Source organism: Stenotrophomonas sp. 01N47 (genome assembly GCF_056399165.1).
On record NZ_JBFTQU010000007.1, the window covers coordinates 112,284 to 168,831 of the forward strand.

49 protein-coding genes and 1 tRNA gene are annotated in these 56,548 nt (G+C 67.2%); 23 read left to right on the plus strand and 27 right to left on the minus strand.

The features are described 5' to 3' along the window. Window positions 1-95: 95 nt before the first annotated feature. Window positions 96-1,844 carry a glutamine--tRNA ligase/YqeY domain fusion protein gene (locus AC1DKR_RS15115; RefSeq protein ID WP_223494276.1) on the minus strand — a complete coding sequence of 583 codons (1,749 nt, stop codon included), beginning with the start codon at window positions 1,842-1,844 and terminating at the stop codon, window positions 96-98. Window positions 1,845-1,994: 150 nt separating this feature from the next. On the opposite strand from AC1DKR_RS15115, the gene AC1DKR_RS15120 reads away from it, so the two are divergent. Both AC1DKR_RS15120 and msrA read left to right on the plus strand, forming a co-directional pair. Then, a complete protein-coding gene (locus AC1DKR_RS15120) occupies window positions 1,995-2,258 on the plus strand; it encodes a putative signal transducing protein (protein WP_478033368.1) in 264 nt (87 codons plus the stop codon). A 30-nt stretch (window positions 2,259-2,288) separates the two neighbouring features. Next, entirely contained in the window at window positions 2,289-2,954 is a 666-nt protein-coding gene (msrA, locus tag AC1DKR_RS15125; RefSeq protein ID WP_059066071.1) for a peptide-methionine (S)-S-oxide reductase MsrA, read from the plus strand. Between the two features lie 612 nt (window positions 2,955-3,566). Here the strand turns inward: msrA and AC1DKR_RS15130 are convergent. The 5 genes from AC1DKR_RS15130 to ahpC form a co-directional block, all read right to left on the minus strand. After that, entirely contained in the window at window positions 3,567-4,523 is a 957-nt protein-coding gene (locus AC1DKR_RS15130) for a transaldolase (protein ID WP_032977493.1), read from the minus strand. 58 nt (window positions 4,524-4,581) lie between these two features. Then, window positions 4,582-4,986 carry a nucleoside diphosphate kinase regulator gene (rnk, locus tag AC1DKR_RS15135; protein ID WP_049468992.1) on the minus strand — a complete coding sequence of 135 codons (405 nt, stop codon included), beginning with the start codon at window positions 4,984-4,986 and terminating at the stop codon, window positions 4,582-4,584. A gap of 123 nt (window positions 4,987-5,109) precedes the next feature. Next, window positions 5,110-6,075: a LysR substrate-binding domain-containing protein gene (locus AC1DKR_RS15140; RefSeq protein WP_336024890.1), complete on the minus strand. Its 966-nt coding sequence runs from the start codon at window positions 6,073-6,075 to the stop codon at window positions 5,110-5,112. 81 nt (window positions 6,076-6,156) lie between these two features. Continuing rightward, the gene (gene ahpF / locus AC1DKR_RS15145) at window positions 6,157-7,749 is read right to left on the minus strand and encodes an alkyl hydroperoxide reductase subunit F (protein ID WP_478033378.1); all 1,593 of its coding nucleotides are present in this window, start codon (window positions 7,747-7,749) and stop codon (window positions 6,157-6,159) included. A gap of 213 nt (window positions 7,750-7,962) precedes the next feature. Further along, window positions 7,963-8,526 (minus strand): alkyl hydroperoxide reductase subunit C, encoded by a 564-nt coding sequence (gene ahpC / locus AC1DKR_RS15150; protein ID WP_025877950.1) that lies wholly within the window; start codon window positions 8,524-8,526, stop codon window positions 7,963-7,965. 306 nt (window positions 8,527-8,832) lie between these two features. Here ahpC and prmC point away from each other — a divergent pair, with 306 nt between their 5' ends. Beyond that, the gene (gene prmC / locus AC1DKR_RS15155; RefSeq protein WP_478033382.1) at window positions 8,833-9,690 is read left to right on the plus strand and encodes a peptide chain release factor N(5)-glutamine methyltransferase; all 858 of its coding nucleotides are present in this window, start codon (window positions 8,833-8,835) and stop codon (window positions 9,688-9,690) included. A gap of 49 nt (window positions 9,691-9,739) precedes the next feature. After that, window positions 9,740-10,681, plus strand: coding sequence for a prolyl aminopeptidase (gene pip, locus AC1DKR_RS15160; protein ID WP_032977488.1), 942 nt, complete (start codon window positions 9,740-9,742; stop codon window positions 10,679-10,681). A 169-nt stretch (window positions 10,682-10,850) separates the two neighbouring features. Here the strand turns inward: pip and AC1DKR_RS15165 are convergent, their stop codons facing one another. Beyond that, window positions 10,851-11,735, minus strand: a complete 885-nt coding sequence (locus tag AC1DKR_RS15165; RefSeq protein WP_363731327.1) for a LysR family transcriptional regulator — start codon at window positions 11,733-11,735, stop codon at window positions 10,851-10,853. Between the two features lie 106 nt (window positions 11,736-11,841). Between AC1DKR_RS15165 and AC1DKR_RS15170 the strand changes: the two genes are divergently transcribed. Together AC1DKR_RS15170 and AC1DKR_RS15175 are read left to right on the plus strand one after the other, a co-directional pair. Further along, entirely contained in the window at window positions 11,842-13,260 is a 1,419-nt protein-coding gene (locus tag AC1DKR_RS15170) for an MFS transporter (RefSeq protein WP_478033386.1), read from the plus strand. Beyond that, the gene (locus AC1DKR_RS15175) at window positions 13,257-13,481 is read left to right on the plus strand and encodes a hypothetical protein (protein ID WP_363729944.1); all 225 of its coding nucleotides are present in this window, start codon (window positions 13,257-13,259) and stop codon (window positions 13,479-13,481) included. The genes AC1DKR_RS15170 and AC1DKR_RS15175 overlap by 4 nt, the downstream gene beginning before the upstream one ends. 177 nt (window positions 13,482-13,658) lie before the next feature. On the opposite strand, the gene AC1DKR_RS15180 is transcribed toward AC1DKR_RS15175, so the two are convergent. Genes AC1DKR_RS15180 through AC1DKR_RS15195 form a run of 4 tightly spaced genes read right to left on the minus strand, consistent with a single transcriptional unit; the run spans window position 13,659 to window position 16,519 of the window. Beyond that, entirely contained in the window at window positions 13,659-14,456 is a 798-nt protein-coding gene (locus tag AC1DKR_RS15180) for an N-formylglutamate amidohydrolase (RefSeq protein ID WP_478033393.1), read from the minus strand. Continuing rightward, window positions 14,449-15,003: an NUDIX hydrolase gene (locus AC1DKR_RS15185; RefSeq protein WP_223494284.1), complete on the minus strand. Its 555-nt coding sequence runs from the start codon at window positions 15,001-15,003 to the stop codon at window positions 14,449-14,451. Before AC1DKR_RS15185 ends, AC1DKR_RS15180 begins: the two co-directional genes overlap by 8 nt. Next, the gene (locus AC1DKR_RS15190) at window positions 15,000-15,944 is read right to left on the minus strand and encodes a 5'-3' exonuclease (protein WP_312786936.1); all 945 of its coding nucleotides are present in this window, start codon (window positions 15,942-15,944) and stop codon (window positions 15,000-15,002) included. The genes AC1DKR_RS15185 and AC1DKR_RS15190 overlap by 4 nt, the downstream gene beginning before the upstream one ends. After that, a complete protein-coding gene (locus AC1DKR_RS15195) occupies window positions 15,941-16,519 on the minus strand; it encodes a nitroreductase family protein (RefSeq protein WP_223494286.1) in 579 nt (192 codons plus the stop codon). Before AC1DKR_RS15195 ends, AC1DKR_RS15190 begins: the two co-directional genes overlap by 4 nt. A gap of 332 nt (window positions 16,520-16,851) precedes the next feature. On the opposite strand from AC1DKR_RS15195, the gene AC1DKR_RS15200 reads away from it, so the two are divergent. After that, entirely contained in the window at window positions 16,852-19,173 is a 2,322-nt protein-coding gene (locus AC1DKR_RS15200) for a DUF1631 domain-containing protein (RefSeq protein WP_478033400.1), read from the plus strand. A gap of 52 nt (window positions 19,174-19,225) precedes the next feature. Then, complete coding sequence (locus AC1DKR_RS15205; protein WP_223494288.1) at window positions 19,226-20,305, plus strand: NAD(P) transhydrogenase subunit alpha; 1,080 nt, start codon at window positions 19,226-19,228, stop codon at window positions 20,303-20,305. A 71-nt stretch (window positions 20,306-20,376) separates the two neighbouring features. Here the strand turns inward: AC1DKR_RS15205 and AC1DKR_RS15210 are convergent, their stop codons facing one another. From AC1DKR_RS15210 to AC1DKR_RS15220, 3 genes are read right to left on the minus strand one after another with little or no spacing between them, the layout of a single operon-like run. Beyond that, the gene (locus AC1DKR_RS15210) at window positions 20,377-20,841 is read right to left on the minus strand and encodes a DUF3106 domain-containing protein (protein WP_478033402.1); all 465 of its coding nucleotides are present in this window, start codon (window positions 20,839-20,841) and stop codon (window positions 20,377-20,379) included. A gap of 3 nt (window positions 20,842-20,844) precedes the next feature. Beyond that, entirely contained in the window at window positions 20,845-21,171 is a 327-nt protein-coding gene (locus AC1DKR_RS15215) for a hypothetical protein (protein WP_059066081.1), read from the minus strand. Then, a complete protein-coding gene (locus AC1DKR_RS15220; protein ID WP_313251978.1) occupies window positions 21,168-21,752 on the minus strand; it encodes an RNA polymerase sigma factor in 585 nt (194 codons plus the stop codon). The genes AC1DKR_RS15215 and AC1DKR_RS15220 overlap by 4 nt, the downstream gene beginning before the upstream one ends. Window positions 21,753-21,849: 97 nt before the next feature. Here AC1DKR_RS15220 and AC1DKR_RS15225 point away from each other — a divergent pair, with 97 nt between their 5' ends. After that, entirely contained in the window at window positions 21,850-22,170 is a 321-nt protein-coding gene (locus AC1DKR_RS15225; protein WP_223494292.1) for an NAD(P) transhydrogenase subunit alpha part 2, read from the plus strand. Continuing rightward, a complete protein-coding gene (locus AC1DKR_RS15230; RefSeq protein WP_025877971.1) occupies window positions 22,167-23,627 on the plus strand; it encodes an NAD(P)(+) transhydrogenase (Re/Si-specific) subunit beta in 1,461 nt (486 codons plus the stop codon). The genes AC1DKR_RS15225 and AC1DKR_RS15230 overlap by 4 nt, the downstream gene beginning before the upstream one ends. Before the next feature lie 101 nt (window positions 23,628-23,728). Here the strand turns inward: AC1DKR_RS15230 and AC1DKR_RS15235 are convergent, their stop codons facing one another. After that, window positions 23,729-24,148: a hypothetical protein gene (locus AC1DKR_RS15235; protein WP_025877973.1), complete on the minus strand. Its 420-nt coding sequence runs from the start codon at window positions 24,146-24,148 to the stop codon at window positions 23,729-23,731. Window positions 24,149-24,269: 121 nt separating this feature from the next. Here AC1DKR_RS15235 and sufT point away from each other — a divergent pair, with 121 nt between their 5' ends. From sufT to AC1DKR_RS15250, 3 genes are all read left to right on the plus strand, one after another. After that, window positions 24,270-24,821 carry a putative Fe-S cluster assembly protein SufT gene (gene sufT / locus AC1DKR_RS15240; RefSeq protein ID WP_025877975.1) on the plus strand — a complete coding sequence of 184 codons (552 nt, stop codon included), beginning with the start codon at window positions 24,270-24,272 and terminating at the stop codon, window positions 24,819-24,821. 59 nt (window positions 24,822-24,880) lie between these two features. Further along, window positions 24,881-25,975, plus strand: coding sequence for a branched-chain amino acid aminotransferase (locus AC1DKR_RS15245; protein ID WP_117309605.1), 1,095 nt, complete (start codon window positions 24,881-24,883; stop codon window positions 25,973-25,975). A 423-nt stretch (window positions 25,976-26,398) separates the two neighbouring features. After that, window positions 26,399-28,138, plus strand: a complete 1,740-nt coding sequence (locus tag AC1DKR_RS15250) for a S8 family peptidase (RefSeq protein WP_223494294.1) — start codon at window positions 26,399-26,401, stop codon at window positions 28,136-28,138. Window positions 28,139-28,436: 298 nt separating this feature from the next. On the opposite strand, the gene AC1DKR_RS15255 is transcribed toward AC1DKR_RS15250, so the two are convergent. The 3 genes from AC1DKR_RS15255 to wrbA form a co-directional block, all read right to left on the minus strand. Next, the gene (locus tag AC1DKR_RS15255; protein WP_478033412.1) at window positions 28,437-28,922 is read right to left on the minus strand and encodes an asparaginase domain-containing protein; all 486 of its coding nucleotides are present in this window, start codon (window positions 28,920-28,922) and stop codon (window positions 28,437-28,439) included. 79 nt (window positions 28,923-29,001) lie between these two features. Continuing rightward, entirely contained in the window at window positions 29,002-29,337 is a 336-nt protein-coding gene (locus AC1DKR_RS15260; protein ID WP_025879136.1) for a DUF2069 domain-containing protein, read from the minus strand. Continuing rightward, window positions 29,334-29,927, minus strand: a complete 594-nt coding sequence (gene wrbA / locus AC1DKR_RS15265) for an NAD(P)H:quinone oxidoreductase (RefSeq protein WP_093818977.1) — start codon at window positions 29,925-29,927, stop codon at window positions 29,334-29,336. Before wrbA ends, AC1DKR_RS15260 begins: the two co-directional genes overlap by 4 nt. 77 nt (window positions 29,928-30,004) lie before the next feature. Between wrbA and AC1DKR_RS15270 the strand changes: the two genes are divergently transcribed. Beyond that, on the plus strand, window positions 30,005-31,279 hold the full coding sequence (locus tag AC1DKR_RS15270; RefSeq protein ID WP_032977469.1) for a YihY family inner membrane protein: 1,275 nt from the start codon (window positions 30,005-30,007) through the stop codon (window positions 31,277-31,279). Beyond that, entirely contained in the window at window positions 31,276-31,839 is a 564-nt protein-coding gene (locus AC1DKR_RS15275; protein WP_251472339.1) for a TlpA family protein disulfide reductase, read from the plus strand. Before AC1DKR_RS15270 ends, AC1DKR_RS15275 begins: the two co-directional genes overlap by 4 nt. Before the next feature lie 651 nt (window positions 31,840-32,490). On the opposite strand, the gene ppk2 is transcribed toward AC1DKR_RS15275, so the two are convergent. Genes ppk2 through hemA form a run of 4 tightly spaced genes read right to left on the minus strand, consistent with a single transcriptional unit; the run spans window position 32,491 to window position 37,375 of the window. Next, the gene (gene ppk2, locus AC1DKR_RS15280) at window positions 32,491-33,273 is read right to left on the minus strand and encodes a polyphosphate kinase 2 (protein WP_478033417.1); all 783 of its coding nucleotides are present in this window, start codon (window positions 33,271-33,273) and stop codon (window positions 32,491-32,493) included. Window positions 33,274-33,319: 46 nt separating this feature from the next. Beyond that, window positions 33,320-35,026 (minus strand): O-linked N-acetylglucosamine transferase, SPINDLY family protein, encoded by a 1,707-nt coding sequence (locus AC1DKR_RS15285; protein WP_363729971.1) that lies wholly within the window; start codon window positions 35,024-35,026, stop codon window positions 33,320-33,322. A gap of 5 nt (window positions 35,027-35,031) precedes the next feature. Then, window positions 35,032-36,114, minus strand: coding sequence for a peptide chain release factor 1 (gene prfA, locus AC1DKR_RS15290; RefSeq protein ID WP_223494298.1), 1,083 nt, complete (start codon window positions 36,112-36,114; stop codon window positions 35,032-35,034). Beyond that, window positions 36,092-37,375 (minus strand): glutamyl-tRNA reductase, encoded by a 1,284-nt coding sequence (gene hemA / locus AC1DKR_RS15295; protein ID WP_442244797.1) that lies wholly within the window; start codon window positions 37,373-37,375, stop codon window positions 36,092-36,094. The genes prfA and hemA overlap by 23 nt, the downstream gene beginning before the upstream one ends. A gap of 63 nt (window positions 37,376-37,438) precedes the next feature. Here hemA and AC1DKR_RS15300 point away from each other — a divergent pair, with 63 nt between their 5' ends. The 8 genes from AC1DKR_RS15300 (at window position 37,439) to ychF (ending at window position 44,436) form a co-directional block, all read left to right on the plus strand. Next, window positions 37,439-39,124, plus strand: a complete 1,686-nt coding sequence (locus tag AC1DKR_RS15300) for a tetratricopeptide repeat protein (protein ID WP_478033421.1) — start codon at window positions 37,439-37,441, stop codon at window positions 39,122-39,124. After that, window positions 39,121-39,780, plus strand: a complete 660-nt coding sequence (gene lolB, locus AC1DKR_RS15305; protein ID WP_312111817.1) for a lipoprotein insertase outer membrane protein LolB — start codon at window positions 39,121-39,123, stop codon at window positions 39,778-39,780. Before AC1DKR_RS15300 ends, lolB begins: the two co-directional genes overlap by 4 nt. After that, entirely contained in the window at window positions 39,777-40,646 is an 870-nt protein-coding gene (ispE, locus tag AC1DKR_RS15310; RefSeq protein ID WP_312111814.1) for a 4-(cytidine 5'-diphospho)-2-C-methyl-D-erythritol kinase, read from the plus strand. The genes lolB and ispE overlap by 4 nt, the downstream gene beginning before the upstream one ends. An 11-nt stretch (window positions 40,647-40,657) precedes the next feature. Further along, window positions 40,658-40,734 (plus strand) — tRNA-Gln (locus AC1DKR_RS15315). 138 nt (window positions 40,735-40,872) lie between these two features. Then, window positions 40,873-41,832 (plus strand): ribose-phosphate diphosphokinase, encoded by a 960-nt coding sequence (locus AC1DKR_RS15320; protein WP_025879147.1) that lies wholly within the window; start codon window positions 40,873-40,875, stop codon window positions 41,830-41,832. A 107-nt stretch (window positions 41,833-41,939) separates the two neighbouring features. Beyond that, window positions 41,940-42,557 (plus strand): 50S ribosomal protein L25/general stress protein Ctc, encoded by a 618-nt coding sequence (locus AC1DKR_RS15325; RefSeq protein WP_100463166.1) that lies wholly within the window; start codon window positions 41,940-41,942, stop codon window positions 42,555-42,557. Window positions 42,558-42,607: 50 nt separating this feature from the next. Continuing rightward, window positions 42,608-43,186 (plus strand): aminoacyl-tRNA hydrolase, encoded by a 579-nt coding sequence (gene pth / locus AC1DKR_RS15330; RefSeq protein ID WP_089238967.1) that lies wholly within the window; start codon window positions 42,608-42,610, stop codon window positions 43,184-43,186. A gap of 158 nt (window positions 43,187-43,344) precedes the next feature. Beyond that, complete coding sequence (gene ychF, locus AC1DKR_RS15335) at window positions 43,345-44,436, plus strand: redox-regulated ATPase YchF (protein WP_089238969.1); 1,092 nt, start codon at window positions 43,345-43,347, stop codon at window positions 44,434-44,436. A gap of 541 nt (window positions 44,437-44,977) precedes the next feature. On the opposite strand, the gene AC1DKR_RS15340 is transcribed toward ychF, so the two are convergent. The 5 genes from AC1DKR_RS15340 to AC1DKR_RS15360 all read right to left on the minus strand — a co-directional run bounded on the left by AC1DKR_RS15340 (window position 44,978) and on the right by AC1DKR_RS15360 (window position 56,448). Beyond that, window positions 44,978-48,238, minus strand: coding sequence for an autotransporter outer membrane beta-barrel domain-containing protein (locus tag AC1DKR_RS15340; protein WP_478033433.1), 3,261 nt, complete (start codon window positions 48,236-48,238; stop codon window positions 44,978-44,980). Between the two features lie 262 nt (window positions 48,239-48,500). Then, window positions 48,501-49,142, minus strand: a complete 642-nt coding sequence (locus AC1DKR_RS15345; protein ID WP_336024943.1) for a response regulator transcription factor — start codon at window positions 49,140-49,142, stop codon at window positions 48,501-48,503. Further along, a complete protein-coding gene (locus AC1DKR_RS15350) occupies window positions 49,139-52,342 on the minus strand; it encodes a hybrid sensor histidine kinase/response regulator (RefSeq protein WP_478033437.1) in 3,204 nt (1,067 codons plus the stop codon). The genes AC1DKR_RS15345 and AC1DKR_RS15350 overlap by 4 nt, the downstream gene beginning before the upstream one ends. Window positions 52,343-52,468: 126 nt before the next feature. After that, window positions 52,469-53,686, minus strand: coding sequence for an EAL domain-containing response regulator (locus tag AC1DKR_RS15355; RefSeq protein ID WP_025879154.1), 1,218 nt, complete (start codon window positions 53,684-53,686; stop codon window positions 52,469-52,471). Beyond that, window positions 53,683-56,448 carry a response regulator gene (locus AC1DKR_RS15360; protein ID WP_312401738.1) on the minus strand — a complete coding sequence of 922 codons (2,766 nt, stop codon included), beginning with the start codon at window positions 56,446-56,448 and terminating at the stop codon, window positions 53,683-53,685. The genes AC1DKR_RS15355 and AC1DKR_RS15360 overlap by 4 nt, the downstream gene beginning before the upstream one ends. Window positions 56,449-56,548: the final 100 nt, after the last annotated feature.

Consider the following 56,548-nt stretch of genomic DNA (forward strand, 5'->3'; position numbering starts at 1 on the left):
CGGCCAGGCCGCGTCCGCTGGTCAGCGATGCGGCTTCACGGGATGGGGCATTCGCCGGGATGACGCGGGCACCTGTGCGGCGCCCGCGCAGGTGCTCAGGCCGACCAGGTGTCGCGCAGGGTCACGCTGCGGTTGAACACCGGCTTGGCTGCGGTGTGGTCGCGGCGGTCGGCAACGAAGTAGCCGGTGCGCTCGAACTGGAACGACTGTTCCGGCGCAGCGGTGGCAGCCGCCGGCTCGACATAGCCGATGACGGTGCGACGTGATTCCGGATTGAGGTAATCGCGGTAGGTCTTGCCTTCCGATTCATCGTCCGGGTTCGGCACCGAGAACAGGCGGTCATACAGGCGGATCTCGGCCGGCATGCCGTGCACCGCGCTGACCCAGTGGATGGTGCCCTTGACCTTGCGGTTGGCGCCTTCCATGCCCGGACGCGATTCCGGGTCCAGCCAGCCGCGCAGTTCGGTGATGGTGCCGTCGGCATCCTTGATCACTTCATCGCAGCGGATGATGCCGGCGCCGCGCAGGCGCACTTCGCCACCGGGAACCAGACGCTTCCATCCCTTCGGCGGCACTTCGGCGAAGTCCTCGCGATCGATCCACACTTCACGTGCGAACGGCACTTCGCGGGTACCGAAGCTTTCGTCCTTCGGGTGGTTGCTGAAGGTCAGCTGCTCTTCGTGGCCGTCGGCCAGGTTGGTCAGCACCAGCTTGACCGGGTCGACCACGGCCATGCGGCGCGGCGCGGCGCTGTCCAGGTCTTCGCGCAGCGCGCCTTCGAGCACGCTGAAATCGATCAGCGAATTCTGCTTGCTGATGCCCACGCGCTCGGCGAACAGGCGCATCGCCGCCGGCGTGTAGCCACGGCGACGCAGGCCCTGCAGGGTCGGCATGCGCGGGTCTTCCCAGCCGTCCACCAGCTGTTCGGTGACCAGCGCCATCAGCTTGCGCTTGCTCATCACCGTGTAGTTGATGTTCAAGCGCGAGAACTCGATCTGGCGCGGCTTGGCCGCTTCGCGCGGCAGGCCGGCGTCGACCAGCGGCTGGGTCAGCGCGTCATCGTGGGCGAAGTCGACGTTGTCCACGCACCAGTCGTACAGCGGGCGGTGGTCTTCGAACTCCAGCGTGCACAGCGAGTGGGTGATGCCTTCGATCGAATCGCCCAGTGCATGGGCGAAGTCGTACATCGGGTAGATCGGCCAGGCGTTGCCGGTGTTCTGGTGTTCGACGTGCTTGATGCGGTACAGGGCCGGATCGCGCAGGTTGATGTTGCCGCTGGCCATGTCGATCTTGGCGCGCACGGTGCGCGCGCCATCGGGGAATTCACCGGCGCGCATGCGGCGGAACAGGTCCAGGTTTTCCTCGACGCTGCGGTCGCGCCACGGCGAGGGCCGGCCCGGTTCGGTCAGGGTGCCGCGGTAGGCGCGCACTTCCTCGGCCGACAGGTCACAGACGTAGGCCTTGCCGTCGGCGATCAGCTTCTCGGCGGCCAGGTAGTAGGCGTCGAAGTAATCCGACGCATGGCGCAGCTCGTTCCACTCAAAGCCCAGCCAGCGCACGTCGTCCTGGATCGCGGCCACGTACTCCGGGTCTTCCTTGGCCGGGTTGGTGTCGTCGAAACGCAGGTTGCAGACGCCGCCGAACTCGCCGGCGACGCCGAAGTTCAGGCAGATCGACTTGGCATGGCCGATGTGCAGGTAGCCGTTCGGCTCGGGCGGGAAGCGGGTCTTGATCGCCTGGTGCTTACCGCTGGCCAGGTCCTCGCGCACGATCTGGCGGATGAAATCGCGCTTCTCGTGGCTGTCGGCGGGGGTCTCGGGGCTGGCGGGGGTGTGCTCTGACATGAGTCGGCGAAAGTAAGGCAGAAAGATTGCCAGTCTAACGCTTACCGGGAAGGGCTGCCCGGGGGGCAGGCAGGGATGGCTGGGGTTGCCGCCCTCGGCACCATTCAGCCCCCGGGCGTATGCTGGAATCCTGTCCCACGGAGCTGCCGCATGCACATCGTGTACAAGGCCGACAATCTGTTCGACGCCCACCTGGTCAAGCACGCGCTGGAAGACGCCGGCATCCCGGCGTTCGTGTTCGGCGAGTCGCTGCTGGGCGGCATGGGCGAGCTGCCGCTGTTCGGCGTGCTGCGGGTCGGTATCCCCGACGCCGCGCGGCCACAGGCCGAAGACATCGTGGCGGTGCTGGACTTGGGCCACGCCACAGATGCCCCCATTTCAGATGCCGACGACATTGCCGGGCTTCCGGCGTAGGAGCGCATCATGTTGGGAATCGGACAGGGCATCCTCGGCATCGGGGCCTTCAAGCAGCGCCTGCCGCGCCCGGAAGAGGCTTTGCCGGGCCGCGACCAGCCGCTGCCGCTGCACAGCAACCAGCACTTCGTGAACAGCCATCCGCTGAAGGACCGTTTCGCCGGCCTGCAGCAGATCCGCTTCGCGCTGGGCTGCTTCTGGGGTGCCGAGCGCAAATTCTGGAACGAGCCGGGGGTGTACAGCACCTCGGTGGGCTATGCCGGTGGAATCACCCCCAACCCCACCTATGAAGAGGTCTGCTCGGGCCTGACCGGCCACACCGAGGTGGTGCAGGTGGTGTTCGACCCGGCGGTTGTCAGCCTGGAGCGCCTGCTGCAGCTGTTCTGGGAAAGCCACGACCCGACCCAGGGTATGCGCCAGGGCAACGATACCGGCACCCAGTACCGTTCGGCGATCCACGCCACCGACGAGGCCCAGTACGCCGCGGCGCTGGCCAGTGGCGAGGCCTACCAGGCGCAGCTGGCTGCAGCGGGGTATGGCCCGATCACCACCGAGATCGTGTATCCGGCACCGACGTACTACTACGCCGAGGACTATCACCAGCAGTACCTGGCCAAGAACCCGAACGGCTACTGCGGCATTGGCGGTACCGGCGTGAGCTGCCCGATCGGGTTGGATGTGGAGGTGCCGCGCTGACGCGCGGTGGTCCGCCTGCGGCGGGCAACGTCAACGGCTGAAATCCAAAGCCAGAGCCAAAGCGGCTCTGGCTTTCTGTGGGTTGGGCGGGGCGGTGTGGGTTGGCAGGACACGCCGTGAACCCGTCCATGGGGGCTCGGTGGCGCCTTGCTCGTGTGCGCTGTCCTGCGCACACGGCAAGACCGGGGTTGGGCGTCCTACCCAACCCGCCCGAGGCATGCCTCGGGCCCATGGCGCCAACGGTCCTGCCAACCCACACCGCCCCGCCCCCGACAGTTTCCCGGTGACGGTGGGCAAGAGCATGGGTTACTGACGACCTGATGGAAAACAAAAAGGACGCGGCGAACGCCGCGTCCTTTTTGTTTGTTTGCTTGTGAGCAAGCGCAGCGCGCGACCCGCTTCTGCTCTTCTTTTCTTTCTTCCGTGGCGGGCGGCCACAGGAAACTGTCAGAGGGCGGGCGGGTTGGGTTCGCGGGGGTGTCCGCCGCATGGATGCGGCGGCCAAGCCTCCAGGGACGGATTCACGGCGTCTCCCGCGAACCCAACCCGCCCGGCCAAGCGCGGCTTTTGCTCATAGCCCCCCGCCACGAGGGGCTCAGCCGTTGGCTGGAATCACAGTTCCGAGCGAATGCGCTCGCGCAGCGCCTGCAGATCCTTGGCAAACGCATCGATACCCGTCGCCAGCTTCTCGGTCGCCATCGGATCGGCGGCCAGGTCGGCTGCGAACTTTGCCGCGTCGATCGGCGTCACCTGCACCGCTTCAGCGGCACCGGCCACCAGCTTGCGCGGCAGCGCGCCGTGGTCGGCGTCGAGCTTCTCCAGCAGGTCCGGTGAAATGGTCAGGCGGTCGCAGCCGGCCAGCGCTTCGATCTGCGCGGTCGAACGGAACGAGGCGCCCATCACCACGGTCGGCGAACCGCGGCGCTTGAATTCGGCATACACCCCACGCACGAACACCACGCCCGGGTCCTCGTCGATGTTCGCCGGGGTCTGGCCGTTGGCCACGTACCAGTCGAGGATGCGGCCGACGAACGGCGAGATCAGGAACGCACCGGCTTCGCTGCAGGCCAGCGCCTGGGTGGGGTTGAAGATCAGGGTCAGGTTGCAGTCGATGCCTTCGGCCTGCAGCACGCGCGCGGCTTCCACGCCTTCCCAGGTCGCAGCGATCTTGATCAGGATCTTCTCGCGCGGCACGCCGGCATCGGCGTACATCTGGATGAACTGACGGGCCTTGGCCACGGTCGCGGCGGTGTCGTGGGCCTGGTCGGCATCCACTTCGGTGGAGACGCGGCCCGGTACCAGCGTGCTCAGCAGCGCGCCGACGCCGATGGTCAGGCGGTCGGCCACGGCGTGCACCACGGCCTCGCGGTCGCCGCCCTGCTGGCGGCCCCAGGCCAGTTCGCGTTCGATCAGTTCCGCATAGACCGGCAGGTCCAGCGCCTTCTTCACCAGGGTCGGATTGGTGGTGCAGTCCACCGGCTGCAGGCGCTTGATCGCCTCGTAGTCACCGGTATCGGCAACGACCACGGACAGTTCGCGCAGCTGGGACAGTTTGGACGGGGTACTCATTACGGCTCCTGGTGCGGGGATTGCAGGGAAACTGATCGCGCGCGGTACGCAGCGCAGGTCAGGGACGGTCGTTGTGGACCGCGCTCACGCGCAGCCGCAGCTTGCGGCCGCCCGGGGCGGTCCAGTCGATGCTCTGGCCAACGGCCAGGCCAAGCAGGGCGCTGCCGACGGGCGCCAGCACGGACACCTTGCCTTCATCGACATTGGCTTCGCGGGGGAAGACCAGGGTCAGGACATGCTTCTCGCCCGACACTTCATCTTCGCACTCCACGCGCGAATGCATCATGACGATGCCTTCGGGAATCTGGTCTGGCGGCAACACGGTTGCCCGGTTGAGCTCATCGGCAAGCGCACGCGCGGCCGGCGTCTGGCTGTGTGCCGGGGATTCGAGCATGGCGTCCAGGCGGTCCATGTCGAGGGTGGAAACAGTGATCGACGGCGGCAGGCCGCTGGCGGTGTTCATGGTGACGCTCCTTGGTTGAAAGCCATGCAAAAGGCGGCACCTGCTGGCGCCGCCTGACTGTATTGTGGGGACAAATGCGGCCGGAATCGACTCCCGGCGGTTTCGATGCCCGGCTGCGGTGTCTCAGCCGTTCAGCACCGGCGTGGGCGGGGTAGCAGTATTGCCGTTTGCCGGGGCCAACGCCTCCAGCGTAAACAGCGCATCGGGCAGGCGCTTGAACTGCTCGGCCAGCTCCATCAGGAACTCGTTCATCGCCGAGCTGCGCCGCCAGATCATGGCGATGCGACGGCTGGGACGGCCCTCGCCGACGAAGTCGATCAGGCGGATGTTGTTCGAGCGTGGCACCGGCGGCTGTACCGACAGGCTGGGCAGCAGGGTGATGCCAACGTCGGCGGCGACCATCTGTCGCAGCGTTTCCAGGCTGGTGGCGCGGAATTCCGACTTTTCATTGGCGCCGAACAGGCGACAGACTTCCAGCGCCTGGTCACGCAGGCAGTGGCCGTCTTCCAGCAGCAGCAGCTTCTGCGTGGCCAGTTCCTGTACGTCCAGATGCTCGCGCGTGGCCAGCGGGTGGCGGCCGGAAACGGCCAGCAGGAACGGTTCCTCGAACAGGAATTCGGCGTGCAGCTGGTCGTCGATCACCGGCAGCGCCAACAGCGCGGCATCAAGCTTGCCCTCGCGCAGGCGCTCCAGCAGCACATCGCTCTTTTCTTCCACCAGCAGCAGTTCCAGCTCGGGGAAGCGGGTGCGGATGCGCGGAATCACGTGCGGCAGCAGGTACGGGCCCAGGGTCGGGAAGATCCCCAGGCGCACCGTACCCGCTTCCGGATCGCGGCTGCGTCGCGCCGCTTCCTTCAACTGCTCCACTTCGGCCACGATCACCCGTGCCCGTGCGGCCGCTTCGTGGCCGGCAGGGGTCAGCATCACCTTCCGCGGCGCGCGTTCCACCAGCGGCAGGCCCAGTTCCTCTTCCAGCTTGCGGATCTGGGTCGACAGCGTCGGCTGGCTGACGAAGCAGGAGGCGGCGGCCCGGCCAAAGTGCTTGTGATCGGCCAGGGCCACCAGGTATTTCAGGTCACGCAGGTTCATCCTCAGACCTCTCGGGGTACTGCACCGGCAGGGCGTTGCCCCGCCGGTTGATGGTGCTCCCGATGGCCTGGGAACGTTGGATCAGGCCGCTTCGGCCACCGCACCGCTGCTCTTGGGAACCGAGGAGCGGATCAGGTGATCGAAAGCGCTCAGTGCGGCGGTCGAACCGGCGCCCATCGCGATGATGATCTGCTTGTAGGGTACCGTCGTGCAATCGCCCGCGGCGAATACCCCCGGCAGACTGGTCTGCCCGCGGTCATCGATGACGATCTCGCCACGCGGCGAAAGGGCCACGGTGTCCTTCAGCCATTCGGTGTTCGGCAGCAGGCCGATCTGCACGAAGATGCCCTCCAGTTCAACGCGATGGGAATCGCCGCCGACACGGTCCTTGTAGACGAGGCCGGTGACGCGGCTGCCGTCGCCCAGCACTTCGGTGGTCTGCGCGCTGGTCAGCACGGTGACGTTGGCCAGGCTGCGCAGCTTCTTCTGCAGCACTTCATCGGCACGCAGGCTGGAATCGAATTCCAGCAGGGTCACATGCGACACGATGCCGGCCAGATCGATGGCGGCTTCAACGCCGGAATTGCCACCGCCGATCACCGCCACGCGCTTGCCCTTGAACAGCGGGCCGTCGCAGTGCGGGCAGTAAGCCACGCCCTTGTTGCGGTACTGGTCTTCGCCGGGCACGTTCATCTGCCGCCAGCGGGCGCCGGTGGACAGGATCACCGAGCGCGACTTCAGCACCGCGCCGTTTTCCAGCTGCACCTGCACCAGGCCGTCTTCACCGGCCGGCACCAGCGCACTGGCGCGCTGCAGGTCCATGATGTCGACCTCGTATTCGCGTACGTGCTGCTCCAGCGCCGCGGCCAGCTTCGGGCCTTCGGTCTCCTTCACCGAAATGAAGTTCTCGATCGCCATGGTGTCCAGCACCTGGCCACCGAAACGCTCGGCGGCGATGCCGGTACGGATGCCCTTGCGCGCAGCGTAGATCGCTGCAGCGGCACCGGCCGGGCCACCACCGACCACCAGCACGTCGAAGGCGTCCTTGGCGGCGATCTTCTCGGCGTCGCGCTTGCTGGCGTTGGTGTCCAGCTTGGCCACGATCTGCTCGAGGGTCATGCGGCCCTGGTCGAACACCGCGCCGTTGAGGTAGACGGTCGGCACCGACATGATCTCGCGCTGCTCGACTTCCTCCTGGAACAGCGCGCCGTCGATGGCCACGTGCTGGATGCGCGGGTTGAGCACGGCAGCCAGGTTCAGCGCCTGCACCACGTCCGGGCAGTTCTGGCAGGACAGCGAGAAATAGGTTTCAAACCGGTAGTCGCCTTCCAGGTTCTGCACCTGCTCGATCAGCTCGGCAGTGGCCTTGGACGGATGCCCGCCGACCTGCAGCAGGGCCAGCACCAGCGAGGTGAATTCGTGGCCCATCGGCAGGCCGGCGAAGGTCAGGTGGATGTCCTGGCCCGGCGTGCCCAGGTCGAAGGACGGCACGCGGCCCTGGCCATCGCGCAGCACCTGCAGCGAGATCTTGTCCGACAGGCTTTCCAGGGTCTGCAGCAGGTCCAGCATCTCCTGCGACTTGGCACCGTCGTCGGCATGCGCGGTGATCTGGATCGGGCGGGTCACGCGCTCCAGATAGGTCTTCAGCTGCGACTGCAGGTTGGCGTCCAACATGGTCTTCTCCTGGCTTCAGGCAAAACGGGGGCGTGGCACCGCTGTAGAAGGTAGCGGACCAGCGAGGGGTAGGGGTGAACCCAAGAGGGCAGCGCGGACCTGTGGAAGGGGCGATGCGGGCGCGGCCGTCTTGGGTTCACCCCCACGCCGGCGATGTGGCCGGCACGGGGATGGGCGCGCCGCAGCGTGGGGCTGCGGCAGGCCGGTGCTGCTTTAGATCTTGCCGACCAGGTCCAGCGACGGGGTCAGGGTCTTCTCGCCTTCCTTCCACTTGGCCGGGCAGACCTGGTTCGGGTTGGCGGCGGTGAACTGGGCAGCCTTCAGCTTGCGCAGGGTCTCGGAGACGTCACGGGCGATCTCGTTGGAGTGGATCTCCAGGGTCTTGATCACGCCTTCCGGGTTGATGATGAAGGTGCCGCGCAGGGCCAGGCCTTCTTCTTCAATATGCACGCCGAAAGCGCGGGTCAGCTGGTGGGTCGGGTCGCCGACCAGCGGGAACTGGGCCTTGCCCACGGCCGGCGAGGTTTCGTGCCAGACCTTGTGCGAGAAGTGGGTGTCGGTGGTGACGATGTAGACCTCGGCGCCAGCCTTCTTGAACTCGGCGTAATGGTCAGCGGCGTCTTCGATCTCGGTCGGGCAGTTGAAGGTGAAGGCTGCCGGCATGAAGATCAGGACCGACCACTGGCCCTTCAGGGTGCTGTCGGAGACCTTGATGAACTCGCCATTCAGGTAAGCGTTGGCTTCGAACGGCTGGATCTGGGTGTTGATCAGGGACATCGTTTTTCCTCTGGGTGAAGGGGAGTGGGTGAATCGACAGGACCTAGGTTACTGGTTCCATTTCGATAAGGACAATGCATTGATTACATCCATTTGATAGATGCAATCTATTGATGTGCGCTGAGCCGGCAATGAATCAGGCCACCTGCATCCTGCAACCCGCTGTATGACAAGGGAAATCGTCAGCGGCTGCGGAAACCGGTCGATAGGTCTCTCATATCCCACCGCAGCGAATCCCGCTCCAGCGAACCTGAACGGTTTCCAGACTCTACAATTGCGGGCCCACCGCCCGCGCCAGTGCCTGCCATGCCCGCCGATTCCGAACCGTCCCTGCGCCAGGTCGTGGCCGACGCCAGCGGCCGCCTGGGTGGCGCCGAGGCCCGTCATGAAGCGGAGCTGCTGCTGCTGCATGTGCTGCAGCGACCGCGCAGCTGGTTGTTCGCGCATGCCACCGATTCACTGCCCGCCGCCGAGCAGGCCGCCTTCGAAACCTTGCTGGACCGGCGCCTCGCGGGCGAGCCGGTGGCCTACCTGACCGGCCGCCGTGGTTTCTGGACCCTCGATCTGGAAGTCGACCCGGCCACCCTGATTCCGCGGCCGGAAACCGAACTGCTGGTGGAGCTGGCGCTGGATCGCCTTCCGCCGGACCGCACGCTGCAGCTGGCCGACCTCGGTACCGGCAGCGGCGCCATCGCCCTGGCCCTGGCCAGCGAGCGGCCGCAGGCGCAGGTGCTGGCCACCGACGCCAGTGTCGCTGCACTGGCGGTGGCGGCCCGCAACGCCGCGCGCCACGAGCTGGGCAACGTGCGTTTTGCCGAAGGTGGTCTCGACTGGTACGCGCCGCTGCACGGTGAACGCTTCGACCTGATCGCCAGCAATCCTCCCTATATCGCCAGCGACGACCCGCACCTGGAGCAGGGCGACCTGCGCTTCGAGCCGGCCACGGCACTGGCCTCGGGCGTTGATGGGCTGGATGACATCCGTCGCATCGTCGCCGGCGGCGGCGACCACCTGCAGCCCGGCGGCTGGCTGCTGATCGAACACGGCTGGGACCAGGGAGATGCCATCCGCGCGCTGTTCGAACAGGCGGGCTACACCGACGTGCAGACCGTGCAGGACCTGGAGCAGCGCGACCGGGTCACCCTGGGCCAGCGACCGGCCTAGAATGGGGGTTCTCCTGCCAAGGGCAGGGCACCACCACGGAGCTGCAAGCATGCGTACGCTGTACCCCGCCATCACCCCTTACGACGTCGGCACCCTGAAGGTCGACGACCGCCACACGCTGTACTTCGAACAGTGCGGCAACCCGGACGGCAAGCCGGTGGTGATGCTGCATGGTGGGCCCGGCGGCGGCTGCAGCGACAAGATGCGCCAGTTCCACGACCCGGCCAAGTACCGCATCATCCTGTTCGATCAGCGCGGTGCCGGTCGTTCCACCCCGCACGCCGATCTGGTGGACAACACCACCTGGGACCTGGTGGCCGACATCGAGAAGCTGCGCGAGCACCTGAAGGTCGATCGCTGGCAGGTGTTCGGTGGCAGCTGGGGCTCGACCCTGGCGCTGGCCTATGCGCAGACCCATCCGCAGCGCGTGACCGAACTGGTGCTGCGCGGCATCTTCATGCTGCGCCGCTGGGAGCTGGAATGGTTCTACCAGGAAGGCGCCAACCGCCTGTTCCCGGATGCGTGGGAGCACTACCTCAAGCCGATTCCGGCAGTAGAACGCCATGATCTGATCTCCGCTTTCCATCGCCGCCTGACCAGCGAAGACGAAGCAACGCGCCTGGACGCAGCCAAGGCCTGGGCGGTTTGGGAGGGCGCGACCAGCTTCCTGCACGTGGACGACGACTTCATCAACAGCCATGAAGACCCCCACTTCGCGCTGGCGTTTGCCCGCATCGAGAACCACTACTTCGTCAACGGCGGTTTCTTCGAAGTGGAAGACCAGCTGCTGCGCGACGCGCACCGCATCGCCGACATCCCGGGCGTGATCGTGCACGGCCGCTACGACGTGGTCTGTCCGCTGGCCAATGCCTGGGACCTGACCAAGGTGTGGCCGAAGGCGAAGCTGGAGATCACCCCGGCCTCGGGGCATTCGGCGTTCGAAGCAGAGAACGTCGACGCGCTGGTGCGTGCCACCGATAGTTTCGCCTGATCGGGAGGTGGTAGTGCCGGCCGCTGGCCGGCAACGCCTTACCGGGAGCGCCGGGCCATGCCCGGCTGCCTTTGCATCCGCGCATGGCTTGGATCTACTACGGCCCAGTAGGGCCAGGCCATGCTTGGCCGCTTTTGCATTGAAACGCTCATCCACGCGCGGCGTGGATCTACCAATCCCCGGCCAACAACGCGTTGGCCAGCACCTGCAGTTTCGGTGAGTGCTGGCGCGACGGCGGGTAGATCAACGACAGCGCGCGGCTGCGGCCTTCGAACGGCTGCAGCACGCGCTGCAGGCGGCCATCGGCCAGCGCGTCGGCCACCGCGAAATCCATCACCTGCACGATGCCGATGCCCGCAATCGCTGCCTCCACCAGCGGGTCGCCGCAGTCGAACACCATCCGCGTCGGCGGCGTGACCTCGCGCAGCTGCCCGTCCTGCAGGAACTGCCAGTCCACCAGCCGGCCGCTGCGCAGGTTGCGCACCGCCAGGCAGGCATGGTTCTGCAATGCCGCCACATCGGCCGGCTCACCCTGCGCGGCCAGGTAGGCCGGGCTGGCCACGGTCACCCAGCGCAGTGGCTTCAACGGCCGCGCCACCATGCGCTGGTCAGCGATGGTGCCGGTGCGCAGGGCGGCGTCGAAGCCTTCCTCCACCAGATCCACCAGCCGGTCGCTGAGCACCGCTTCCACTTGCAGTTGCGGGTGCCGCTCCAGCAACGGCCCCAGCAACGGCACCAGCACCCTGCGCCCGAACATCGAGGGCGCGCTGATCTTCAGCACACCCGAGGGCGTGCAGGGGCGGTCGGCCAGCAGCCGCTCGGCGTCTTCCATCCCGCACAGCAACGGTCCCACCTGCTCGACGAACTGCTGGCCATCCGGGGTCAGCGCGACATTGCGCGTATTCCGCTGCAGCAGCTTCACCCCCAGCGAGGCTTCCAGCCGGCCGATCGCGCGTGACAGCCCGGACTGGCTCAAGCCGAGCTGGCCGGCGGCGACGGTGAAGCTGCGCGCCTCAGCCACCTGCACCAGCATGCGCACTGCATTGAGGTCCATCGAGGATCCATTCATGCGGAAAATCATGACAGAAATCGCGCTGAGGGGGTTTATTGATTCAGCTGCATCAATGAGACTGCCGTCCCCCCTCCGAACCGGGCGCCGCATGCCTCCCCTGAAATACCCGCGCTGGGCGCTGACCCTGCTGGCCACCGCGCAGCTGATCATCGCTCTGGACGCCACCATCATCTTCGTCGCCCTGCACGACATGGGCCGCGCGCTGCAGATCAATGCGCAGCAGCTGCAGTGGGTGGTCAGCGCCTATACGGTGGCCTTTGGCGGCAGCCTGCTGCTGGGCGGGCGTGCGGCCGATCTGCTGGGACGCCGCCGCTTCTACCGGCTGGGCATGCTGCTGTTCGCCCTGGCTTCGCTGCTGGGTGCGCTGGCGCCCAATGCCACACTGCTGATCGTGGCACGTGCGGCGCAGGGCATCGGTGCGGCGCTGCTGTTTCCGGCCACCCTGGCCCTGATCAATACGCTGTATGCAGAAGGCCCGGTGCGCAACCGCGCGCTGGCAATCTGGAGCATGGCCAGCGCGGCGGGCCTCGCGCTGGGGACGCTGCTGGGCGGTGTACTGACCCAAGCCTTCGGTTGGCCGGCGGTGCTGGCGGTGATCGTGCCGTTGGCCACGGCCTGTGCCGTCGCCGCGGGCGCGTGGCTGCCGGCCGATGGCCCGCGCGTGCGCGGCCGTTCCTTCGATCTGGCCGGTTGCCTCACCGTCACCGCCGGCGGCAGCCTGCTGGTCACCACCCTGGTGCAGGGGCCGGAATGGGGCTGGACCGCACCGGCCACGCTCATCTGCCTGTTGCTGTCAGCCGTGCTGCTGACGGTGTTCGTGCAGATCGAAAAGCGCAGCCGCGACCCGCTGATGCAGTTCGCGCTGCTGCGCCTGCCAGGCCTGCGTGCAGCACTCGGCCTGACCTTCGCGTTCATGAGCAGCTATGGCGTGCAGTACTACTTCCTGGCGCTGTACTTCCAGGATGGCTATGGCTGGAGCCCGCTGCAGGCCGGCATGGCCTTCCTGCTGCCGACGCTGGTGTGCACCTTCGGCATCTGCATTGCCGAGCGCATGCTGCAGCGCCGTTCGCCACGGCAGGTGCTGGCCTGGGGCTTCGCCGCCGGTGCCATCGGCATCACTGCGGTGGCGCTGGCGATGCCGCACGGCGCCAGCTACTGGCCGCTGCTGCCGGGCATCGTGGTGCTCAGCGTGGGCCAGGGCATGAGCTGGACGGCGATGTGGATCGTGGCCGGGCAGGGCGTACCGGGTCCGCAGCAGGGTGTGGCGTCCGGCATGGCCGCTACCGCACAGCAGATCGGCGGCGCGTTGGGCCTGGCAGTACTGGTGATGGTGGCAAACGCCGCACGCGGCACGCAGGCGGCAACCAGTCCTGATGCCCTGCAGGGCATGGTCAATGCGCAGTACGGTGCCGCGCTGTTCGCCGCGCTCGGCGTGGTCATCGCGCTGGGCCTGCGTCCGGCACGGGTAGACTGCAGCTCTCCCGACGCCCTGCCAAACGACGCATGATTGCACTGCTTGATCTTCGCCAGACGCTGGACGCGTTTGCCGCCTGCAATGACGACCACGACGTATGGGAATCGTTCGGCTGGGTGCATGCCAGCGAGGGCGATCTGCTGACAGCGCGTTTCTGGTTGCCGGCAGATGAAGACGCCGCGTTCGATGATGACGGTGAGGTGCCCGAGGCCGTGCAGGCGTTCCCGTGGATGGATGCGCCGCTGCTGCGGTAGTGCCGGCCGCTGGCCGGCAACTGCAATGATCCAGCTACCCTGAGGTTGCCGGCCAGCGGCCGGCACTACCAATCCCGGGCAGATCCACACCATGCGTGGATGTACCGATCCCGGGCAGATCCACACCATGCGTGGATGTACCGATCCCGGGCAGATTTACGCCATGCGTGGATGCGGTCATCCGAACGCCAACAACTGCGGCTGCAACGCGCTGAAAATACGCGCCAGCCGCTCCGCCCACGCCTGTTGCCCGGCGGCATCGGCGATCAGGTCCTGGCGGATCTCCAGTTCCACATGCACCAGGCCGCGACCTTCGCCATGCACTGGCACCGCGTAGTCGCTGCTGCTGTTGACCGAATACGGTTCGTTGTCACCCACCACCAGGTCGCCTTCATCGCGCAGCGCCTGTAGCAAGGCGTGGGCAAAGCGGGTGTCCTGGTGGTACAGCACGCCGGCATGCCACGGACGCTGCATGCCGTTCATCACCGGGGTGAAGCTGTGCATCATCACCAGCACTGTTGGCCGTGCCGCATCGCGGCGTGCATCCAGTTCGGCATCGATGCGTGCATGGTAGGGCGCGTGGATCGCATCGATGCGCTGCTGCCGCTGTGCGGGCGACAGCCCGGCATTGCCCGGCACCACGGTATGGTCGCTGACCTCGGGTATCAGCGTCGGCGAAACCAGCGGGCGGTTGCAGTCGATCAGCAGCCGCGAATAGGTCTGCTCGATCGCCCACGCATCCAGCCGCTCGGCCGTTGCACGGGTGGTGCCGCCGATGCCGATGTCCCAGCCGATATGCCGGTCCAGTTCGGCCTGCGGCAATCCAAGATCGGCCAGTGCACGCGGCACCTGTTGGCCGGCATGATCAGCCAGCAGCAGGAACGGCGAGGCGCCCTGCGCACGGTGCACGCTGAAGATCGCCGGATCGTCGGCGCCCAGCAGTGCCGGCAGCGCGTGCAGGCCGGCGTCAGCCACGGGGCCGTCCGTCCAGGTGGTGCTCGATCATCCACAGGCCGGCCCACAGCTTGGCATCGGCTTCATAGCCTTCGGCCATTTTCTGCACCAGCCAGGCGGCGGCCTGCGTGCGCGGCACTTCATGCACGGTGATGTCCTCGCTCTCGTCGCCGCCGCCTTCGCCGATGCGACGCAGGCCGGTGGCACGCACGAAGGCGATCTTCTCGCTGCTGGCACCGGAGGAGGTGGGGCCGATCATCAGCACTTCGGCGTGCTCGGCGGTCCAGCCGGTTTCCTCTTCCAGCTCGCGTACAGCGGAAACTTCGATGGACTCGCCCGCATCGATGTCGCCGACCAGCCCGGCCGGCATCTCGATGGTCGACGCCTGCAGTGGTACGCGGAACTGTTCGACGAACAGCACGTTGTCCTCGGGGGTGACGGCAATGATGATCGCGGCCAGGCCGCCGGCGTGGGTGCGTTCGCTGTATTCCCAGCTGCCGCGCACGACCATGCGCTGGTACTTGCCTTCGTAGACGACACGCGGTGCTTCGGTGTTGCGCTGGCTCATGCGGGCTCGCTGGAAGTAGGGACGGGGTCGGAAATGCCGGCGGCACTGAACAGCCGGCGACGGGTCATGGGGCCGAAGCGCAGGGTCTGGCACAGGCCGCCGAGCAGCTCTGGATCGGCCGCCTGGCGCGGCATGCCGGGCTGGCAGCCTTCCAACGGTGCGTCCAGGGCGATGGTGGTCAGCTGGCGCCAGAGCTGGGCGTGCTCGCGCTGCTCACGCAGGCGCACCGCCATCTGGGCCGCGCCGCGCAGGCGCAGGAACGGCACTTCGTCCAGGCGTTCGTACAGCACGTCCATGCTGCCGAAATGGGCCAGCAGCACGGCCGCCGACTTGGCGCCGACACCGCTGATGCCCGGAATGTTGTCGACCGCATCGCCGCACAGCGCCAGGTAATCGGCAATCTGGTGTGCGTGCACGCCGTGCCGGGCCTTGACGCCGGCCACGTCCCAGCGCTGGTTGCGTGCGTAATCCCATTGCTCGTCATGGTCGAGCAGCAGCTGCGACAGGTCCTTGTCGGCGGAAATGATCACGCCGCGATGGCTGCTGCGGTGGCCATGCAGGGCGCTGCCGATCAGGTCGTCGGCTTCGTAATCATGATGCGCCAGTACCACCAGGCCGAGCGCTGCGCACAGCGCCTTGCAGTGCACGAACTGGCGCTTGAGCGCTTCCGGCGCCGGGTCCCGGTTGGCCTTGTAGGCCGGGTACAGGCGGTGACGGAAGCCACTGTCCAATGCCTCGTCGAAGGCGATGGCGATGTGCCGGGGGCGTTCGCGCTCCAGCAGGTCCAGCAGGAAACGGGCGAATCCATGCACGGCGTTGGTCGGCCAGCCCTGGCTGTCCTGGAATTCGTCCGGCAGCGAATGCCAGGCGCGGAACACGTAGATGCTGGCGTCGACCAGGTACAGCGGCGGCGGTATCGCCACGGGAATCACGGCGCTCACTGGCCGGTCCAGTCCTGCAGCAGGGCCGCGGCATCGGGGCGCTCGCGTTCGGGCACTTCGGCCTTGGGCGTGCCGATGTGGATGAAACCGGCAATGCCTTCGCCCTCGGCCAGCCCCAGATGGGCGTGCACGGCGGGATCGAAGGCCATCCATGCGGTCAGCCACTGCGCGCCGAAGCCCAGTGCCTGGGCGGCCTGCAACAGGGCAAAGCACACGCAGCCGGCGGTCATCAGCTGTTCCTGTGCGGGAACTTTCGGGTCCGGGCGGGGGCTGGCCACCACCACGATCACCAGCGGTGCATGGCTGAAGCGCTGGCGGTCCTTCTCGAACACGGCGTCGCCGGCATGCGGGTCGCGCTCACGGCTGCGCGCGGCCAGGAAGTCGCCCAGAGTGTGACGCGCATCGCCGGCGATCTTCAGGAAGCGGAACGGTACGCGCTTGCCGTGGTCGGGCACGCGGACCGCCGAGGTCAGCATCCGCTGCAGGGTGGCCGGATCCGGTCCGGGCTCGCCCAGTTGCCGCGAGGGCACCGAGCGGCGGGCATCCAGGGCAATCAGGGCAGCAGGGTCGGGCATGGAGTCTGAACCGGTCATCACGGGTCGCTGATTATAGTCGGGGAGGTAGATGACGCCGTTTGTGTCGCGTCAGACCCCTGAATAGCAAACTGTGATGAACATCATGCCACTGGCGGATCACGGAGCCCCGCTTCCCCTCGCCTCGCAGGCCCTGCACGGCTTACGATACGTAATATTGCCGGGCCGCCGTTCATGAGGTTTGAAGTGAGGACTGTTTCACTGTCCGCGATGGGCTGGGCGGCCTACCATCGAGGGACCGGTGCATGGGGTGTACCGGCCGTCGCGATGTCCATGATGTCTGTCGCACCAGAGAAGGTGGGGAGCCTTCCCGAATGATGAGCGCGCCCACTCCGATGGGATCGCCGGGCCGTGACCCGGCCCAGCTCCAGCTTGCCCGGGACATCGTCCTGCCGGCGTTGTGCCAGGCCTTTGGCGCGGCACTGGCCCGCTTCGATGATGCCCTGTTCGACCGTGCCGGCAATGCCGGCTCGTCGCAGTTGCTGTTCCTGGACGCGATGCGCGAGCTGCGCCGCCGCCGTGAGGAGATTGCCGGTGCTTTTGCCGCCCATCTTGGCCATGCCTGGGCCGGTCTGGCTGCGGGCGAGCCCGTCTCCGCCGAGCTGACCCTGTCCGGGCAGGCCCAGGACGGCCTCAGCCTGGTGCCGGAACATGTACTGGAATCGCGGTTGGCGGTGCGCAACTTCGCCACCGTGCTGCTGCGCGACTTCAAGCCGGTGCTGGCGCGGCTCGACCGCCGCCTGGGCTGGCTGGGCGGCGGTATCGAACTGGATGCCGACCGCAACCCGATCAGCCCCGAACACCTGGGCGTGGCCATCCACGAAGCCTTTGCCGGCTGCGAGCTGGCACCGGAAGTCCACCTGGTGCTGATCAAGCTGTGCGAGCGCGATATGCGCGCGCCGGTGGGCCGCATCTACGAGAAGCTGGACGAGCACCTGGCCGCAGCCGGGGTGATGTCGCAGATGGGTGCCCCGCGCCGACCACTGGCGTCGGCCCCGGCGCAGCACGTTCCGCATGGCCTGGATGATCTGGTCGAGCAGCGCGCGGCACCGGGCGTTGACAACGAATTCAAGGACGACGAACAGGCCGCCCCGGCTTGGGCGCAGCGTTTCGCCGCGCGCTGGTCCGAGCGTCGTGGCCATATGCAGCAGCATGCGGGTGGTGAAGAGAGCCCTTCCGGTGAAGCCTATTCCGGCCAGCAGGGCATGTTGCTGGAAGCCCTGCACGAACTGCTGCAGCAGACCCGCCACGTGCGCGAGGACGCAACCTCTGCGGCTCAGGTCGCGGTCGGCCAGCATCGTCCGTTGAGCCAGCGCGAAATGATGTCGGTGCTGTCGCTGCTGCAGGCCACGCCCAGCGCAACCCTGCGTGCGGCGATCGGCGAGGACGGCGAATCATTGGCGCAGCGGCTGAAGAGCGAAGTGTTGTCCAGCGCCACGCGGCTGGGTGTCGATCCGGGCCAGACCCGGCTGGACGCGCAGGACGAGGATGCCATCGACCTGGTCGGCATGCTGTTCGACGTGATGCTCGATGAGCGTGAACTGGAAGGCCGCTCGCGTGAGCTCATTGGCCGCCTGGTGGTTCCGTTCGTGAAGGTGGCGATGCTGGACCGCCGCATGTTCGTGCAGAAGACCCACCCGGCGCGCAAGCTGCTGAACTCGCTGGCCGAGGCCTGCGAGGGCAACACCGGGGAAAGCCAGGCCGAACGCATGCTGATGGCCAAGGTGGAAGAGATCATCGAGCGGTTGGTGGCCGAGTTCAACGAGAACCTGGCGATCTTCCTGACCCTGGAAGAAGAATTCCGCGATTTCCTGGTGCAGCACCGCCGTCGCGTGGAAATCGCCGAGCGGCGGGCCGCCGAGACCCAGCGCGGCCAGGAAAAGCTGGAGATGGCCCGTACCCGTGCCGGTGCCGAACTGGATCGCCGCATCGGCGATGCCACCCTGCCGTCGGCGATCGCCGAATTCCTGCGCCAGCCCTGGCAGCACCATCTGACCCTGGCGCTGCTGCGCGAGGGCGAGGAGGGGGCTTCGGTGGCCGAGGCGCTGACGTTGGCCGATGGCCTGCTGGAGGAAGTGGCCGAGGCCCGCCGGCAGATTGTCGGCAAGCCGTGGCTGCAGGCCTGGCAGCCGCTGCTGGCCAAGGTGTTTGCCAGCGTCGGCGTGCATGGCGACGCAGCCACCGCAGCCGTCGATGCGCTGCACGACACATTGCAGGGCATCGCCGAATCGCGACCGGAGCTGCAGCGCGCGTTGCCCGAGCTGCCGCAGGTGGTGCTGCCCGCACCGCCGGCTCCGGAAACGCCGGCTGTCGAGCTGGGCGGTAACTTCAATACCGACGATTTCGACAACGCCGATGCCGATCGCTTCCGGCGGATGGAGATCGGCAACTGGCTGGACTTCGTCGACAAGGACGGCAAGGTGCAGGCGGGCAAGTTGTCCTGGATCAGCCCGATTTCCGCGCGCCTGCTGTTCGTCAACCGTCGTGGCGTGCGCTTCTGCGTGGCCTCGCCTGAGGAGCTGGCGGTGATGGTGCGGTTGGGTCGCCTGCGTCCCCACATCGACGATGGCGCCTTCGACAGCGCCATGCAGGGCGTGCTCGACCGCCTCGACCCGGGTGGTGCGACGCTGCACTGAGCCGCGTACGCCTGCTAGGATCGGACCCACTCACCGATCATCGGAATTCTGCATGGCCGTGGCGTTGCTGGGGATCAAGGAGACCGCGCCGGGCGAACGGCGCGTTGCGCTCACGCCGGAGACGGCGCGCAAGCTCGCTGCGCTGGGCATCACTGTGTGGTACCAGCCCGGCGCGGGCCAGGCCGCTGGCTTCACCGATGCCGCTTACGACGACGCAGGTGCCCGCGCCTTCGACGCCGGCCGTTGGGCCGAGATCGACATCCTGCTGTGCGTGCAGGCGCCACCGGCCGAGGTGCTGGCCCAGCTCAAGCCGGGCGCCAGTGTGGTCGGCCTGCTGACCCCCGCAGCTGACCCGGCGTTGGCCGCATTGGCTTCGGATGACCGCCTGCACCTGTTCCCGCTGCAGCAGTTGCCGCGCACCACGCGCGCGCAGGCGATGGACGTACTCAGTTCGCAGGCCGGCATGGCCGGCTACAAGGCGGCATTGATCGCTGCCGAACGTGCGCCGCGCTTCTTCCCGATGCTGACCACTGCGGCCGGTACCGTGCGTCCAGCCAAGGTGCTGGTGATCGGCGCCGGTGTCGCCGGCCTGCAGGCCATTGCCACCTCACGCCGCCTGGGTGCGCAGGTGGAGGGCTTCGACGTGCGCCCGGAAACCCGCGAACAGATCCAGTCGCTCGGTGCACGCTTCCTCGACCTGGGGGTGAGCGCGGCCGGCGAGGGCGGTTATGCGCGGGCGCTGACCGATGAAGAGCGTGCCGAACAGCAGCGCCGTCTTGGCGACCATCTGCGCAGCGTGGACGTGGTGATCTGCACTGCCGCGGTGCCGGGACGTCAGGCGCCGACGATCGTCACCGCCGCGATGGTCGAAGGCATGGCCGCCGGCAGCGTGATCGTCGATCTGGCCGCCGAGAGCGGTGGCAACTGCGCGCTGACCGAACCCGGCCAATGCATCGAGCACCAGGGCGTGACCATCGATGGCCCGCTGGGTCTGGCCAGCCGAGGTGCAACCCAGGCCAGCGAGATGTATGCGCGCAACCTGATGAACTTCGTCGCTCTGTTCGTACGTGATGGCCAGCTGGGCTTCGACTGGGAAGACGAGCTGCTGGCGAAAACGCGCTGGCAGGCGTGATCGGCATGGGGTCAGATCCCTTTGCCGCAGGCAAAGGGATCTGACCCCATGTCTTGCCTTCGGATGGCGGGTTACCGCGGCTTGGCCGGCGGCGGGTTGTCCCGCACCCATTCCCTGCGTTCGTCTGAGGTCATCTGCGACCAGCGCTCGCGCATGGCATCGCGCTGGGCCGGACTGAGGTCACGCATCTGGCCGAACAACGCCCTGGCCTGCTCGCGCTGCTCCGGGCTCATGTGTTCGAAGCGGCGCAGGCCGCGGCGGGCCTTGTCGCGCTCTTCCGGGCTCATCGACTGCCAGCGCTGGCCGTGCGACAGCATGCGCTGGCGCTGCGCGGGATCGGCGCCGTTCCAGCGGTCACGCAGCGGGGCCAACAGCGCTTCGCGTTGGGCCGTGCTCAGCTGTTCCCAGTTCGGCAGCGGCGCGGCAGCAGGTGTCGGCCGCGCGGCAGGCGCCGGCGCGGTGGCCTGCGCCAGTGCCGATGCAGCGGGCAGCAGGGTCAGGGCGATCAGCAGGGGCAGGGAGGGGTATCGCAGCATGGTTCACTCCATCGCCAGGTCGTTGTCGCCCAGCCACAGGTACAGATCGGGATTCTCGTCGTACAGCACGCCATTGTCTTCTTCCGCAGCGACGATCGGCGTGCTGATCGGGCCCTGATGATCGCCCGGACCGACGAACTGGACGCCGATGCCCAGCGCGATCACCAGCGAACAGGCGCTGGCCAGCCACCAGCGCCAGCGACCGGCGTGCGCCGCACCGGCGTTGTGACGGGCACTGCGCAGGCGTGCCAGGGTGGCCGGCGACAGCGCCTGCAGCGACTGCGCGTGCAGGCTGCGCAGGGCGTCATCGGAAGGCAGGGGGCGGTTCACGGGTGCATCTCCAGTTGATTCTGCAGCGCCTGTCGGGCGCGCGCCAGATGGGTCTTTACCGCGCCTTCGCTGCAGCCCATGGCGCGGGCGGTGGTGGCCCCGTCCAGGTCCTGCAGCACGCGCAGGGTGAATGCCTCGCGCTGGCGGGCGGGCAGGTCGCGCAGTGCCTGCACCAGCTGCTGGTACTGCTGGCGCTGCTCGTGCGCCTGCGAGGGGTCCGGGCCGGGGTCGGCCCAGTCGATCTCGCCACCGTCGGCGTCCTGGTTGTCGCGCCAGAACGGCAGGCGGAAGCGGCGGCGGCGCTGCACGTCGATCACCCGCCGGCGCAGGATGCTCCAGAACAACGGCGCCCACTCGGCGGCCGGCTTGTCGGCGTAGTCCAACATGCGCAGCAGCGCGTCCTGCACCGCATCCAGCGCGTCATCACGCTGGCGCAGGCCGGCCTCGGCGAAGCGGAAGGCGCGCGGCCCGACGCTGGCCAGGAACGCTTCCAGCGAGGCCGGAACGGTGTCGGCATCGGTGGTTGAGGGGACAGGGCTGCTCACCAGCACAGGGTACGGTTCCTCGGCAGGGGTCACCATCGACAACGCGTGAGCGCGGCCGTGGTTGACCGGAACGCGCGCAGGGTTCAGCCCGTGGTTATGATGGGACGACGAAGACAGAGCAGGAGCGTTGCCGGTGAGTGACGGGTTCGTGGCGCTGTACATCTTCATGCTGGCCGCCATTGCCGGCCACGTGATCATTTCCCGGGTCCCGGTGATCCTGCATACCCCGCTGATGTCGGGCTCCAACTTCATCCATGGCATCGTGCTGATCGGCGCGATGGTGGTGCTGGGGCACGCGCAGACGCCGTTGGAGAAGGTGCTGGGGTTCATTGCCGTGGTGCTCGGCGCCGGCAACGCAGCCGGTGGCTATGTGGTCACCGCGCGCATGCTGGAAATGTTCAAGCCGAGCGTGCGCAAGGCCGGCAACGATGAACCGAAGGAGCCGCAGGCTTGAACATCAGCACCGTCGAACTGCTCGATTGGCTGGTCAAGGCCAGCTACCTGGTCGCCGCCACCCTGTTCCTGCTCGGCCTGCAGCGCATGGCCTCGCCGATGACCGCGAGCAGCGGTATCCGCTGGGCGGGGCTGGGCATGCTGCTCGCCACGGTGGCGACCTTCTTCCTGCCCGAACTGCACAACGTGCCGCTGATCCTGGTGGCACTGCTGCTGGGTGCCGGCCTGGCCTGGTGGTCGGCGGGCAAGGTCGCCGTCACCGACATGCCGCAGATGGTCGCGCTGTACAACGGCATGGGCGGCGGCTCGGCGGCCGCCATCGGTGCGGTGGAACTGCTGCGTTATGCGTTCCTGGCCAACCGCGATACCACCCACTGGAGTGCGCAGGCGCTGGCCGATCTGGCCGCGCGGCAGCCGTCCGGCACGGTGCTGGTGCTGGCGGTGGTGGGCGCGGCGATCGGTGCGGTGTCGCTGTCCGGCTCGGTGATCGCCTGGGCCAAACTCGATGGCCGCCTCGACAAGCGCGTGACCTGGCCGGGCCAGCAGGTGATGAACCTGCTGGTGGCGCTGGCCGTAGTGGTGCTGGGCATCATCGCCGCCAGCACGCTCAGCACCTGGGCCATCGTTGCCTTCTTCGTGCTGGCACTGGCGCTGGGCGTGTTGATGACGTTGCCGATCGGTGGCGCCGACATGCCGGTGGTGATCTCGCTGTACAACGCGTTCACCGGCCTGGCGGTGTCGTTCGAAGGCTACGTGCTGGGCAACGAGGCGCTGATCATTGCCGGCATGATGGTCGGCGCAGCGGGCATCCTGCTGACCCGGTTGATGGCCAAGGCGATGAACCGGCCGATCCGCAACGTGCTGTTCTCCAACTTCGGTGGTGGCGCCGGGGGTGAAGCGCAGGCGATCTCCGGTTCGCAGAAGCCCATCGAAGCGGCCGACGTGGCGGCGATGATGGGCTTTGCCGAACGCGTGGTGATCGTGCCCGGTTATGGCATGGCCGTGGCCCAGGCCCAGCACAAGATCTGGGAGCTGGCGCAGCGGCTGATCACGCGCGGGGTGAAGGTCAAGTTCGCCATCCACCCGGTGGCCGGGCGCATGCCCGGGCACATGAACGTGCTGCTGGCCGAAGCGGGGGTGCCGTATGACCTGATCGCGGACATGGATGACATCAATCCCGAGTTCGCCACTACCGACGTGGTGCTGGTGATCGGTGCCAACGACGTGGTCAACCCGGTGGCGCGCACCGATCCGGCCAGTCCGATCTACGGCATGCCGGTGCTGGACGTGGTCAACGCGCGCAACGTGGTGGTGATCAAGCGCGGCAAGGGCACCGGCTTTGCGGGTATCGAGAATGCGCTGTTCTACGCCGATAACACCCGCATGCTGTACGGCGATGGTGCCGAGGCGGCGGCGTCGCTGGTCAGCGAACTGAAGGCGCTTGACGGCGGGCATTGAGGGTTGGGGTCGGATCCCTTTCCGCAGGAAAGGGCTCTGACCCCGGATCCAACCACCCCATCCACGCATGGCGTGGATCTACCAGGGCATCACCGGCGAGATCAACGCGCCAGCCAGGCGCCTACGGCGACGCCCACCGCCAGCCACAGCCACTCGACCACGCCATTGGCCAGGGTGATCAGCGTCCAGGCCAGGTGCGGGCCCATCCGCAGCGAGGCGTCCCAGGGGTTCAGGCCCATCGATCCGCCCATCCAGGCACTGGCGATGGCCCAGTTCGAGATCGCGGCCACCAGCAGCGTACCCAGCACGACCAGGGCGATACGCAGCTTGCCGGGACCGAGCGTGCCCAGGCGCAGCATGAACACCAGTTCCAGGGCGGTCAGTACCGCCATCCAGCCGACGGGACGGCCGGTGAACAGGGCGATCAGCATCCAGGCGAGGGGGGCGGTGGCCAGCGCCAGCAACAACATGAAGGGCCAGAGCCAGGTAACGGTCCTGGCGCGTGCGGCATTGGAGGACATCGAAGCTCCTGAAGGTCGCCCACAGGATACTGTGGTTTGCCGCAGTGCACCGGCGAGGGCGGGGCGCCTACGCTAGAATGGCCGCTTGCGTGGCTTATGCCGCAGCCCCATATCGGTCCCCATGTATTCCCGTAGCAGCGAACCTGTCCACTTCGAACGCGATTGCGAGGCCGTGATGGTCCCGCAGGGCGACACCGTGACCCTGCCCGCCGGCAGCTATGGGTACATCACCCAGGCGCTGGGTGGCAGTTATTCGGTGTTCGTCGAGGGCAATCTGTTCCGCATCGCCGGCAAGGATGGCGATGCCATCGGCAAGGAAGCGCCGGCACCGCTGGAACTGCCCGACGATGCCAGCGACGAGCAGGTCGAACAACTGGTCTGGCAGCAGCTCCGCACCTGTTTCGACCCCGAAATTCCGGTGAACATCGTCGAACTGGGCCTGGTCTACGAGGTGGAGATCAAGCACTTGGACGAAGGACAGCGCGAGATCGACGTGAAGATGACCCTGACCGCGCCTGCGTGCGGCATGGGCGACATCCTGGTCGACGACGTGCGCAGCAAGCTTGAAATGATCCCGACGGTGGCCGAGGCCGACGTCGAGCTGGTCTTCGATCCGCCGTGGAACCAGCACATGATGTCCGAGGCCGCGCGCCTCGAAACCGGCATGCTTTGACCCACGGCCCGCAGTGACGCGGGCCCGGCATTACCCGCAACCAGAACAGGAAATCTCCGGTGTCCCAGTCCATTCCCAGCTTCGCCGTCACCCGTTCGGACCACCCGCGCAGCGCTGAAGAGCGCGCCCAGATCCTGGAGAAGCCGGGCTTCGGCCTGCACTTCACCGACCACATGGTGGAAGTGCGCTGGGACAAGGATGCCGGCTGGCACAACGCCAGCGTGCGCGCCTATGGTCCGCTGCAGCTGGACCCGGCCGCGGCCGTGCTGCACTACGGCCAGGAGATCTTCGAGGGCATCAAGGCCTACCGCCATGCCGATGGTTCGATCTGGACCTTCCGCCCCGATGCCAATGGCCGTCGCCTGCAGCGTTCGGCGCAGCGCCTGGCGTTGCCGGAACTGCCGGTGGAGATCTTCGTCGAATCGCTGAAGCAGATGATCGCCGTCGACAGCGCCTGGGTGCCGTCGGCCGATGAGTCGAGCTTGTATTTCCGTCCGTTCATGATCGGCGATGAAGCGTTCCTTGGCGTGCGCGGCGCGCACAAGGCCGGCTACTACGTGATCGCCAGCCCGGCCGGCCCGTACTTCGCCAAGGGCGTCGCCCCGGTGTCGATCTGGCTGTCCACCGAGTACGCGCGTGCGGCCAAGGGTGGCACCGGTGCGGCCAAGTGCGGTGGCAACTACGCCGCCTCGCTGCTGCCGCAGCAGAAGGCGCAGGCGCAGGGTTGCTCGCAGGTGCTGTTCCTGGACCCGGTCGAAGGCAAGTACCTGGAAGAACTGGGCGGCATGAACGTGTTCCTGGTCTACAAGGACGGCACCCTGGTCACGCCGGAACTGTCCGGCAGCATCCTCGAGGGCATCACCCGCGAGAGCATCCTGCAGCTGGCCCGCGACCGCGGCATGAAGGTCGAAGAGCGCAAGGTCACCATCGATGAGTGGAAGCAGGGCGTGACCTCCGGCGAGATCGCCGAAGTGTTCGCCTGTGGTACCGCTGCGGTGGTCACCCCGATCGGCCAGCTCAAGGGCGAGGGCTTCTCGGTGGGCGACATCAACGCGCCGGCCGGTGAAGTGACCATGTCGCTGCGCAAGGAGCTGACCGACATCCAGTACGGTCGCCTGCCGGACCGCCACGGCTGGCTGGTCAAGCTGGGCTGATCGCCTGCGCTGAATATCGGAGCCGGGCCATGCCCGGCTGCCTTCCTGGAAAGCCCGTCCTCGTGACGGGCTTTCTGCGTTTGGGGAGGCGCGCGCCATGCCTTGCAAATCACACCCGCCGATGTCGGCAAAGACATGGTGAGACAGGACATTCCGCAGTCAGGTACGTGCAGCTGACGCGAAAGTTCCTTCACCTTCACAAACCCTCGACCCGGAAAGTCTCAGATCCAACATTTCATCTTGCTGAAAAGACGCTGAAAATCTTGTGGTGTCCGGCTTGAGCCACTAGCGTCATCAACACAGCGGATGGGCAGGGGAATCCGCTGGCTCGCCGGACCCGAACCTCGCCATCGCAAGCCAGCCCACGGTTCAGGCCGGTGCTTCTGCCGATTCCGGCATTCCTACCATTAGAAGGGAAATCCGATGTCCCAGGTAACGCAACCGCGTGTGCGTCGTGTGTGGGTGGTCCTTGGTGCGTCCGTCCTGTCATCGCTGCTGCTGGCCACGCCTGCGCTGGCCGGTGATGTCCAGCTCAGCGGCCTGCAGTCCGCGCAGACCCACCAGCGCTTCATCGTCAAGTTCCGCGACGGCAGTGCGCCGGTGGCCAACACCACCGCGCTGGCCTCTTCGCTGAAGACGGCCGCTGCCGGCATCGCCAGCAGCCAGGGCCGCGCGCTGGGCCTGCAGCAGGTCCGCAGGCTTGCGGTCGGCTCCACCGTGGTCAGGACCGACCGTGCGCTGGACCAGGCCGAATCCGAGCTGCTGATGCGCAAGCTGGCCGCCGACCCGAACGTCGAATACGTCGAAGTCGACCAGATCATGCGCGCGACGCTGACCCCCAACGACACCCGTTTCAGCGAGCAATGGGGCTTCGGTACGTCCAACGCCTCGATCAACGTGCGTCCGGCCTGGGACAAGGCCACCGGCACCGGCGTGGTCGTGGCCGTGATCGATACCGGCATCACCAACCATGCCGACCTCAACGCCAACATCCTGCCCGGCTATGACTTCATCAGCGACGCGGCGATGGCGCGCGATGGTGGTGGTCGTGACAGCAATCCCAACGACGAGGGTGACTGGTACGGCGACAACGAGTGCCAGGCCGGTTATCCGGGCTCGAACTCCAGCTGGCATGGCACCCACGTGGCCGGCACGGTCGCTGCTGTGACCAACAACAGCACCGGCGTGGCCGGTACCGCCTTCAACGCCAAGGTCGTGCCGGTGCGCGTGCTCGGCAAGTGCGGCGGCTACACCTCCGACATCGCCGACGCGATCGTCTGGGCCTCCGGTGGCACGGTCAGCGGTGTGCCGGCCAACGCCAATCCGGCCGAGGTCATCAACCTCTCGCTCGGTGGCGGCGGCAGCTGCTCGACCACCTACCAGAACGCCATCAACGGCGCGGTCGGCCGTGGCACCACCGTGGTGGTCGCTGCCGGCAACAGCAACACCAACGTATCCTCGTCGGTACCGGCGAACTGCCCGAACGTGATCGCGGTGGCGGCGACCACCTCGGCAGGCGCACGTGCCAGCTTCTCCAACTACGGCACCGGCATCGATATCTCCGCACCGGGCCAGAGCATCCTGTCCACCCTCAACAGCGGCACCACCACCCCGGGCAGCGCCAGTTACGCGTCCTACAACGGCACCTCGATGGCGGCGCCGCACGTGGCGGGCGTGGTTGCACTGATGCAGTCGGTGGCACCGAGCCCGCTCAGCCCGGCGCAGGTGGAAAGCATCATCAAGAGCACCGCGCGTCCGCTGCCGGGTGCGTGCTCGGGTGGTTGCGGCGCCGGCATCATCGACGCCGATGCCGCGGTGACTGCCGCGATCAACGGCACCACGCCCAACCCGGGTGGCACCGTGCTGCAGAACAACGTGCCGGTTACCGGCCTCGGCGCAGCCAGCGGCGCATCGCTCAGCTATACCGTCAACGTCCCGGCTGGCAGCACGCAGCTGCGCGTGGCGATCAGCGGCGGCAGCGGTGATGCCGACCTGTACCTGCGCCAGGGCAGTGCCCCGACCGACACCGTCTACACCTGCCGCCCGTACCTGAGCGGCAACAACGAGACCTGCACCGTCAACAGCCCCACCGCCGGTACCTGGTACGTGCGGGTGAAGGCGTACAGCACTTTCTCGGGCGTGACCGTCAACGCCCAGTACTGAGCCCAAGCCCCTCTCCATGGGCACGCCCCGGCCTCGGCCGGGGCGTTTTTTTAGGGGCGGCGAAGCGGAGAAAGCAATGTGCAGCAGTGCATTTTCTCTTGCTCTGCTCTTGACCCTGCTGGCCGCGCACCGGCAACTGTCTGGAGAGGCTCAGGCTCCCATCGCAGGACCGTTGGCGCCATGGATGGCGCCATCGAGCCCCCATGGATGGGTTTACGGCGTGTCCTGCGATGGGAGCCTGAGCCTCTCACCACTACAGCAACCGAAACGCCGACGCGCGACAGCGCGCCTCAATCCCTCAAACCGACTCGAACCGGTTCGCCGCCACGTTCTTGCGCACATGCTTCGGATCGAAGATCCGGCCGTTCATTGCGATGAACACTCCCGCCGGCAGCGACTGCACCGCACCGATCGCACAGCCGATGTTGAACTCCGCATCCGAACCACGGAACCGTGCCGGGCTCAGCGCACCGGTCATCACGATGGTCTTGTCCGGGATCGTCGCCAGCACCTTGCCGGTCTGCACCATCGAATCGGTGCCGTGGGTCACCAGCACGTGGCGGGTGGGCTGCGCGGCGATCGTCGCGCGGATCAGCTCACGATCGTCGTCGTTGATGTGCAGCGAATCCTTGCGCAGGATCGGAATCACGTTGAAACGGAACGTGACCCCCAGTTCGCGCAGGATCATGCCGATCTGCGGGTCGCCGATCTGGTAGTCCGACTTGTCGTCGAAATAGATCTTGTCGATCGTGCCACCGGTGGTGACGACCAGGAGCTCTTCCATCATGTGCATGCGCGAAACCAAGGCAGGTACAGCGGCGCGGGGCCGGGAACGCAGATGATACGGCCCACCGGGCGCAGCGTCAGCGCCGCCGCCCGAAACGGGCGCGCAGGCCGGGCAGGCTGGCCGAAAAGATCACCAGCAGCGCCAGCACGATTTCGATCAGTGCCAGCCAGCGGGTCTCGGGATGGCTCCAGGCGCTCATCACGCCGTGGCTGAACCAGCCCAGGGCCAGCACCGCCGCCCAGAACCCGGCCTTGCGCCAGCCCAGCCGCAGGGCGATGGCCAGCGCCAGCGGCGGCGCAGTGAACACCAGCTGGGTGGCCAGCCAGTGCCTGTCGTTGATGAACCAGCCGGCAAACAGCGCCGCCAGCCCCATCAGGGCCAGCAGCAGCACGGTGCGCGGCGCGGTGCTCATCGCGCCAGCCGCTGCGCGATGTCGGCCACGCGCCGGCCCAGCGCCCGCGCCAGTACCGCCTCATCGTCGGTGGGTTGCGGGTCGTCGGCGGCGCCGGCCACGTGGCTGGCGCCATACGGCGTGCCGCCACTGGTGGTGTGGCTCAGCGCCGGCTCGGTGAACGGAATGCCGACGATCAGGCAGCCGTGGTGCAGCAGCGGTACCTGCATCGACAGCAGGGTCGACTCCTGGCCGCCATGCATCGACGCAGTGGACGTGAACACCCCGGCCGGCTTGCCTGCCAGCGTGCCGTTCACCCATTCGGCGCCGAGGCCGTCAAGGAAATGCTTGACCGGCGCGGCCATGTTGCCGAAACGGGTAGGGCTGCCCAGCAGCAGTCCCTGGCACTCCACCAGGTCCTGCACGCTTACATAGGGCGCGCCATCGTCCGGCACCGGAGGTTGTGCAGTCTGGGTGACGGCAGCCACCGGCGGCACCGTGCGCAGCCGCGCAGCCATGCCCGGCACCTCGCCGATGCCCCGCGCGATCTGGCGCGCCAGCCGTGCCACCGAACCGCCGCGGCTGTAGTACAGCACCAGGATTTCGCCCATCGCGCCCAGCTCTCCTCATCGTGTGGACGCCAGTATGGCTATCCTGCATCGATTCCGCATCGGGTACCCTTGCGCCGATGGAACCTTTGGATACGCTCAATTTGTGGATGGAGCGCGCGCGGGATCGCGCACGCGCCGCCAGCTTCGGCCGCTTCCTGTGGCGCCGCTTCCTCGACGACCGCCTGTTCCAGGCTGCCGCCGCGCTGGCCTACACCACGGTGTTCGCGCTGGTGCCGCTGGCGATCGTGGTATTCGGCGTGCTCTCGGCCTTCCCGGTGTTCGATCGCTGGAGCGACCAGCTCAGTGACTACGTCTTCTCCAACTTCGTGCCCAATGCCGCGCGCGCCGCCGAAGGCTACCTGCGGCAGTTCTCGGCCAGCGCGGGCCAGCTCACTGCCGCTGGCTTCATCGCCCTGGTCATCTCGCTGCTGATCACCCTCAACAGTGTTGAAGAGACCTTCAACCAGATCTGGCGCGTCGGCAGCAGTCGGCCGCGGCTGACCCGCTTCTTGGTCTACTGGACGGTGCTGACGCTCGGCGCGATGCTCGCCGCTGCGTCGCTGGCGGTGTCTGCGCGGGTGTTCGCGATGCCGTTGTTCGGCACGCAGGAGGGACGCTGGCTGGCCGATCTCGCCTTGCGGCTGGCGCCGATCCTGATCGAATTCGTCTGCATCACCCTGATGTTCCGGGTGGTGCCACATCACACCGTGAAATGGCGCCACGCGGTTCCGGGTGCGATTCTCGCCGCGGTGATCCTGGAGCTGGTGAAGTGGGGCATCGGCGCCTACCTGGGCAGCTTCCAGTCCTACCAGAAGCTGTATGGCACGGTGGCCTTCGTGCCGATCCTGCTGTTGTGGATCTACCTGTGCTGGGTGGCCGTGCTGCTGGGTGCATCACTGGCGTCGTCGATGGCGGCCTTCCGCTACCAGCCGGTGGAACTGCGCCTGCCGCAGGGCTACGAGTTCTATGGCCTGCTGCGCCTGCTCGGGCGCTTCCAGCACGCACGCGCCAAGGGCAGGGGCCTGGCCGACGACGAGATCCTGCGGCTGGAACCGATGCTGACCGACTCGCTGCTGCAGGACCTGGCCTGCCACCTGGAGGGCATCGGCCTGCTGCGCCGCGATGAGCGCGGCGAATGGCTGCTGGCCCGCGATCTGGACCAGGTCAGCCTGGGCGATCTGTACGAATGCACGCAGCTGCGCATTCCGGTGGCCGAACAACACCTGCCTTACCGCGATGACAGCCTCGGCCGGGCCGCCTTGGCCGCGCTGGATGAACTGCGCCTGCCGCTGCGTGAGCGCCTCAAGCGTCGCGTCAGCGACATCTACCCTGATTCTGGAGACGCCCCATGACCTGCAAGACCCCGTTGCTGCTGGCTGCGCTGCTGGCCTTGGCCGCCTGCAAACCCGCACAGGAGCCGACCCCGGCCAGCAGCCAGCCGCCGGCACAGGCACCGACCCCTGCCGCGCCGGCGCCGGTGGAGGACACGCCCGCCGAGCGTGTCACTGCCGAGTTCCCGACGCTGAAGATGAAGGCGGTCGATGGCAGCGATTACGACCTGGCCGCGCATCGTGGCAAGTGGGTGGTGGTGAATTTCTGGGCGACCTGGTGCGCGCCCTGCCGCAAGGAAATGCCCGAGCTGTCGGCGTTGCATGCCATGCGCAGCAACATCGAAGTGGTGGGCCTGGCCTACGAGGACATCGAGGTGCCGGAGATGCAGTCGTTCCTGACCAAGCATCCGGTGACCTATCCGATCGTGATCGTCGATCCGTTCGACCCACCGGCCGACTTCGCCACCCCGCGTGGCCTGCCGCTGACCCATCTGATCGACCCGCAGGGCAAGCTGGCCCACAGCTTCCTGGGCCCGGTCACTGCCGCCGACATCGAACAGCAGATCGCTGCTGCCAAATAAGGGGAGGGGCAGGGCTGCGCCCTGCACCCACCGAAGCGGTAGTGCCGGCCGCTGGCCGGCAACCTCGACAGCAACAGCCAAAGCCGAAGCCAAAGCGGGTTTCCTGAGGGATGGCGGGGTGGGTCCGGTTGCGGGGGACGCCGTAAATACGTCCCTGTAGGCTCGGTCGCGCCTTGCTCGTGTGCGCTGTCCTGCGCACACGGCAAGACCGGGGTTGGGCGTCCTGCCCAACCCGCCCGAGGCATGCCTCGGGCCCATGGCGCTCACGCCCCCGCAACCGGACCCACCCCGCCTTCGACAGTTTCTGGCGACCTGCCGGAATGACATGGCCTGCTCTTGGTGGGTGTCGACCTTGGTCGACACGTACATCCACGCCATGCGTGGATGCTCTTCGTTCAATTGTCGAAATATTCGATTTCGATGGACATACATTCACGCATGGCGTGAATCCATCAGCCACCGGAAATCTGTCGAAGATGGGGCGGTGTCGGATTGCGGGGTGTCAGCCGCATGGATGCGGCTGCCAAGCCCCCATGGACGGGTTCACGGCGTCCCCGCAATCCGGCACCGCCCCGCCAACTCACAGAAGGCCCGCTTTTGACGTTGACGTTGCCTCTGCAGGTGCAGTGCCGCAGGCCCTGCCGACCCACCCTATTCTTCGACCGGAAAATCCTCGATCGGCTTCAGCACGTCGTAGTGCTCGCGATGCAGCTTGCCCTTCAGCTTCGGCAGCTCGGGCAGCGGCGCATCCACCCGCGTGTCCGGCAATCGGTCCAGCAGGTTGCGGGCCAGGGTCAGGCGACCCAGGCGTTGGTCGTTGAAATCCACCAGCGTCCACGGCGCACCGTCGCGATGGGTCGCGCGCAGCATCGCCTCGCGCGCTTCGGTGTACGCGCTGTACTTGCTGCGCGACTTCAGATCCACCGGCGACAGCTTCCACCCCTTCAACGGATCAAGATGGCGTTCGGCGAAACGCTTCTCCTGCTGCTCCTGGTCCACGCACAGCCAGTACTTGAACAGCAGGATGCCGTCATCCACCAGTAGTTGTTCGAACACCGGTGCCTGATGCAGGAACTGCTGGTATTCGGTCTCGCTGCAGTAGCCCATCACCCGTTCCACGCCCGCGCGGTTGTACCAGCTGCGGTCCATCAGCACGATCTCGCCGGCGGCCGGCAGATGCGTGGCGTAGCGCTGGAAATACCATTGCGTGGCTTCGCGGTCGGTGGGTTTGGGCAGCGCCACCACCCTGCATTGGCGTGGGTTGAGGTGCTCGCTGATGGTCTGGATCGCGCCACCCTTGCCGGCGGTATCGCGTCCTTCGAACAGCACCAGCAGGCGTTGCCCGCTGTGCTGCACCCAGCGCGCCATCGCAGCTAGTTCCAGCTGCAGCGGCTGCAGCAGTTCGTCGTATTCCTTGCGCTTGAGCTTGGCCATCGTCATACCACGCGGGAAGGAGGCCCGAGCGTAGCCTAGGGCGATGTCAGGGCGTGTCGAGGCCCTGCCAGCCCTGCTCGCGGGCCAGCTGCTGCAGCAGTGCGGACAGATCGCGCGCGAAAGCCGCCATGTCGAACAGGCCGCTGCGTTCGCGTGCCTGCGCCAGTTCGGCGCGCACTGCGGCCAAGGCGGCCGGGTCGTTGCCGAGTGCGCTGGCGGTGGCGACGAACGACGCGTCGTCGGCGACGTTCATGTGCTCCAGGCCCAGCTGATGGTTGAGGCTGCCGGCCACGCGCGCGGCGAAGGTGGCGCCGGGGCAGGTCAGCACCGGACAGCCGGCCCACAGGGAATCCGACGCAGTAGTGTGCGCGTTGTACGGGTTCGTATCCAGGAACAGGTCGGCCAGCTGATAGCGGGCCAGATACTGCGGATGCGGCAGCTTGGCCATGAACACCAGGCGCGCCGGATCCAGTCCTGCAGCCTTCGCGGCTGAACGCAGCCGTGCATCGGCCTGGCCGGGGCCGGACAGCAGCCACAGCACGCTGCCAGGTACTGCCTGCAGCACCGCGAACGCACGGCCCGTGCTGCGCGGGTTGAGTTTGTAACTGTTGTTGAAGCAGCAGAACACCGTGCCCTGCGCGGGCAGCCCGCACGCCACGCGGTCCGGTGCCGGCTCCAGCGTGCGGGTGTTGTCCGAGGGCTGGAACGCGCGCGGCAGGCGCAGCACGCGTTCGCTGTAGTGCGGTTCCAGCGAGGACGGCAGCGTGAAGTCGTCAGCGATCACTGCATCCAGCCACGATGCACCGGAGGTGCCGGGGTAGGCCAGCCAGTTGAGCTGCAGCGGGGCAGGGCGCATCGCCAGTACTTCCGGCGTGCCGCCACCACCCCAGCCGCGCAGGTCGAACAGCAGGTCGATGCCCTGTGCACGGATGCGCGCGGCCGTATCGGCATGGCGCAACCCGGCCATGTCATGCAACCGCGTGGCGGCCTGCAGGCGTTGGCGGATGCGGCTGCCATCGTCCGCGTTGAGTGCGAACAGATGCAGTTGCAGGGCCGGGTCCTGGCTCATGTGCTCCAGCAGCGCCACCGTCAGCAATCCGGTGGGATGGGCGCCGAAGCCGTTGGAAAGGAAACCCACGCGAATTGGGCCTCGTTCGCGCAGCTTCGCCGGCGGCAGTGGCCGCACCGATGCCGCCACCGCGGCGGCGCGTGCACGCGCGCAGGCCAGCTGTTCGGCCGCGCTGGCGTCTTCGCTGAGAAACGCGAAGGGTTCCACTACGCCCTGGCCGGACACCAGTGCACCGCGCACCTGATCGGCCAGCGCATCCACGTCCTGCCAATCGCACAGGCGACGCTGCCAGGCGAGGCGCTGTGCGGCGATATAGGGTTCATCGGGCATCAGTGCATGTGCGCGGCGATAGGCTGCTGATGCACCTTCGGCATCGTTGGCATCTTCCAGCGCGTGCCCCAGCCACAACGCGATGCCCGGGTGCTCCGGTGCCAGCGCCGAGGCCTGGCCCAACAGCTTGGCGGCGTCGGCATGCGCTCCTGCCATCCACGCTACCCGGCCCAGCCGGGCAAGTGCTTCAGGATGATTGGGCCGCAGCTGCAGCGCGCGTCGCGCGGCCTGCTCGCCGGCCGCAATGTCGCCGGCTTCCAGTTCCAGGTCGGCCAGCATCACCCAGGCGACAAAGTCGCCGGGCTGGCGCGTGATCGCCTGCTGCAATTGCTGCCGCTGCTGCCAGGCCGACATGCTGGTCAACCCGCCGAAAGCTGGGCCAGGGCGTCGACCTGGTGCTCGTGGCTCAGTCGCTGCAGCAGCGGATCCAGGTCGCCGGCCAGTACGTTGGGCAGGTCGTACAGGGTCAGCCCTTCCACGCGGTGGTCGGTGATCCGGCCCTGCGGGAAGTTGTAGGTGCGGATGCGCTGGCTGCGGTCGCCGCTGCCGACCTGCAGGCGCCGTGATTCCGCCTGCGCCGCGTCGTGGCGCTGGCGTTCGGCATCGAGCAGCTGCGCCTTCAGGCGTTTCATCGCCTTGTCGCGGTTGGCGTGCTGGCTGCGCTCGGTCTGGCATTCCACCACCACGCCGCTGGGCACGTGGGTGATGCGGATCGCCGATTCGGTCTTGTTGACGTGCTGGCCACCGGCGCCGGAGGAGCGGTAGGTATCAACCCTCAGGTCAGCCGGGTTGATGACGATTTCATCGACTTCGTCGGCTTCCGGGATGATCGCCACGGTGGCCGCCGAGGTGTGGATGCGGCCCTGCGATTCGGTGGCCGGCACGCGCTGCACGCGGTGCGTGCCCGATTCGAATTTCAGGCGCGAGAACGCGCCACGGCCGACCACGCGTGCCACCACTTCCTTGTAGCCGCCATGTTCGCCGGGGTTGTCCGATTCGATCTCGACCTTCCAGCCCTGTCGCTCGGCGTAACGGGCGTACATGCGGAACAGGTCGCCAGCGAAGATTGCCGCCTCGTCGCCACCGGTGCCAGCGCGTACTTCCAGGAACAGGTTGCCTTCATCGCGCGGGTCGCGCGGCACCAGCAGCAGTGCCAGCTCCTGCTCCAGTTCCTGCAGGCGGGCCTGTGCGGCAGCGATTTCCTCGTCGGCCAGTTCGCGCAGGTCCGGGTCCGCACGCATGCTCTCGGCCGCGGTCAGGTCGGCCTTGGCGCGTGCTTCATCGGCCAGCGCGGTGGCGATCGGTTCGAGCTGGGAAAACTCGCGCGAAAGATCGCGGAAGCGCGCGTTGTTGGCGACCACCTCCGGTTCGGCGAGCAGACGTTCCAGTTCTTCGCGGCGCTCGGCCAGCGCTTCCAACTTACGGCGCAGGGTCGGCGTCATCGGTTCTCACAGGTGGGTGGCGGTAACCCGGCGTCGCCGGGAACAGGCGCTCGGCGGCGCGGGTCAGGTCGGCATCGCCGCTGAGCGCGGCCGCACGCAGGGCGGCGGTCGGCGGGTGCAGCAGGCGGTTGGTCAATCCGTGGGCAAGCAGTTCCAGCACTTCGTCGGCCGGCTTGCCGTTGGCCAGTTGCTGGCGCGCGCGTTCCAGCAGTTCGGCACGGGTGGCCTCGCCGAAGGCGCGCAGCTGCCGCAGCGGTGCCTGGTGGGCGCTGGCCTGCAGGGTTTCGACGAAGCGCGAAACCTGCAGGTCGATGATCGTTTCCGCTTCGGCGGCCGCCTCGCGGCGGCTGCGGCGGTTGTCTTCCACCGCACGCTCGAGATCGTCCACCGTGTACAGGAACGCATCGTTGAGACTGGCAACGTCGGCTTCGATGTCGCGCGGCACGGCCAGGTCGAACAGCAGCATCGGTTTGTGCCGGCGTGCGCGCAGGGCATTGGCCACCGCGGCACGGTGGATCACCGGTTCACGTGCAGCGGTGGCCGAGAACACCACATCGGCCTCGGCCAGGTGGCGCTCCAGTTCGGTCAGCGGCAGCGCCACACCGCCGTGCCGGCTGGCCAGTTCCTGCGCATGGGCGAGGGTGCGGTTGGCGATCAGCAGCCGCCGCACCTTGCCTTCGCTGAGGTGGCGTGCTGCCAGTTCGATGGTCTCGCCGGCGCCGACCAGCAGCACGGTGGAATCGTCCAGGCGGGCAAATGCGTTCTGTGCCAGGCGTACCGCTGCCGAGGCCACCGATACAGGGTTGGCGCCGACCTGGGTATCGGTACGCGCGCGCTTGGCCACCGAGAACGTCTGCTGGAACAGCCGGTCCAGGCGCTGGCCGAGCAGGCCGTGGTCGCGCGCAGTCGACCAGGCATCCTTCACCTGGCCCAGGATCTGCGGCTCACCGAGCACCATCGAATCCAGCCCCGTCGCCACCCGGAACAGGTGGCGTACGGCATCGGCATCGGCGTGCTGGTACAGATAGCCGTGCAGGTCGCCAGCCTGGGCGCGCAGCCACTGGTCCAGTGCCTGCGCGGACTCGGCCACGGCATACAGCTCGGTGCGGTTGCAGGTGGACAGCAGTACCGCCTCGGCGATCTGCGGGGTATCGCGCAGCGAACCGAGCGCGCGCGGCAACGCGTCACCGGCGAAGGCTGCGCGTTCGCGCAGTTCCACCGGTGCGGTCTGGTGATTCAGTCCGAGCACCCACAGGGTCATTGTTCAGTTGCTTGCGATAAGCTGCTAGCCATTGGACGACATTTTAAGGCCCCGATGCCGACGATGCCCGCATTGATTCGCATCCCCAGTGTTCTGCTGCTGTCTCTGGCCTGTGCCCAGGCCCTGGCGGCGGTGCCCGCCAAGGCGCCTGCACGGCCTGCGGTGACTGAGGAACTGGCGCTGGAACCGGTCCTGGCTGGCGAGTTCGCCCTGCAGGCGGGCAAGCTGGCCGAGGCCGCGCGCTGGTACCTGCAGGCCGCCCAGCAGACCGACGGCGATGCCGGCCTGGCCGAGCGGGCGACCCGCATCGCCATGCTGGCCAACGAGGATGATGCTGCGGCCAAGGGCCTGGCCCTGTGGCAGCAACGTGCGCCGCGCTCATTGGCGATGCGCAGCGCCGCCGGTGCGCTGGCGATGCGCCAGGGCGATGTGAAGGCCGCGCGCAGCGAGCTTCAGGCCTTGTTGCAGGACCCGGGGGATGAGGGCTGGAAGTTCGCCCTGGGCGCCTTGATCGGCGGTGGCCGCGATCCGGCCGTGCCGGCCCAGGTACTGGGCGACCTGGTCGATGCCAACGCCATTCCCCAGAAGATCGAGGCCTGGCAGGAGTTTGGACGCCTGGCGTTGCGCATGGAAAAGCCCGAGCTGGCGCGGCGCATGATCGATGAGGTGGTCAAGCGCTTCCCCGAGGAGCCGCGCGTCGCCTTGCTGCGCGCCAGCCAGCTGCAGCAGGCCGGGCAGACCGACCAGGCACTGTCGCTGCTGCGTGGGGTGGAACCGAAGACCCGTCAGGATCCGGAACTGCGCAATGCGGTGGCCATCGCCTATGACAGCCTTGGCCAGCCGGCAGCGGCCGAGCGCGTGCTGGCGGTCGGTCCCCAGGATGTGCAGACGTGGGGTATGCGCGCGTCGCTGCTGGCCAAGCAGGGCGACAAGGCCGCGCTGTCCAATCTGTACAACGAACTGTCGCGGCAGGCGGCCAAGCCGGACCCGGCGCAGCGCCTGTTGCTGGGCAAGATCGCCGAGTACCTCAAGCGCTACCCGGAGGCGGTCAACTGGTATCACAGCGTGCCCGGCGGCGATGAACTGAATGAAGCGCGCCTGCGCGCGGCCAATGCACAGGGGCTGGCCGGCCGGCAGTCGCTGGCGCTGGATGAAGTGCATGCGATCCAGTCCGATGCCGGGGTGGATGACGATGTGCGGCGCGATGCGTATCTGCTGGAAGCCGAGCTGCGCCAGCGCGCTGACGACCTTCCCGGCGAGATCGATGCACTGGCCCGTGGCCTGGCTGCGTATCCGGACGAGAACGGTCTGTTGTATGCCCGTGCGCTGGCCTGGGAGCGCCGCGATGACATCGCCCGTGCCGAGGCCGACCTGCGCAAGATCCTGGTGACCGAGCCGGAGAACGTGCCGGCACTGAACGCACTGGGCTACACCTTGGCCGACCGGACCGGTCGCTACCAGGAAGCGCTCGAACTGATCGACCGCGCGCGCGTGGCCGAGCCGGACAACGCCGCCATCGTCGACAGCTATGGCTGGGTGCTGTATCGGCTGGGGCGCAACGCCGACGCGCTGGTGCAGCTGCGCCGCGCCTGGACGCTGGCCAAGGACCCGGAAATCGCCGCCCACGTGGGCGAGGTGCTGTGGGTGCTGGGCAAGCACGATGAAGCCCGTCACTTCTTCGAGGAAGCGGCCAGGCTCGACCCTGAAAACCGCGCGCTGCTGCGCGCCCGCGAGAAATTCAATCCATGAGTGTTTCCACGATCCGGCCACTCCTGCTGGTGGCCGTGACCCTGGCCCTGAGTGCCTGTACCACCGTTGGCCGGCAGAAAACACCGGCGCCAGCCGTTGTCACCACCGTTTCGGCCGAAGCGACCGCCGCCGAGGCCGCGCGCGTGGACGCGCTGCGATCGGCGTCGGAGTGGAATTTCCAGGGCCGGGTGGCGGTCAGCAAGGGCAAGGATGGTGGCAGCGGCCGCATCGACTGGAAACAGGAAGGCCAACGCTATGTCGTCGAACTGAGCGCGCCGGTGACCCGCCAGAGCTGGAAGTTGAGCGGTGATAGCCATCATGAAGCCGGCCGTCTGGAAGGACTGGCCGGTGGTCCGCGAGACGGTGAAGACGCGCAGGCCCTGTTGCTGGAAGCCACCGGCTGGGACATCCCGGTCAACCAGCTGCCGGACTGGGTACGCGGCCTGGTCGCCGGCGACAGCGCTGGGCCGGGAAAGATCGAGCGTGATGCTGATGGTCGTCCGCGGCGCATGCAGCAGATGGGGTGGGTGATCCAGTATCTGGACTGGTACCCGGCCGAAGCCGGGCGGCCGGCCCTGCCGCGCAGGGTCGAGGCGGTCAATGGCGACGCCAAGGTGCGCCTGCTGGTCGACCAGTGGGGCCAGGGCGCGCCATGAACGCGCGGGTGGATGACGCGGGCTGGTCCTGGTGGCCGGCCCCGGCCAAGCTGAACCTGTTCCTGCACATCACCGGCCGCCGTGCCGACGGCTACCACGAGCTGCAGACCGTGTTCCGCCTGCTCGACTGGGGCGACCGGATCGGCCTGCGCCTGCGTGAAGACGGCCAGGTGCGGCGGCAGGGCGATGGCCTGGCCGGTGTCGCGGAGGCGGATGATCTGGCGGTTCGCGCAGCGCGGCTGCTCAAAGAGGTGACGAATGTCGAGAAAGGTGTCGACATCATCGTCGAAAAGCACGTTCCGGCGGGCGGCGGTTTCGGCGGCGGTTCGTCCGATGCGGCCACCGTGCTGGTGGTGTTGAACCGCCTCTGGGATGCCGGCCTGGACGAAAATGCGCTGGCGGCGCTGGGGTTGCGCCTCGGCGCCGATGTTCCTGTGTTCGTGCGTGGCCACAACGCCTGGGCAGAAGGGGTGGGTGAGCGGCTACGGCCGATCACCCTGCCGCAGGCCTGGTATGTGGTGGTCGAACCGGGCGTTCATGTGCCCACGCCCCTGCTGTTCGCTGATCCGGATTTGACGCGCGACAGTCCACAGGCGAAAATAGAGGACTTCGCTTCCGGCACGCTGGTCGGGAACGTGTTCGAACCGGTGCTGCGCCGCCGTGAGCCTGCCGTCGAGGCGGTGCTTGCTGCGTTGAGCGACATCGGCACGGCACGACTGACCGGTTCGGGAAGTGGTTGTTTCGTCGAGTTCGATTCGCAGGCTGCCGCCGAGCAGGGACGAGCGAAGTTGTCGAAGGAGTTGCGGGCAAGGGTGGCTGCGGGCGTTGCACGTTCGCCACTGCTGGATGCACTCGAGCAACACTGATTCATCAATGCAGGGGCGTCGCCAAGAGGCCCAAGGCACCAGGTTTTGATCCTGGCATTCGGAGGTTCGAATCCTCCCGCCCCTGCCAATGCGGCTGCGTCCGCGCCTTCCAGCGCATCACCTGCGCGGGACGTGGGAACAGTCGCGGTGTTGTCAGCAGCAGGGGCCGAAGTGGTCCTTGCCGCTACCGGATCCCCGCCACTCGTCCCCGCCCGAGACAATCATGATGCAAGAGTCCCCGAACCTGCTGGTCTTTTCCGGCAACGCCAACAAACGTCTGGCGCAGAACATCTGCAAGGAACTGGGAGTGCGCCCGGGCAAGGCGCTGGTCTCGCACTTCTCCGATGGTGAAGTGCAGGTGGAAATCGAAGAGAACGTCCGCAAGCAGGACGTGTTCGTGATCCAGCCGACCTCGGCGCCGAGCGCGGAAAACCTGATGGAACTGCTGGTGCTGATCGACGCGCTCAAGCGCGCATCGGTCGCCAGCGTGACCGCCGTGGTGCCGTACTTCGGCTACTCGCGCCAGGATCGCCGCATGCGTTCCTCGCGCGTGCCGATCACCGCCAAGCTGGCGGCGAAGATGTTCAGCACCGCCGGCGCTGATCGTGTGCTGACCGTCGACCTGCACGCCGACCAGATCCAGGGTTTCTTCGATATTCCGGTCGACAACGTGTATGCCTCTCCGCTGCTGCTGGCCGACATCTGGCGCGCCTACGGCACCGAGAACCTGATCGTCGTGTCGCCGGACGTGGGCGGCGTGGTCCGCGCCCGTGCGGTGGCCAAGCGCCTGGATGACGCCGACCTGGCGATCATCGACAAGCGCCGTCCGCGCGCCAACGTCTCCACCGTGATGAACATCATCGGTGACGTCGAAGGCAAGACCTGCGTGATGGTCGATGACATCGTCGATACCGCCGGCACCCTGTGCGCCGCTGCCGCTGCCCTGAAGGCGCGCGGTGCGCTCAAGGTCGCCGCCTACTGCACCCACGCGGTGCTGTCGGGCCCGGCGGTGGACAACATCACCAATTCCCAGCTCGATGAGCTGGTGGTGACCGACACCATCCCGCTGAAGGACGCCGCGCGGGTGTGCAGCAAGATCCGCCAGCTGAGCGTGGCGGAAATGCTGGCCGAAACGATGCGCCGCATCGCCTTCGGCGAGTCGGTCAGCTCGCTGTACGTCGATTGATTTTTTCGTCCCCGCCGGCAACGGCAGGGACACACTGGGCACTTCTGGTCGCGGAAGTGCCTTCAACCGCCAAGCCGCAAGGCAAGGCAACAACCGAGTAGTCGAAAATGTCGAAGACCCATGAAATCAAGGTCACCAAGCGTGAACTGCAGCGTAAGGGTGCGAGCCGCCGCCTGCGTACCGCTGGTGTGATCCCGGCGATCGTGTACGGCGGCAACGCCGAACCGGTCGCCATCAGCCTGGACCACAACGAAATCTGGCTGGCCCAGCAGAACGAGTGGTTCTATGCCTCGATCCTGGACCTGAACCTGGACGGCCAGGTGCAGAAGGTGCTGCTGCGTGACATGCAGCGCCATCCGTTCAAGCAGCTGATCATGCACCTGGACTTCCTGCGCGTGAACGAGAACGAGAAGCTGACCGCTTCGGTTCCGCTGCACTTCATCAACGAAGACACCTCGCCGGCTGGCAAGGCTGCCGACGTCGTGGTCACCCACGAACTGAAGGAAGTGGCCATCAGCTGCCTGCCGAAGGACCTGCCGGAGTCGATCGAAGTCGACCTGGGCGAGCTGAAGGCTGGCGACGTGGTGTACCTGTCGGACATCAAGCTGCCGAAGGGCGTGGAAATCCCGGCGCTGGCGCTGGGCAAGGACCACGACGACGCCATCGTCACTGCCAAGCACGGCAAGCAGGACGCTGCCGACGCTGAAGAAGCAGCGGCCGAGTAATACCCCGCGGCGCCTGTCCTTCGGGGCAGGCGCCGTATCTGGATGGAACGATGGCAGGATTGCGACTGATCGTCGGTCTGGGCAACCCCGGATCGGAGCACGCCCGGACCCGGCACAATGCCGGGTTTCATTTCGTTGAGGCCCTGGCTGAAAAGGCCGGTGCGCGATGGAACGTGGACAGCAAGTTGTTTGGCGAGACCGCCAAGGTCGACATTGCCGGACAGACCGTGTGGCTGCTCAAGCCGGCCACCTTCATGAACCTCAGCGGCAAGTCGGTCACCGCCGCGCAGCGGTTCTGGAAGATCGAGCCGGAGGAAACCCTGCTGGCCCACGACGAACTGGATCTGGCGCCCGGCGTGGCGCGCTTGAAGTTTGACGGTGGACACGGTGGCCAGAACGGCCTGCGTGACACCATCCGGTTGCTCGGCCACGGCAAGTTCCATCGCCTGCGCGTGGGCATCGGCCATCCCGGCCACAAGGATCGCGTGGTGGGTTGGGTGCTGGGACGTCCCTCCAAGGACGATGAAGTACTGATCTCGCGCGCCATCGACGATGCGATCGACGTGCTGCCGTTGGCGGTGCAGGGCGATTTCAGCGAAGCGATGAAGCGTCTGCACACCCCGAAATAACCGGTAGTGCCGGCCGCTGGCCGGCAACGGGTGCCAACCGGCCCCGGTAGGTGCCAACCTTGGTTGGCACAGATGTTGATCGACGACACCGAGATGGATTGGCCAAGCGGCGCGTGCGCTGTTTCACCAATCACTTTCACCCCAGAGAGCTGTCACCCATGGGTATCAAATGCGGCATCGTCGGCCTGCCCAACGTCGGCAAGTCGACCCTGTTCAACGCGCTGACCAAGGCGGGCATCGCCGCGGCGAACTTCCCGTTCTGCACCATCGAGCCCAACGTCGGCATCGTGCCGGTGCCGGATCCGCGCCTGAACGAGCTGGCGGCGATCATCAACCCGCAGAAGGTCATCCCGACCGCGGTGGAGTTCGTCGACATCGCCGGCCTGGTGGCCGGTGCGGCCAGTGGCGAAGGCCTGGGCAACAAGTTCCTGGCCCACATCCGCGAAGTGGATGCGATCACCCATGTGGTGCGCTGCTTCGAGAACGCTGACGTCATCCACGTCAACAACAAGGTCGACCCGATCTCGGACATCGACACCATCGATACCGAGCTGGCCCTGGCCGACCTGGACAGCGTCGAGAAGGCACTGAACCGCGCCGAGCGTGCGGCCAAGGGCGGCGACAAGGACGCAGCGGCACGCAAGCCGGTGCTGGCCAAGCTGCAGGCCGCGCTGGCTGACGGCAAGGCCGGCCGTTCGGCGGGCCTGGACGAGGAAGAGAAGGCGCTGGTGCGCGATCTGTTCCTGCTGACCCTGAAGCCGGTGATGTACATCGCCAACGTGCTGGAAGACGGTTTCGAGAACAATCCGCACCTGGACGCCGTGCGAGCCCGTGCCGCCGAAGAAGGCGCGCAGGTGGTGCCGGTGTCGGCGGCGATCGAAGAAGAGCTGTCGCAGCTGGACGACGAAGACCGCGATACCTTCCTGGCCGACCTCGGCCTGAGCGAGCCGGGCCTGAACCGCGTGATCAACGCGGCTTACAGCCTGCTCGGCCTGCAGACCTACTTCACCGCTGGCGTGAAGGAAGTCCGCGCGTGGACGGTGCGCAAGGGCGCCACCGCGCCGCAGGCTGCCGCGGTCATCCACACCGACTTCGAGAAGGGCTTCATCCGCGCCGAAACCATCGCGTATGACGACTTCATCAAGTACAAGGGCGAAGCCGGTGCGAAGGAAGCCGGTCGCCTGCGCCTGGAGGGCAAGGAATACCGCGTGCAGGAAGGTGACATCCTGCATTTCCGCTTCAACGTCTGATCGACGCAGCGCAGTGATTGCCCACAGGACCCCGCAATGCGGGGTCTTGTTGTATCGGGCGCCTGTCAGAACGGGCGCACGACGACTGTGGCATTGCACGTTTCCGCTGCGGAAGCGCCAGCCCACTGCTGCGGGTGGCAGTGGACAGAAATTCACCACGCGTTGAAACGCTTGGCCTGCATGGCTCGCGGCTACTTGTCCACATCAAACCCCCACGGCTTTCCACGTGGCGTGTGGAAAACCGATGAGGCCACTGGACAAAAAACAGCCACGCCTTGAAACGCTTGCGGCGTAATGTTCAAGGCGGGTTGTCCACATCAAGTTCGCATCGCTTTCCACCTGTCGTGTGGAAAACACACACCTGCCCGCATTCTGGGTAGGCTGGACAAAAAATGACCGGCGCTGAAAACGCTTGTCGTGCGTGGCTCATGGCCACTTGTCCACATCCAACCCCCATCGATTTCCACGCGTGGTGTGGAAAACAACAAGGGGTCCGACGACGCATCGCCGGACCCCTCGCTGGGATCACCCGTCGCAGCGCTTACCAGCGGTAAGAGACGCCCAGCTGGCCGCTGGTATCGCGGAAGCCCATGCCGCCGGTCTGGTGGCTGATCTCACCCCAGCCGCGCCAGCCACCCGACAGATTCACCTGCACGCCGGCCTTGGCTTCGTAGATGTCACGCGGCAACTGCCGGCGCAGGCGTTCTCCGTCTACGGCGATGGTCGCGTCGTTGCCACCGGACCACCAGTTCACCGCGACGAACGGCTGTACCTGCCCCTGGCGCTGCGTCAGCGAACGCGTGTACAGGCGCAGTCCCACACGCGTGGTGGTGCTGTCCTTGTCGCGTCCTTCAACCACCGTGCCGTTGGCCTCGACCACGCGGTCGGCGTCGTAGCGGCTGTGGATCACCTGCAGCTGTGGCTCCAGGTAGACACCGCGCTGGGCCGTGCGCTGCACGGGCAGCACATAGCCTGCCTCGGCCGAACCGGTCCAGCTGTGCGAACGATAGTGCTCCTTCTGCAGCCCTTCGCCCTGCACGCTGTTGCGGAAACGCCCGTACTGCAGCCAGCCGTCCACATACGCACCGTGCTCCATCCGCGCGTCCTGCAACCAGGTCGTATACAGGCCCAGGCTGGTGCCGTTGACCACACCGTGCGCGGTGTAACCGGTCACCTGCGAGCGACTGTCATTGCGTGCCCGGCCCTGGCCAGCCATCACACCTGCCTGCAGCTGGCCGCCGGCATTGGCTTCGAAGCGACGACCGACGCCCAGCAGTACGCTGTTGAGTTCGCTGTCCACATCCACCTGGTGGCCGCGGCTGCCGGGCGCGCTGCCGCGCACCTGTGCCCATGCAATGGCGTCGCTGCCACCGTCGGTCGCACCGGCAGGATCACCGCTGCGGTCGTACAGGCTGTGCCGGAACATGCCCAGCGCACTGCTCTGGTTGGCCATGTACACCGCCGGCTCCGGTCGCTCCACGCGCGGCGGGGTCGGCGGAAGCGGCGGATCGACCGGCGGGACCACCGGCGGATCGATCGGCGGAGTCGGCGGATCAATCGGCGGATCAATCGGCGGATCAATCGGTGGCTCCGGCGGGTCGGGCGGTTCCGGCGGATCGACCGGCGGTACGTATTCCGAGCGCAGGTACCAGTTGCCGTCGTTCGGCGTGGAGACGCCACCCTTGTACAGGAAGTAGTCGTAAGCGCCGGCCACCGCGCGTCCCTGCAGCGAGAACTGCGCATCGGACTGGCCGCCCACGCTGATCAGGCGGATGCCTTCGCTGGTCAGGGCGCCTGCGCCCCCTGCGTTGCGCACGCTGACGGAGGCGGTGCCACTGCTGTTGCCCTGGATCACCAACTGGTCACCCAGCGAGGCATCGTCGCCCAGCGCGCGGTTGAAAAGCCAGTGGCCATCGTTGCCGACATAGTCGCCGGTGACGGTCAGGGTCTTGAAGTCGTCGGTGGTGGGGGCGACGAAGGCGATGGTGCCGGCATGGTCCAGCGAACCGACGCTGGAACTGGAACGCACGTTCCATTGGCTGCTGCCGTCCATCGCCAGCTGCGCGACCTGGTAGCCCGAATCGTTGCGCAGCGCGCCGTTGAACACGGTGCCGTTGCGCAGCGTCATCTGCACGTTGGCGGTGGCGCTGTCGACCACGACGTCGCCAGTCAGGCGGCTGTTGTCGGCAGTGAACAGAATGTCTGCAGTGGCGACCGAGCTTCCGTCGGTGAACACCGTGTCACTCACCCGCAGCAGGCGGCCACCGTCGAGGTTGCCCTGCTGGCGCGCGATGACATCGGTGTTGTTGAGCGTCAGCTCGTGGTTGCTGCCCTGCAGCCACAGCGCGGGGCCGTCCTGGGTCTGCAGGGAGCTGTTGTTGAACACCAGACGGTCCCAGTACGGCCCGAACACGGTGATGTAGGAGCGATAGGCACCCGAATTCGTGCCCTGCGCATGGATGCTCAAGTTGTCGGCGGTGAGCTTGGCCGTGTTCATCTGCACGATGCCGAACGAGGATGCACCCAGTGTGGTTATCGAGCCTCCGTCCAGCTGCGCATCGGCCGTGCTGCCGCCAAGGAAGACGCCGCCACCGCCGGTGCCATGGGTGGTGATGTCCAGGTTCTTGGCGCGGATGCGCGAGTAGGGCGTCGGCGGATTGCTGCCCGAGGCACGCAGGCCGTAGACACCATCGCCGTGGGTATCGATGCTGCCGCCGGTGATCGTGGCAGTACCACCCCAGACGTCCACGCCATGGCCGTAGCCGTTGTCGCCATAGGTGCTGAGCGTGGTATCGGTGAGGTCGGCCAGCGAGTCCGCGCCGGACAACCAGATGCCGGAATAGCCGTCGCGCACGGTGAAGTGGGCACCGTTGGTGGTCAGCTTGGCCCAGCTGTTGACGTTGACGCCGTAGCCGCCGACGGTCTCGAAACGGCCGCCGGTGATATCGGCGGTGGAGTACACGCGGTTGCCCCTGTTGCCGAGCAGGCGGATGCTGCTGCCGCTGCTGCTGGCACTGCCGCCCACGATCTGCAGCGTGCCACCGTTGTCGATGTCGAAGTAGCCGTTGACCACGTCCACGTCGCGCAGCGACAGCACGCTGCCGCTGCCGCCGGAGGACAGACGGCCGCTGTAGCCGCTGCTGGCTTCGTCGAAGGTCATCTTCAGCGATTCCAGCGACAGCAGCGCGCCACCCTCGGCGTACACTGCGCTGTTGGCACCGTTGTTGATCTCCGTACCGGTCACGTGCAGTTCGCTGCCACGCCCAGTGGAGTACAGAGCGTGCCCGCCGCTGCTGACACGGCCACCGTTCAACCACACCTTGCCGCCACCGGTGGCATTGACCGTCCCGTAGCCGGAGCCATTGCGGAAGGCATTGATGACCAGGTTGTTGGCGCGGATCACGCTGCCCGCACCGCTGGCGTTCAGCGCATAGCCGACGGTGGTGCTGCCGCTGCCGCTGCCGACCTGCAGGATGCCGCCCTCGAGCAGGACGCTGCCACCGGCGCTGGCAAGGATTCCGCTGCCTCCTCCGGTGCTCGAGATCCAGCTGCCGTTGACCGTAATGCTGCTGCCGACACCATTGGCCTCCAGCGCGTAGCCGCCTGCACTGTGCTGCAGGGTGTCGTCGGCCCCCAGCTGCAGGCTGCCACCATCGGTAACCTTCAACGGCCCCTGCAGTTCGGCCGCATGCACGGGCAGGGCGGCCCACAAGGCGCTGGCCAGCAGGCTGGGAATCAAGGGAAGGCGCGCCACGCGCGCGCAGGCGGGCGCACGGCGGCGCCGTGGGGGAGAGGCGTTCATGCTGTTGGATTCCTGTGGCAGGGCGCAGCGCGGCTGCGCGATCTGGCGCGGCAGGGCCGCGTCGCTGTGGAAACCGCGTGCGATGGCCGCTGCAGGCGCCATCCGGTTTCCCTCCCGCCGGTAACGCGATGACGATGGGACGTCGTCACCGTGGCGGGATGCATCCAGACTAGAAATCAGCCCTGTCCTATGGAATCAGGCGTTTCCTAAAGCACTTCGTGCCCGGCGCATGGGCCGGGCACGGTTCAGCGTTGTGGACGCCTCAGGCGAACAACGAGGCCTGCAGGCAGTACTCGATCAGCGCCTGGTCGCTGTCCACGCCCAGTTTGCGCATCGCGCTGATCTTCTGGGTGCTGACCGTCTTCGCGCTGCGCTGCAGTTGGCGGGCGATGTCGCCCACGCTCATGCCGCCGGTGAACAGGCGGATCACTTCCAGTTCCCGTGGGGAAAGGCGTGCCAGCACCACCGCGGCATCGGCCGGTTCCGCCGCGGCAACCGGCATCAGTCCGGGCGGGCGATAGATGCGGTCGGCCAGCACCGTGCGCAGCGCCTGCACCAGGCTGCCCAGGCCGTGGCTCTTGAGCACCACGCCGCCCGCGCCAGCGGCATACATGGCTGCCACCAGCGAAGGGTTGGAGACCATCGTCAATACCAGTACATGCGTGTCCGGGAAGCTGCGGCGAAGGAAGGAGATCAGCTTGATGCCATCGCCGAAGCTGTCACCACCGGGCATGCTGTAATCGGTGATCACCGCATGGGGCCGGGTGCTCGTCATCAGCTCGATCAGGGTCGCCGGATCGGCGGCCTCGCCGACCACGTCCAGGTCCAGTTCGCCGGCCAGGACATCGCGGATGCCGGCAAGCACGATCGGGTGGTCGTCAGCGATGAGGATGCGGGTGGTCATGGCAGTGTCGGGTTGCGGGAAGGTGAGGGGGCGGCGATGTGCGTCAATGGTTCCAGCAGCCGCTGCAGGCGCCGTTGGAAGTGGTCGAGCGCCCCGGCCAGTGCAGGCAGCGTGTCGCCGTCGCCGATCTGTTGTTCGATCTGCTGGCCGTGTGCCACCAGTGCCGGTGCGCCGACGATCACCAGTGCGCCGCGGATGCGGTGCAGCACCTGTGCCACGCGTTCGGGCGAGGCATCGCCGATCGCCCGCTGCAGGCTGTCCAGGTCGGTCTGCATGGTCTGCACGAACAACGCCTGCATCTTTTCCGGAACCTGCAGCGGAGCATCGGCATCGTCGTCGCTGGGTTCGCTGTGCGGCCCGGCCGCAACCTGGGTCAGCAGGCGCTGCAGTGCTGCCAGGGTGATCGGCTTGACCAACACCCCCTGCATCCCTGCCTCGTGGCAGCGTTGCCGTTCGGCCGGGTCGGCGTTGGCGGTTGCGCCATGGATCGGTACGCCAACCCCACGCGCGCGCAATGCACGGGCCAGACCGTAACCGTCCAGTCCCGGCATGTTGAGGTCGGTCAACACCAAGGCAAAAGGACGCTGCGGCCAATAGCGCAGGGCCTCATTGCCGTCGCTGGCGACCACAGCGTGGCAGCCGAGCTGCTCCAGCTGGTCACGCAGGATCGCCTGGTTGATCGGGTTGTCTTCGGCGACCAGTACCTGCAGCCCACCGAACCTGCGTGTCGCGGGCAGACGCCCGTTGACCTCGGCGGGCAGTGCCCGCCCTGCCGCAGCCGCCAGCGCCATCACGATCGCATCCAGGCGATGCACGCCGACCTGCCAATGTCCCTGCACCTGTTGCGGCTGCATTCCGCCTTCGCGGCAGGCCACCACCTGCGGTCCACTCCACGCAGGCACACCCTCGTCCAGCACAAGGTCGAGCATCACCGTGCCAGGGTCGGCAAGCGCCGGCGCATCGTCGCGGTGCACGCTGGCCTGTGCGCCACGCTGCTGCAGCCGATCGCATATCGATTGTGCAAGCTCGCGAACGCTGCCGCGAACCTGCACCGGTAGCCCTGCCGGCAACTGCGGTGAGGCCGCCTGCAGCGGATCGGGTACTGCCTCAGGCAGCGGCAGTTCGACCGAGAAACTGCTGCCCAGGCCGCTTTCGCTGACCACCCGCAGGTGGCCGTCCATCATCGCGGTCAGGTGTGCACAGATCGCCAGGCCCAGTCCGGTGCCACGCATGGCATCGGTGCCCGGGTTGGCCTGGAAGAACGGTTCGAACAGATGTGCCTGGTGCTCGCTGGCGATGCCGATGCCGGTATCGGCCACCTGCCAGCGCAGCCAGCAGCGATCATCGACGTGCTGTGCACCCAGGCGTACCACGACCCGACCGCTGTCGGTGAACTTCAGCGCATTGCTGATCAGGTTGTTGAGGATCTGGCGGATGCGCGCGGCATCACCGTTGACCGCAGCCGGCACGTCCGGGTCGATGCAGGCGTAGAACTGAAGGCCCTTGTGTGCGGCGGCAGCGGCGTAGGAGTCCAGTGCGTCTTCGGTCAACCGCACCGGATCGAACGCGCCGGGTTCCAGGCTCAGCTGGTCGGCCTCGGCCTTGCTGACATCCAGAATGTCGCTGATCAGCTGCATCAATGTCGATGACGAGCGCTGGATCGTGTCCAGGTAGTCCTGCTGGCGCGCATCCAGCGGGGTCAGGCCAAGCAGTTCCAGCGTGCCGAGCACACCGTACAGCGGGGTGCGTATCTCATGGCTCATGGTGGCCAGGAACTGGCTCTTGGCGCGGTTGGCCTGGTCGGCCGCACGCCGTGCCTGCTGCTGCACCTGCTCGGCCTCGTGCTGGCTGCTGAGGTCGATGAACAGGCACAGCACAGCGGGTTCGCCGCGATAGCGCGCGGGCGTGGCGGTGATCAGCAGGTGGCGGTTGTCCGGCGTGGTGTAGGCCAGGCCGTCGCCCGTGGCGGTGCCGCCGGCGGCGAGCACGCTGCGTCGCCAGGGCCCGTGCCAGCCACCCTCGTCGTGGTCTTCCCCCAACCACTGACGCGCCAGCGCGTTGTCCAGCAGCACGCGGCCATCGGTGCGACGCAGCAGGCACAATCCGATCGGTGCGTTGTCGAGGATGGTACGGCTGAAGGCTTCGCTTTCCAGCAACCGCGCATGGTTGCGGCGCAGTGGTTCGATCACCGAACGCCGGTAGGCACGCAGGATCAGCACGCCACCGGTGGCCAGCAGCAGTGCCACCACCATGCTGCCCAGCAGGGGCCCGCGCGGGTGCTGGAACACCTGTTGCCAGCCCACGTGATACACCGCCAGCCAGCCGTGTTCGCTGCGCATGCGGAACAGCAGGCCGTCCAGTCCCGCGCGCCAGGACGTAGCGGCGCGGCTGGCATCGCTGGCATCACCGAGCAGCAGGCGGCCGTTGCCATCGAACAGTGACATCCGTTCGAACACCGGCGTACCCATCACCTGGCGGTAGTCATCGACGCGGCCGGGATCCAGCAGGCAGGCCACGGCGGCCAGTGACTCGTCCTCGTTCTCGCCCCACAGGCGGGCATCCTGCGGTGCGTGCGCGATGGCAAGCAGCCGGGTCTGGCCTTCGCGCCAGGCCACCGGTGTCCAGACCACGCTGCCGCGGCGCAGCGCTGGACGTTCGCGCAGGACCTGGTGGATGGCGGCCAGTGCCGGATGCAGGTGATGCGGGCTGCTTTGGCCCGGATCACCACGCGTTGTCTGGATCGGCGCAAGCAGGCCACGGCGGCCCTGGCCATCGACCAGCAGGCATTGCGGAGGCGGAAACCGGGAGGCCGACCAGAAGGCGCCATAGAAACGCAGGAAGCGGTCGCCCAGTTCGTCCGCTGCCTGTGCCGAAGCGCCGCTGTCGGCACCGATCCGGGCGAAACCGGCGAACAAGGGGCTGGGCGGCGCACGCGAGGCAGATTCGTCCACTGGCTGCCCGCGACTGCCCACGTCATGCAGGCGCCATTGCCGCAGGAAGCGGTCCTGTTCCTGCAGCGTGCCGTCCAGGCGACGGAAGTGATAGCGGATCTTGCTCTGTTCTTCGTTGAACAGCTGGCTGCCGGTGGACAGCAGCAGGCCGGCCTGCAGGGTTGCCAGCACCACCACGCCAATCAGCAGGGCATGTACGCGCAGGGAGCGGCGGGCGAGTCGGCGTACGGGAGCGGCCTCGGCCGGCATGGGCAGGTCTCGGAGCAGTAGGCGGTCGATGGCGGCCCGAAGGGCCCGGGGCACGGCCGGTACCGCCGCGCAGAGAGGATCGTCAATGACTCTTGATGGGATTGTGAAGCCTTTCAGCCTCGACTGTCAGCGCGATGCTGCACGGCTGCCGCGCGCGCCCTCATCCGGAGCATCTTCGTCCAGCAGTCGGGTGAAGTCGTCCGAGGGCAGCGCCTGCGAAATCAGGAAGCCCTGCACCTGGTTGCAGCCGAGCTGGCGCAGCGCGGCCAGATCGGCATCGCTCTCCACGCCTTCGGCAACGATGGTCAGGCCGAGCTGGTTGGCCAGCGCGATCACGGTGGTCAAGGTCAGGTGCAGGGCGGGATCACGCGCGCAGCCGCTGACCAGCGCACGATCGATCTTGACCTCGGTGAAGGGGGTGTTGACCAGGTTGTGCACCGAGCTCAGGCCTTGGCCGAAGTCGTCCTGGGCCAGGCCGAACCCCTTCATCCGCAACCGGCACGCACCTGCATAGAAGTCGCTGACGTGGCGGGTGGTGCTGTTCTCCATCAGTTCGAAGCACAGGTCAGCCGGGTTGCCACCGGCGGCCAGGGTCAATGCCAGCAGCTCATCGGGAAGATCGGACTGCTCCAGCAGATGCGGCGGCAGGTTGATCGATACCGGCACGCGGAATCCCTGGGAGCGCCAGCGCGCCTGCGCCTGGATGCTGGCGGTGAGCATCGCGCGCAGCAGTTCGCCCTCCAGGCCATGACGGCACAGTGCCGGCAGGAAGCTTCCAGGCGCCAGTGTTCCGAGCTGCGGATGGCGCCAGCGCACCAGTGCTTCGGCGGCAACCACGCGCCCGGACTGCAACGACTTCTTCGGCTGGAACCAGGCGGTCAGGCTGCCGTCGGCAAGTGCCTGCCGCAGCTGCACCGCGTCCGGCTCGGGAGTCAGTGCAGCCGGGCTGGTGCGCACGGCTGGCCGGGTCTGCGCCAGTGCATCGAGCAGCGCATCCACATCGCTGGCGGCGACCGGCTTGGCCAACAGCCCGACCACGTCCAGGCCCAGTGATTCAGCCATCAACCGTGCCGAACTCATCATCCGCCGCGAGGCTGCGCTGACCACGGCAAGCCGCGGCGGACGCGGCTGCGCGGCCAGTGCCTGGATGAACTGGATGCCATCCTGGCCGGGCATCAACAGATCGCTCACCACCAGGTCATAGGCCTGGCAGGCACACAGGGCGATAGCCGCATCGACGTCTTCGCAGGCGTCGACCTGCACGCCGGCGCGCGCGCTGAACAGATTGACGAGATAGCCGCGTTGGAACGGCTGGTCTTCCAGGATCAGGACACGGCGGGTCATGCGGGATCTCCTTGGCGAACGGCGGAAAGCGCCTGACGCAGGCGTGCGATGTCGATGGGTTTGCTCAGATAGCCCTGCATGCCACTGGCCAGGCATCGCTCGCGCTCCTCGGCGGTAGCGTTGGCGGTGGCGCCGATCACCGGCAGCAGAACGCCTTCCGCCCGCAGCCGGCGCGCCAGGGTGTGGCCGTCCATGCGCGGCATGTTGATGTCGGTGACCACCAGGTCGAAGTCATGGGTCTGGCACAGCTGCAACGCCTCGACACCATCCTGCGCAAGCTCCACCTCGCAGCCCAGGGCCTGCAGCTGTTCGGCCAGGATCACCCGGTTGATGGGATTGTCTTCCACGGCCAACACCCGCAGTCCCAGCGGGCCTGGCTGCACATCGCGCGCTGCGGTCGGCAACGTTGCGCATTGGCGCTGCTGGCGTGCCACCGCCAGGGCGATCGAGGACATGCCATGCAGGGTGACCAGCAGCGCGCCATCGGCGGCAGGTGCCGGTTGGTCGCCACCATCGATCGACGCCAACACCCGCGGTCCCTGCCAGGCCAACGGCTGTTCCGCCTCGCCATCCATCAGGATCGCGCCGGCGTGGTCGAGCAGGGCAGGATCGCCCTGCAGGGGCTGCGCATTGGCACCCCAGCGGCGCAGCCAGCCACAGGCACTGTCGACCAGCTCGCGATCGCGGCCTCGCACGTACACCGGCGGTTCGGCCAGCAATGCGGGGCCATCCTCGGTCGCGGCCAGCACCGGCAAGGGAAGGCGCACGGTGAAACTGCTGCCCAGTCCCGGTTCGCTGACCACGCGCAGTTCGCCACTCATCAACCGCACCAGTCGGTCGCTGATCGACAGGCCCAGCCCGGTGCCCTGCGCGCTGGCAGCGCCACGGACCTGACGGAAGGGCTCGAACAGGCGTGCCTGTTCCTCGGTGGCAATGCCCACACCGGTATCGGTGACCTGCCAGGCCAGCACGCTCGACTCGCCTTCGCGCTGCACCAGTCGTACGCGCAGCACCACCCGGCCATGCTCGGTGAACTTGATGGCATTGCTAAGCAGGTTGCCGAGCACCTGGCGGATCCGGTCGGCATCACCGAGCACCCGTGTCGGCAACCGGGGATCGGTGCAGACCAGTACCTGCAGGCCCTTGCGCGTCGCCGCAGCGGCGAAGCTTCGCAGCACGCTCTCGGTCAGCTCGCGCGGCGAGAACGATGCCGGCTCCAGGCTCAGCTGGCCCGATTCGATCTTGGACACGTCCAGCACGTCGCTGATCAGTTGCAACAGCACCGACGAGGAACTCTCGATGGTGCGCAGGTACTGCGACTGGCGCGCATCCAAGGGCGTGCGCCCGAGCAGCTCCAGCGTGCCAAGCACCCCGTACAGCGGCGTGCGGATCTCATGGCTCATGGTCGCCAGGAACGCGCTCTTGGCCTGGTTGGCGGCGTCGGCCGCCTGCCGCGCCGAGGACAGCGCCGCCTGCGCCTGGCGATGGCGTGAGATGTCATGGAACACGCACAGCAGCACGTCGTCATCCTGGTAACGGCAGGCCGCATGCAGTACCTGCAGCTGGCGACCGTCGCGTGCGGTGAACTCCAGCCCGCGACCGCGTTCGCCGGCGTGCCCGCGCCACGGTGCCTGCCAATCGCTGTCCGTCCCTTCCTCGCCCAGCCAGTCGCGCAGCAGCTGGTTGGACAGCAGCAGCTGGCGGTCGCTGCGGCGCAGGACACAGATGCCGACCGGCGCCAGGTCGATCACCGTGGAACTGAAATCCAGGCTTTCCAGCAGGCGCCGGTGCTGCAGCAGGGCCGGCTGGATCAACTGGCGGTCGACGCGATGCCGCAGCAGGCGCAGCGCGATGCCCGCCAGCAGCAGCAACGCACTGCTGATCAGCAGCGAGGTCGCCATGTCGCCGAGCAGCAGGCGTGGAGGCAGGTGATAGACCAGCCGCCAGCCGTCATTGCCTACGCCCTTCACCAAGGCCACGCCGCGTGGCAGGCCTGTGCTCCAGAGCACGCCGAAACTGTCGTCCTGGCGCTGCTGCAGTGCTTTCCAGCCTGCGCTGTCCAGGCGCGGAGCCAGGCTCGACAGGGCGGGCTGCCCGTCGCGGTCCAGCAGGGCGTAGCCGCCGATGCCTTGGCCATCGATCATGTCCGAGGCGGCCGCACTGTCCAGCAGCAGCATCAACCACTGGCCCGGCTGCGGTCCGGCCTGTACCGGTTGTGCCAAGGCGACCCCGGCGTCGCCCGCGCGCAGCCAGTACACCGGATCGGTACCGGCAGGCGTGCCGCTGCGCTGCTGCAGTACGTGCAGCGTGGGCAGGCCGGCGATGTCCACGTCGGCCTGACCGCCGGCCAGCCAATGCGTTCCCTGCGCGTCGACCAGCAGCAGATGGGTCTGCAGGGTCTGCAGCGTGTGTTCTGCGCGCGGCGACAGCAGCAGGCGCTGGCCCGGCTTTCCGCCCGGCCCGTCCAACGGCAGCTGGCGTACGCCCTCGCTGGACGGCGCCGACGGATCACCCACCACCACCGAATCGCCCAGATAGCGCAGCAGGGCCTCACGCTGGTCGAAGTAGATCTGCGCCCTGTACGCGGCGGCATTCATGTCGCGGCGGTGGCTGGAGATATCTTCGGTCAACGCGGTCAGCAGGTAGAAGCCGGTGGCGGCAGCCAGGCACAGGAACACGCACACCGTCAGCCAGCGCAGCAGCACCGAGGCGGTGGTCGGCGGTGCGACCAGGGGCAGGGAAGGGCGAGGGAATCGGAACATGCACCGATCCTAGGGAGGACGGTCACCCGCCCGGAATCAGCCATGTCCTAAAAAGCGGCGCGCCCGCCGTGGAGGCCGCCGCCGGCGGGGAACCGTTCAG

Excerpts from the sequence above, each read along its gene's own strand:
- AC1DKR_RS15115 (WP_223494276.1), bottom strand. The coding sequence starts at position 1,844 with ATGTCAGAGCACACCCCCGCCAGCCCCGAGACCCCCGCCGACAGCCAC.
- AC1DKR_RS15120 (WP_478033368.1), top strand. The coding sequence starts at position 1,995 with ATGCACATCGTGTACAAGGCCGACAATCTGTTCGACGCCCACCTGGTC.
- AC1DKR_RS15130 (WP_032977493.1), bottom strand. The coding sequence starts at position 4,523 with ATGAGTACCCCGTCCAAACTGTCCCAGCTGCGCGAACTGTCCGTGGTC.
- rnk (WP_049468992.1), bottom strand. The coding sequence starts at position 4,986 with ATGAACACCGCCAGCGGCCTGCCGCCGTCGATCACTGTTTCCACCCTC.
- AC1DKR_RS15140 (WP_336024890.1), bottom strand. The coding sequence starts at position 6,075 with ATGAACCTGCGTGACCTGAAATACCTGGTGGCCCTGGCCGATCACAAG.
- ahpF (WP_478033378.1), bottom strand. The coding sequence starts at position 7,749 with ATGTTGGACGCCAACCTGCAGTCGCAGCTGAAGACCTATCTGGAGCGC.
- ahpC (WP_025877950.1), bottom strand. The coding sequence starts at position 8,526 with ATGTCCCTGATCAACACCCAGATCCAGCCGTTCGAAGCCAACGCTTAC.
- prmC (WP_478033382.1), top strand. The coding sequence starts at position 8,833 with ATGCCCGCCGATTCCGAACCGTCCCTGCGCCAGGTCGTGGCCGACGCC.
- pip (WP_032977488.1), top strand. The coding sequence starts at position 9,740 with ATGCGTACGCTGTACCCCGCCATCACCCCTTACGACGTCGGCACCCTG.
- AC1DKR_RS15165 (WP_363731327.1), bottom strand. The coding sequence starts at position 11,735 with ATGGACCTCAATGCAGTGCGCATGCTGGTGCAGGTGGCTGAGGCGCGC.
- AC1DKR_RS15170 (WP_478033386.1), top strand. The coding sequence starts at position 11,842 with ATGCCTCCCCTGAAATACCCGCGCTGGGCGCTGACCCTGCTGGCCACC.
- AC1DKR_RS15175 (WP_363729944.1), top strand. The coding sequence starts at position 13,257 with ATGATTGCACTGCTTGATCTTCGCCAGACGCTGGACGCGTTTGCCGCC.
- AC1DKR_RS15185 (WP_223494284.1), bottom strand. The coding sequence starts at position 15,003 with ATGAGCCAGCGCAACACCGAAGCACCGCGTGTCGTCTACGAAGGCAAG.
- AC1DKR_RS15195 (WP_223494286.1), bottom strand. The coding sequence starts at position 16,519 with ATGCCCGACCCTGCTGCCCTGATTGCCCTGGATGCCCGCCGCTCGGTG.
- AC1DKR_RS15200 (WP_478033400.1), top strand. The coding sequence starts at position 16,852 with ATGATGAGCGCGCCCACTCCGATGGGATCGCCGGGCCGTGACCCGGCC.
- AC1DKR_RS15205 (WP_223494288.1), top strand. The coding sequence starts at position 19,226 with ATGGCCGTGGCGTTGCTGGGGATCAAGGAGACCGCGCCGGGCGAACGG.
- AC1DKR_RS15210 (WP_478033402.1), bottom strand. The coding sequence starts at position 20,841 with ATGCTGCGATACCCCTCCCTGCCCCTGCTGATCGCCCTGACCCTGCTG.
- AC1DKR_RS15220 (WP_313251978.1), bottom strand. The coding sequence starts at position 21,752 with ATGGTGACCCCTGCCGAGGAACCGTACCCTGTGCTGGTGAGCAGCCCT.
- AC1DKR_RS15235 (WP_025877973.1), bottom strand. The coding sequence starts at position 24,148 with ATGTCCTCCAATGCCGCACGCGCCAGGACCGTTACCTGGCTCTGGCCC.
- sufT (WP_025877975.1), top strand. The coding sequence starts at position 24,270 with ATGTATTCCCGTAGCAGCGAACCTGTCCACTTCGAACGCGATTGCGAG.
- AC1DKR_RS15250 (WP_223494294.1), top strand. The coding sequence starts at position 26,399 with ATGTCCCAGGTAACGCAACCGCGTGTGCGTCGTGTGTGGGTGGTCCTT.
- AC1DKR_RS15255 (WP_478033412.1), bottom strand. The coding sequence starts at position 28,922 with ATGGAAGAGCTCCTGGTCGTCACCACCGGTGGCACGATCGACAAGATC.
- AC1DKR_RS15260 (WP_025879136.1), bottom strand. The coding sequence starts at position 29,337 with ATGAGCACCGCGCCGCGCACCGTGCTGCTGCTGGCCCTGATGGGGCTG.
- wrbA (WP_093818977.1), bottom strand. The coding sequence starts at position 29,927 with ATGGGCGAAATCCTGGTGCTGTACTACAGCCGCGGCGGTTCGGTGGCA.
- AC1DKR_RS15270 (WP_032977469.1), top strand. The coding sequence starts at position 30,005 with ATGGAACCTTTGGATACGCTCAATTTGTGGATGGAGCGCGCGCGGGAT.
- AC1DKR_RS15275 (WP_251472339.1), top strand. The coding sequence starts at position 31,276 with ATGACCTGCAAGACCCCGTTGCTGCTGGCTGCGCTGCTGGCCTTGGCC.
- ppk2 (WP_478033417.1), bottom strand. The coding sequence starts at position 33,273 with ATGGCCAAGCTCAAGCGCAAGGAATACGACGAACTGCTGCAGCCGCTG.
- AC1DKR_RS15285 (WP_363729971.1), bottom strand. The coding sequence starts at position 35,026 with ATGTCGGCCTGGCAGCAGCGGCAGCAATTGCAGCAGGCGATCACGCGC.
- prfA (WP_223494298.1), bottom strand. The coding sequence starts at position 36,114 with ATGACGCCGACCCTGCGCCGTAAGTTGGAAGCGCTGGCCGAGCGCCGC.
- hemA (WP_442244797.1), bottom strand. The coding sequence starts at position 37,375 with ATGACCCTGTGGGTGCTCGGACTGAATCACCAGACCGCACCGGTGGAA.
- AC1DKR_RS15300 (WP_478033421.1), top strand. The coding sequence starts at position 37,439 with ATGCCCGCATTGATTCGCATCCCCAGTGTTCTGCTGCTGTCTCTGGCC.
- lolB (WP_312111817.1), top strand. The coding sequence starts at position 39,121 with ATGAGTGTTTCCACGATCCGGCCACTCCTGCTGGTGGCCGTGACCCTG.
- ispE (WP_312111814.1), top strand. The coding sequence starts at position 39,777 with ATGAACGCGCGGGTGGATGACGCGGGCTGGTCCTGGTGGCCGGCCCCG.
- AC1DKR_RS15320 (WP_025879147.1), top strand. The coding sequence starts at position 40,873 with ATGCAAGAGTCCCCGAACCTGCTGGTCTTTTCCGGCAACGCCAACAAA.
- AC1DKR_RS15325 (WP_100463166.1), top strand. The coding sequence starts at position 41,940 with ATGTCGAAGACCCATGAAATCAAGGTCACCAAGCGTGAACTGCAGCGT.
- pth (WP_089238967.1), top strand. The coding sequence starts at position 42,608 with ATGGCAGGATTGCGACTGATCGTCGGTCTGGGCAACCCCGGATCGGAG.
- ychF (WP_089238969.1), top strand. The coding sequence starts at position 43,345 with ATGGGTATCAAATGCGGCATCGTCGGCCTGCCCAACGTCGGCAAGTCG.
- AC1DKR_RS15340 (WP_478033433.1), bottom strand. The coding sequence starts at position 48,238 with ATGAACGCCTCTCCCCCACGGCGCCGCCGTGCGCCCGCCTGCGCGCGC.
- AC1DKR_RS15345 (WP_336024943.1), bottom strand. The coding sequence starts at position 49,142 with ATGACCACCCGCATCCTCATCGCTGACGACCACCCGATCGTGCTTGCC.
- AC1DKR_RS15350 (WP_478033437.1), bottom strand. The coding sequence starts at position 52,342 with ATGCCGGCCGAGGCCGCTCCCGTACGCCGACTCGCCCGCCGCTCCCTG.
- AC1DKR_RS15355 (WP_025879154.1), bottom strand. The coding sequence starts at position 53,686 with ATGACCCGCCGTGTCCTGATCCTGGAAGACCAGCCGTTCCAACGCGGC.
- AC1DKR_RS15360 (WP_312401738.1), bottom strand. The coding sequence starts at position 56,448 with ATGTTCCGATTCCCTCGCCCTTCCCTGCCCCTGGTCGCACCGCCGACC.